This window comes from Pseudomonas sp. ICMP 10191, assembly GCF_001467335.1.
GTDB classification, from domain to species: Bacteria; Pseudomonadota; Gammaproteobacteria; order Pseudomonadales; family Pseudomonadaceae; genus Aquipseudomonas; species Aquipseudomonas cerasi.
The window spans coordinates 55,629-110,990 of the sequence record NZ_LKGW01000090.1 but is presented as its reverse complement, the minus strand read 5'-3'; the positions used below and the strand labels follow the sequence as shown (position 1 = coordinate 110,990).

61 protein-coding genes, 4 tRNA genes and 1 pseudogene (2 of these 66 running past the window's edge) are annotated in these 55,362 nt (G+C 56.0%); 54 read left to right on the top strand and 12 right to left on the bottom strand.

All coding sequences use genetic code 11. The features are described 5' to 3' along the window. The 48 genes from AO388_RS08400 to bfr form a co-directional block, all read left to right on the top strand. Positions 1-23 carry the final stretch of a pantothenate kinase gene (locus tag AO388_RS08400; RefSeq protein WP_058416289.1) on the top strand. Its footprint begins 727 nt before the window's first position, so the window shows 23 of its 750 coding nt (coding positions 728-750); its start codon lies off the left edge, out of view; its stop codon occupies positions 21-23. 7 nt (positions 24-30) lie between these two features. Continuing rightward, positions 31-459, top strand: a complete 429-nt coding sequence (locus AO388_RS08395) for a hypothetical protein (protein WP_058416288.1) — start codon at positions 31-33, stop codon at positions 457-459. Between the two features lie 142 nt (positions 460-601). Continuing rightward, positions 602-686: transfer RNA gene (locus AO388_RS08390), tRNA-Tyr, on the top strand. A gap of 24 nt (positions 687-710) precedes the next feature. Next, positions 711-784, top strand: a tRNA-Gly gene (locus AO388_RS08385). Between the two features lie 26 nt (positions 785-810). Then, positions 811-886: transfer RNA gene (locus AO388_RS08380), tRNA-Thr, on the top strand. A gap of 165 nt (positions 887-1,051) precedes the next feature. Next, a tRNA-Trp gene (locus AO388_RS08375) sits at positions 1,052-1,127 on the top strand. Positions 1,128-1,173: 46 nt separating this feature from the next. Then, positions 1,174-1,542 (top strand): preprotein translocase subunit SecE, encoded by a 369-nt coding sequence (secE, locus tag AO388_RS08370; protein WP_002555502.1) that lies wholly within the window; start codon positions 1,174-1,176, stop codon positions 1,540-1,542. 9 nt (positions 1,543-1,551) lie between these two features. Further along, the gene (gene nusG, locus AO388_RS08365; protein ID WP_002555501.1) at positions 1,552-2,085 is read left to right on the top strand and encodes a transcription termination/antitermination protein NusG; all 534 of its coding nucleotides are present in this window, start codon (positions 1,552-1,554) and stop codon (positions 2,083-2,085) included. A gap of 118 nt (positions 2,086-2,203) precedes the next feature. Then, positions 2,204-2,635: a 50S ribosomal protein L11 gene (gene rplK / locus AO388_RS08360; protein WP_002555500.1), complete on the top strand. Its 432-nt coding sequence runs from the start codon at positions 2,204-2,206 to the stop codon at positions 2,633-2,635. Then, the gene (rplA, locus tag AO388_RS08355) at positions 2,635-3,330 is read left to right on the top strand and encodes a 50S ribosomal protein L1 (protein WP_002555499.1); all 696 of its coding nucleotides are present in this window, start codon (positions 2,635-2,637) and stop codon (positions 3,328-3,330) included. Before rplK ends, rplA begins: the two co-directional genes overlap by 1 nt. Before the next feature lie 201 nt (positions 3,331-3,531). Next, positions 3,532-4,032, top strand: coding sequence for a 50S ribosomal protein L10 (rplJ, locus tag AO388_RS08350; RefSeq protein WP_003431816.1), 501 nt, complete (start codon positions 3,532-3,534; stop codon positions 4,030-4,032). Positions 4,033-4,111: 79 nt separating this feature from the next. Further along, positions 4,112-4,477: a 50S ribosomal protein L7/L12 gene (gene rplL / locus AO388_RS08345; RefSeq protein ID WP_003317111.1), complete on the top strand. Its 366-nt coding sequence runs from the start codon at positions 4,112-4,114 to the stop codon at positions 4,475-4,477. A 221-nt stretch (positions 4,478-4,698) separates the two neighbouring features. After that, positions 4,699-8,772: a DNA-directed RNA polymerase subunit beta gene (gene rpoB / locus AO388_RS08340; RefSeq protein ID WP_003431815.1), complete on the top strand. Its 4,074-nt coding sequence runs from the start codon at positions 4,699-4,701 to the stop codon at positions 8,770-8,772. 64 nt (positions 8,773-8,836) lie between these two features. Continuing rightward, complete coding sequence (gene rpoC / locus AO388_RS08335) at positions 8,837-13,036, top strand: DNA-directed RNA polymerase subunit beta' (protein WP_003431814.1); 4,200 nt, start codon at positions 8,837-8,839, stop codon at positions 13,034-13,036. Positions 13,037-13,235: 199 nt separating this feature from the next. Then, on the top strand, positions 13,236-13,607 hold the full coding sequence (rpsL, locus tag AO388_RS08330; protein ID WP_002555494.1) for a 30S ribosomal protein S12: 372 nt from the start codon (positions 13,236-13,238) through the stop codon (positions 13,605-13,607). Between the two features lie 122 nt (positions 13,608-13,729). Further along, positions 13,730-14,200 (top strand): 30S ribosomal protein S7, encoded by a 471-nt coding sequence (gene rpsG, locus AO388_RS08325; protein WP_002555493.1) that lies wholly within the window; start codon positions 13,730-13,732, stop codon positions 14,198-14,200. Between the two features lie 30 nt (positions 14,201-14,230). After that, positions 14,231-16,336, top strand: coding sequence for an elongation factor G (fusA, locus tag AO388_RS08320; RefSeq protein WP_003369029.1), 2,106 nt, complete (start codon positions 14,231-14,233; stop codon positions 16,334-16,336). A gap of 31 nt (positions 16,337-16,367) precedes the next feature. Continuing rightward, on the top strand, positions 16,368-17,591 hold the full coding sequence (gene tuf, locus AO388_RS08315; protein WP_058416287.1) for an elongation factor Tu: 1,224 nt from the start codon (positions 16,368-16,370) through the stop codon (positions 17,589-17,591). 87 nt (positions 17,592-17,678) lie between these two features. Beyond that, entirely contained in the window at positions 17,679-17,990 is a 312-nt protein-coding gene (gene rpsJ, locus AO388_RS08310; RefSeq protein ID WP_002555491.1) for a 30S ribosomal protein S10, read from the top strand. Positions 17,991-18,071: 81 nt separating this feature from the next. After that, complete coding sequence (gene rplC, locus AO388_RS08305; protein ID WP_002555490.1) at positions 18,072-18,707, top strand: 50S ribosomal protein L3; 636 nt, start codon at positions 18,072-18,074, stop codon at positions 18,705-18,707. A 12-nt stretch (positions 18,708-18,719) separates the two neighbouring features. Beyond that, positions 18,720-19,322 (top strand): 50S ribosomal protein L4, encoded by a 603-nt coding sequence (gene rplD / locus AO388_RS08300; RefSeq protein WP_002555489.1) that lies wholly within the window; start codon positions 18,720-18,722, stop codon positions 19,320-19,322. After that, the gene (gene rplW / locus AO388_RS08295; RefSeq protein WP_002555488.1) at positions 19,319-19,618 is read left to right on the top strand and encodes a 50S ribosomal protein L23; all 300 of its coding nucleotides are present in this window, start codon (positions 19,319-19,321) and stop codon (positions 19,616-19,618) included. The genes rplD and rplW overlap by 4 nt, the downstream gene beginning before the upstream one ends. A gap of 14 nt (positions 19,619-19,632) precedes the next feature. Continuing rightward, entirely contained in the window at positions 19,633-20,457 is an 825-nt protein-coding gene (rplB, locus tag AO388_RS08290) for a 50S ribosomal protein L2 (RefSeq protein ID WP_003317104.1), read from the top strand. A gap of 16 nt (positions 20,458-20,473) precedes the next feature. Beyond that, positions 20,474-20,749, top strand: a complete 276-nt coding sequence (rpsS, locus tag AO388_RS08285) for a 30S ribosomal protein S19 (protein WP_002555486.1) — start codon at positions 20,474-20,476, stop codon at positions 20,747-20,749. A 13-nt stretch (positions 20,750-20,762) separates the two neighbouring features. Further along, entirely contained in the window at positions 20,763-21,095 is a 333-nt protein-coding gene (gene rplV, locus AO388_RS08280; protein ID WP_002555485.1) for a 50S ribosomal protein L22, read from the top strand. Positions 21,096-21,108: 13 nt separating this feature from the next. Further along, positions 21,109-21,795, top strand: coding sequence for a 30S ribosomal protein S3 (gene rpsC / locus AO388_RS08275; protein ID WP_003176422.1), 687 nt, complete (start codon positions 21,109-21,111; stop codon positions 21,793-21,795). 12 nt (positions 21,796-21,807) lie between these two features. Beyond that, positions 21,808-22,221 (top strand): 50S ribosomal protein L16, encoded by a 414-nt coding sequence (rplP, locus tag AO388_RS08270; RefSeq protein WP_002555482.1) that lies wholly within the window; start codon positions 21,808-21,810, stop codon positions 22,219-22,221. Further along, the gene (gene rpmC, locus AO388_RS08265) at positions 22,221-22,412 is read left to right on the top strand and encodes a 50S ribosomal protein L29 (RefSeq protein WP_002555481.1); all 192 of its coding nucleotides are present in this window, start codon (positions 22,221-22,223) and stop codon (positions 22,410-22,412) included. Before rplP ends, rpmC begins: the two co-directional genes overlap by 1 nt. Before the next feature lie 2 nt (positions 22,413-22,414). Then, positions 22,415-22,681: a 30S ribosomal protein S17 gene (rpsQ, locus tag AO388_RS08260; RefSeq protein WP_002555480.1), complete on the top strand. Its 267-nt coding sequence runs from the start codon at positions 22,415-22,417 to the stop codon at positions 22,679-22,681. Positions 22,682-22,704: 23 nt separating this feature from the next. Continuing rightward, positions 22,705-23,073: a 50S ribosomal protein L14 gene (gene rplN / locus AO388_RS08255; RefSeq protein ID WP_002555479.1), complete on the top strand. Its 369-nt coding sequence runs from the start codon at positions 22,705-22,707 to the stop codon at positions 23,071-23,073. 11 nt (positions 23,074-23,084) lie between these two features. Beyond that, positions 23,085-23,399 carry a 50S ribosomal protein L24 gene (rplX, locus tag AO388_RS08250; protein ID WP_003317102.1) on the top strand — a complete coding sequence of 105 codons (315 nt, stop codon included), beginning with the start codon at positions 23,085-23,087 and terminating at the stop codon, positions 23,397-23,399. 20 nt (positions 23,400-23,419) lie between these two features. Next, positions 23,420-23,959: a 50S ribosomal protein L5 gene (rplE, locus tag AO388_RS08245; protein WP_002555477.1), complete on the top strand. Its 540-nt coding sequence runs from the start codon at positions 23,420-23,422 to the stop codon at positions 23,957-23,959. Positions 23,960-23,972: 13 nt separating this feature from the next. Continuing rightward, positions 23,973-24,278, top strand: coding sequence for a 30S ribosomal protein S14 (rpsN, locus tag AO388_RS08240; protein ID WP_002555476.1), 306 nt, complete (start codon positions 23,973-23,975; stop codon positions 24,276-24,278). A gap of 214 nt (positions 24,279-24,492) precedes the next feature. Beyond that, a complete protein-coding gene (gene rpsH, locus AO388_RS08235; protein WP_002555475.1) occupies positions 24,493-24,885 on the top strand; it encodes a 30S ribosomal protein S8 in 393 nt (130 codons plus the stop codon). A 12-nt stretch (positions 24,886-24,897) separates the two neighbouring features. After that, positions 24,898-25,431, top strand: coding sequence for a 50S ribosomal protein L6 (gene rplF, locus AO388_RS08230; RefSeq protein ID WP_003369019.1), 534 nt, complete (start codon positions 24,898-24,900; stop codon positions 25,429-25,431). Positions 25,432-25,441: 10 nt separating this feature from the next. After that, positions 25,442-25,792, top strand: a complete 351-nt coding sequence (rplR, locus tag AO388_RS08225; protein ID WP_002555473.1) for a 50S ribosomal protein L18 — start codon at positions 25,442-25,444, stop codon at positions 25,790-25,792. 3 nt (positions 25,793-25,795) lie between these two features. Then, positions 25,796-26,296 (top strand): 30S ribosomal protein S5, encoded by a 501-nt coding sequence (gene rpsE, locus AO388_RS08220; protein WP_003317099.1) that lies wholly within the window; start codon positions 25,796-25,798, stop codon positions 26,294-26,296. A gap of 2 nt (positions 26,297-26,298) precedes the next feature. Continuing rightward, positions 26,299-26,475 carry a 50S ribosomal protein L30 gene (gene rpmD, locus AO388_RS08215; RefSeq protein WP_002555471.1) on the top strand — a complete coding sequence of 59 codons (177 nt, stop codon included), beginning with the start codon at positions 26,299-26,301 and terminating at the stop codon, positions 26,473-26,475. A gap of 3 nt (positions 26,476-26,478) precedes the next feature. Then, on the top strand, positions 26,479-26,913 hold the full coding sequence (rplO, locus tag AO388_RS08210; RefSeq protein WP_002555470.1) for a 50S ribosomal protein L15: 435 nt from the start codon (positions 26,479-26,481) through the stop codon (positions 26,911-26,913). Beyond that, a complete protein-coding gene (secY, locus tag AO388_RS08205) occupies positions 26,914-28,248 on the top strand; it encodes a preprotein translocase subunit SecY (RefSeq protein WP_002555469.1) in 1,335 nt (444 codons plus the stop codon). It begins immediately after the preceding gene. Positions 28,249-28,276: 28 nt separating this feature from the next. Further along, positions 28,277-28,393: a 50S ribosomal protein L36 gene (gene rpmJ / locus AO388_RS27275; RefSeq protein WP_002555468.1), complete on the top strand. Its 117-nt coding sequence runs from the start codon at positions 28,277-28,279 to the stop codon at positions 28,391-28,393. A 130-nt stretch (positions 28,394-28,523) separates the two neighbouring features. Further along, complete coding sequence (gene rpsM / locus AO388_RS08200; RefSeq protein ID WP_002555467.1) at positions 28,524-28,880, top strand: 30S ribosomal protein S13; 357 nt, start codon at positions 28,524-28,526, stop codon at positions 28,878-28,880. 30 nt (positions 28,881-28,910) lie between these two features. Further along, a complete protein-coding gene (rpsK, locus tag AO388_RS08195; RefSeq protein ID WP_002555466.1) occupies positions 28,911-29,300 on the top strand; it encodes a 30S ribosomal protein S11 in 390 nt (129 codons plus the stop codon). Between the two features lie 18 nt (positions 29,301-29,318). Beyond that, positions 29,319-29,939 (top strand): 30S ribosomal protein S4, encoded by a 621-nt coding sequence (gene rpsD, locus AO388_RS08190; RefSeq protein WP_002555465.1) that lies wholly within the window; start codon positions 29,319-29,321, stop codon positions 29,937-29,939. A 22-nt stretch (positions 29,940-29,961) separates the two neighbouring features. After that, positions 29,962-30,963 carry a DNA-directed RNA polymerase subunit alpha gene (locus AO388_RS08185; protein WP_002555464.1) on the top strand — a complete coding sequence of 334 codons (1,002 nt, stop codon included), beginning with the start codon at positions 29,962-29,964 and terminating at the stop codon, positions 30,961-30,963. A gap of 41 nt (positions 30,964-31,004) precedes the next feature. Beyond that, the gene (gene rplQ / locus AO388_RS08180; RefSeq protein WP_002555463.1) at positions 31,005-31,391 is read left to right on the top strand and encodes a 50S ribosomal protein L17; all 387 of its coding nucleotides are present in this window, start codon (positions 31,005-31,007) and stop codon (positions 31,389-31,391) included. Between the two features lie 167 nt (positions 31,392-31,558). Further along, the gene (locus AO388_RS08175; protein ID WP_058416286.1) at positions 31,559-33,004 is read left to right on the top strand and encodes a catalase; all 1,446 of its coding nucleotides are present in this window, start codon (positions 31,559-31,561) and stop codon (positions 33,002-33,004) included. A 154-nt stretch (positions 33,005-33,158) separates the two neighbouring features. Beyond that, a complete protein-coding gene (gene bfr, locus AO388_RS08170; RefSeq protein ID WP_003317095.1) occupies positions 33,159-33,623 on the top strand; it encodes a bacterioferritin in 465 nt (154 codons plus the stop codon). 95 nt (positions 33,624-33,718) lie between these two features. Here bfr and uvrA read toward each other — a convergent pair whose 3' ends face one another. Then, positions 33,719-36,553, bottom strand: a complete 2,835-nt coding sequence (uvrA, locus tag AO388_RS08165) for an excinuclease ABC subunit UvrA (protein ID WP_003431812.1) — start codon at positions 36,551-36,553, stop codon at positions 33,719-33,721. Positions 36,554-36,682: 129 nt separating this feature from the next. Between uvrA and AO388_RS08160 the strand changes: the two genes are divergently transcribed. Together AO388_RS08160 and AO388_RS08155 are read left to right on the top strand one after the other, a co-directional pair. Beyond that, a complete protein-coding gene (locus tag AO388_RS08160; RefSeq protein ID WP_003431811.1) occupies positions 36,683-38,077 on the top strand; it encodes an MFS transporter in 1,395 nt (464 codons plus the stop codon). Between the two features lie 9 nt (positions 38,078-38,086). After that, positions 38,087-38,650, top strand: a complete 564-nt coding sequence (locus tag AO388_RS08155; protein WP_002555458.1) for a single-stranded DNA-binding protein — start codon at positions 38,087-38,089, stop codon at positions 38,648-38,650. Between the two features lie 129 nt (positions 38,651-38,779). On the opposite strand, the gene AO388_RS08150 is transcribed toward AO388_RS08155, so the two are convergent. The 7 genes from AO388_RS08150 to AO388_RS08120 are packed head-to-tail and all read right to left on the bottom strand — an operon-like array spanning position 38,780 to position 45,599. Further along, positions 38,780-39,892, bottom strand: coding sequence for an endo-1,4-beta-xylanase (locus tag AO388_RS08150; protein WP_058416285.1), 1,113 nt, complete (start codon positions 39,890-39,892; stop codon positions 38,780-38,782). Then, positions 39,892-40,635, bottom strand: coding sequence for an inositol monophosphatase family protein (locus tag AO388_RS08145; protein WP_058416284.1), 744 nt, complete (start codon positions 40,633-40,635; stop codon positions 39,892-39,894). The genes AO388_RS08150 and AO388_RS08145 overlap by 1 nt, the downstream gene beginning before the upstream one ends. Continuing rightward, entirely contained in the window at positions 40,632-41,393 is a 762-nt protein-coding gene (locus AO388_RS08140; RefSeq protein ID WP_003368990.1) for a glycerophosphoryl diester phosphodiesterase, read from the bottom strand. The genes AO388_RS08145 and AO388_RS08140 overlap by 4 nt, the downstream gene beginning before the upstream one ends. 6 nt (positions 41,394-41,399) lie before the next feature. After that, complete coding sequence (locus AO388_RS08135) at positions 41,400-42,506, bottom strand: ABC transporter ATP-binding protein (protein WP_058416283.1); 1,107 nt, start codon at positions 42,504-42,506, stop codon at positions 41,400-41,402. Then, on the bottom strand, positions 42,503-43,396 hold the full coding sequence (locus AO388_RS08130) for an ABC transporter permease subunit (RefSeq protein ID WP_058416282.1): 894 nt from the start codon (positions 43,394-43,396) through the stop codon (positions 42,503-42,505). The genes AO388_RS08135 and AO388_RS08130 overlap by 4 nt, the downstream gene beginning before the upstream one ends. Next, positions 43,393-44,286 carry a carbohydrate ABC transporter permease gene (locus AO388_RS08125; RefSeq protein ID WP_058416281.1) on the bottom strand — a complete coding sequence of 298 codons (894 nt, stop codon included), beginning with the start codon at positions 44,284-44,286 and terminating at the stop codon, positions 43,393-43,395. Before AO388_RS08125 ends, AO388_RS08130 begins: the two co-directional genes overlap by 4 nt. Next, positions 44,283-45,599: an extracellular solute-binding protein gene (locus AO388_RS08120; RefSeq protein ID WP_058416280.1), complete on the bottom strand. Its 1,317-nt coding sequence runs from the start codon at positions 45,597-45,599 to the stop codon at positions 44,283-44,285. Before AO388_RS08120 ends, AO388_RS08125 begins: the two co-directional genes overlap by 4 nt. A gap of 165 nt (positions 45,600-45,764) precedes the next feature. On the opposite strand from AO388_RS08120, the gene AO388_RS08115 reads away from it, so the two are divergent. Next, positions 45,765-46,895: an ROK family transcriptional regulator gene (locus AO388_RS08115; protein ID WP_058397052.1), complete on the top strand. Its 1,131-nt coding sequence runs from the start codon at positions 45,765-45,767 to the stop codon at positions 46,893-46,895. A 73-nt stretch (positions 46,896-46,968) separates the two neighbouring features. On the opposite strand, the pseudogene AO388_RS08110 reads toward AO388_RS08115, so the two are convergent. Further along, positions 46,969-47,749 (bottom strand): annotated as a pseudogene (locus AO388_RS08110) (serine hydrolase domain-containing protein). 314 nt (positions 47,750-48,063) lie between these two features. Between AO388_RS08110 and AO388_RS08105 the strand changes: the two are divergent. The 3 genes from AO388_RS08105 to AO388_RS08095 all read left to right on the top strand — a co-directional run bounded on the left by AO388_RS08105 (position 48,064) and on the right by AO388_RS08095 (position 52,913). Next, positions 48,064-48,885: a phosphate/phosphite/phosphonate ABC transporter substrate-binding protein gene (locus tag AO388_RS08105; protein ID WP_003431792.1), complete on the top strand. Its 822-nt coding sequence runs from the start codon at positions 48,064-48,066 to the stop codon at positions 48,883-48,885. Between the two features lie 31 nt (positions 48,886-48,916). Beyond that, positions 48,917-51,835 (top strand): putative bifunctional diguanylate cyclase/phosphodiesterase, encoded by a 2,919-nt coding sequence (locus AO388_RS08100; RefSeq protein ID WP_003431789.1) that lies wholly within the window; start codon positions 48,917-48,919, stop codon positions 51,833-51,835. A 442-nt stretch (positions 51,836-52,277) separates the two neighbouring features. Beyond that, positions 52,278-52,913 carry a hypothetical protein gene (locus AO388_RS08095; RefSeq protein ID WP_054081925.1) on the top strand — a complete coding sequence of 212 codons (636 nt, stop codon included), beginning with the start codon at positions 52,278-52,280 and terminating at the stop codon, positions 52,911-52,913. A 43-nt stretch (positions 52,914-52,956) separates the two neighbouring features. Here the strand turns inward: AO388_RS08095 and AO388_RS08090 are convergent, their stop codons facing one another. The 3 genes from AO388_RS08090 to AO388_RS08080 form a co-directional block, all read right to left on the bottom strand. Further along, on the bottom strand, positions 52,957-53,508 hold the full coding sequence (locus AO388_RS08090; protein WP_058416279.1) for a hypothetical protein: 552 nt from the start codon (positions 53,506-53,508) through the stop codon (positions 52,957-52,959). Positions 53,509-53,589: 81 nt separating this feature from the next. Further along, positions 53,590-53,829, bottom strand: a complete 240-nt coding sequence (locus tag AO388_RS08085) for a hypothetical protein (RefSeq protein WP_003317071.1) — start codon at positions 53,827-53,829, stop codon at positions 53,590-53,592. A gap of 264 nt (positions 53,830-54,093) precedes the next feature. Next, positions 54,094-55,362, bottom strand: partial view of a TonB-dependent receptor gene (locus AO388_RS08080; protein WP_054081926.1) — the 3' portion only. Its footprint extends 1,038 nt past the window's final position; the window shows 1,269 of its 2,307 coding nt (coding positions 1,039-2,307); its start codon lies beyond the right edge, outside the window; its stop codon occupies positions 54,094-54,096.

Below are 55,362 nucleotides of genomic sequence, written 5' to 3'. Positions count from 1 at the left end.
CTCTCGCCTGCCCTTTGCGTTGAGGTCTTTATGCGTTGGTTATTTCTTCTGCTGTTGATGCTTAATGCCTTTTATTACATCTGGCATCAGCAGGAGGCTCCGCTCAGGGCCAAGGAGGTCATGCCCTTGTCGTTGCACCGTGCTTCTCAGCAGGATATCCGTCTGCTCAGCGAATCGGATGCTGGCCGGGCGTCCCACGATCCTGACACTAAATGTCTGTACGTTGGTGGCTTTGCCAGGCAAGAGGACGCGCGCCTGGTAGAGCAGCGATTGAACAGCCTGGATATCCAGTCTCAATATCAGTCAGTGCAAACGAGCGGGGCGACCGCCTACTGGCTGAAAATTGCGCCGGAAAGTCGACGCCTTGTCGAAGCAGGCTTGATCAGCCAGCTGAGTCAGGATTTCCCGCAATTAAAAAATCAAATAATGTCGTGCGAGGGCATTGCAACTGCTGATTAGTTTACATAGAATGGCGCCCGCTTCGCAGTGAGGTGAAAGTCTCACGAACGAAGTGGTAGTAGTCAACGCATGTAACCTCAGGTTTTTACTGAGAAAAAGGTTGACAGAAGGGTAGCATGAGTTGAGAATGCTGCCTCGCTTAGGAGGGGTTCCCGAGCGGCCAAAGGGATCAGACTGTAAATCTGACGTCTACGACTTCGAAGGTTCGAATCCTTCCCCCTCCACCAGATTTAGCGCGAGCTGCAAGTTGTGCGGGTATAGTTTAGTGGTAGAACCTCAGCCTTCCAAGCTGATGATGCGGGTTCGATTCCCGCTACCCGCTCCAGGCTTGTGGTTCATGCATAGTGTTTTGCTCTTGTAGCTCAGTTGGTAGAGCACACCCTTGGTAAGGGTGAGGTCAGCGGTTCAAATCCGCTCAAGAGCTCCATTGATAAAGGCAGATATGAAAATATCTGCCTTTGTTTTAGGCGGTTCCGCGCTGCGTGCGCCGTCTAAAGCTTATTCGGAGGGCGTCGCCTGTTTGGTGCTCTCCGAATAAGGTGTTGAAAAACTCTTGTCAGGTCCGCATAATGGTCGGCCTGATTTTGCTTTTAGGTCAGTAGCTCAATTGGCAGAGCGACGGTCTCCAAAACCGTAGGTTGGGGGTTCGATTCCCTCCTGACCTGCCAGATTCCCTAGATGTAATCTGGCTTTCTTTTCACAGGATCTCCGTAGATGAATCCCAAGGCTGAAGCATCAGACTCTCGCTTTGATATGCTGAAGTGGCTCCTGGTAGTCGTTTTGGTTGTCGTGGGTGTTGTCGGTAATCAGTATTATTCTGCTGAGCCGATCCTGTATCGCGTTCTCGCTCTCCTTGTGATTGCCGCAGCCGCTGCATTTGTAGCGCTGCAGACAGGCAAAGGTAAGGCTTTCTTCGTTTTGGCGAAAGAGGCCCGTGCCGAGATCCGTAAAGTCGTATGGCCTACTCGCCAAGAAACCACTCAAACCACGTTGATCGTTGTGGCTGTTGTGCTGGTTATGGCGTTGCTGTTGTGGGGGCTCGATTCCCTGCTCGGCTGGCTTGTTTCCTTGATAGTTGGCTAAGGGTGTCCCGTGGCTAAGCGTTGGTACGTAGTGCATGCTTACTCGGGTTACGAGAAGCATGTCATGCGCTCGTTGATCGAGCGTGTGAAGCTGGCAGGCATGGAAGATGGCTTCGGCGAAATTCTGGTTCCCACTGAAGAAGTGGTTGAAATGCGTAATGGCCAGAAGCGCAAAAGCGAACGCAAGTTCTTCCCAGGTTATGTGCTTGTTCAGATGGACATGAATGAGGGTACTTGGCACTTGGTCAAGGACACCCCGCGTGTCATGGGCTTCATCGGCGGTACCGCTGACAAGCCTGCTCCCATCACTGATAAAGAGGCAGAAGCGATTCTGCGTCGTGTCGCTGATGGTAGCGACAAGCCGAAGCCGAAGACGCTGTTCGAGCCAGGTGAAGTCGTTCGTGTCACCGACGGTCCGTTCGCTGATTTCAATGGCACGGTCGAAGAAGTTAACTACGAAAAGAGCCGGATTCAAGTGGCGGTGCTCATTTTCGGACGCTCTACTCCGGTAGAGCTGGAGTTCAGTCAGGTCGAAAAGGCATAACTGAGCTGGAATCCCATACCCCGCAGCCCAAGGCTGTGGGGTTTTTTCGTCACTGGGATATACGCGTAAGTAACCGGGGAGCCTTTGTTGGCGCTTGAACCCGTAATTGGAGTGCCTCATGGCCAAGAAGATAACCGCATACATCAAGCTGCAAGTGAAAGCCGCTCAGGCTAACCCAAGCCCGCCAGTTGGTCCTGCTCTGGGTCAGCACGGTGTGAACATCATGGAATTCTGCAAAGCGTTCAACGCCCGTACTCAGGGTATTGAGCCAGGCTTGCCGACACCAGTGATCATCACTGTATACAGCGACCGTAGCTTCACTTTCGAAACAAAAAGTACCCCTGCATCGGTTCTGCTGAAGAAAGCTGCAGGCTTGACCAGCGGCTCGGCTCGCCCGAACACCGTTAAAGTTGGCACCGTGACTCGTGCTCAGCTGGAAGATATCGCTAAAGCAAAAAATGCGGATCTGACTGCAGCTGACATGGAAGCGGCCGTGCGTACCATCGCCGGTTCCGCTCGTAGCATGGGCCTTAACGTGGAGGGTGTGTAATGGCTAAGCTGACCAAGCGTCAAAAGGCAATCGCCAGCAAGATCGAAGCTGGTAAATCCTACAACTTCGTAGACGCTGCTGCTCTGCTGACCGAGCTGTCGACTGTCAAGTTCAGTGAGTCTGTAGACGTTGCTGTTAACCTGGGTGTTGATCCTCGTAAATCCGACCAGGTTGTACGTAGCGCTACTGTACTGCCACACGGTACCGGTAAGACTGTACGCGTTGCAGTTTTCACCCAGGGTCCTGCTGCTGAAGCTGCTCTGGCTGCCGGTGCTGACCGCGTTGGTATGGACGATCTGGCCGCTGAAATGAAAGCTGGCGACCTGAACTATGACGTCGTTATCGCTTCCCCTGACGCAATGCGCGTTGTGGGTCAGCTGGGTCAGGTTCTCGGTCCTCGCGGTCTGATGCCAAACCCGAAAGTCGGCACTGTTACTCCTGACGTTGCTAACGCCGTCAAGAACGCCAAGGCTGGTCAGGTTCGTTATCGTACCGACAAAAACGGCATCATCCACACTTCCGTTGGCAAGGTCGGTTTCGACGCTGTCAAGCTGAAGGAAAACGTTGAAGCCCTGATCGCTGATCTGAAGCGTATCAAGCCTGCTTCTTCGAAAGGTATTTACGTCAAGCGCATCACCCTGAGCACCACTATGGGCCCAGGCCTGGTCATCGACCAGGGTTCGTTGGAAGCGTAAGACAAAATGGTACGGTGATTGATGCCGTACCGTTTGAAAGATTGGGGTCCCTGCCTGGCGGGGGCTATCCAAGACCGTAGGCGACGCAAGTCTTAAACCACAAGCCTACGCAGATGGTGCTCCCGGTTCCTTACCGAATCAGACACCAAAACGACATCTGGCTTCGGTCGGATGAAACGGTAACAAGCAGGAGTTAAACCCGTGGCAATTAAACTCGAAGACAAGAAGGCCATCGTCGCTGAAGTCAACGAGGCTGCCAAAGCTGGTCTGTCCGCTGTCGTGGCTGATGCCCGTGGCGTGACGGTTGGCGCAATGACCGGACTCCGTAAAGAGGCTCGTGAAGCTGGCGTTTACGTACGTGTTGTACGTAACACCCTGCTCAAGCGCGCTGTTGCTGACACTGAATTCAGTGTCCTCAACGACGTGTTCACTGGCCCGACCTTGATCGCGTTCTCCAATGAACATCCTGGCGCTGCTGCCCGTTTGTTCAAGGAATTCGCTAAAGGTCAGGACAAGTTCGAGATCAAGGCAGCTGCGTTCGAGGGCAAGTTCCTCGCAGCTAATCAGATCGATGTACTGGCAAGCCTGCCGACCCGTGACGAAGCAATTTCTCAGCTGATGAGCGTGATTCAAGGCGCTACCAGCAAGTTGGCTCGTACTCTGGCGGCTGTTCGCGACCAAAAAGAAGCAGCTGCAGCCTAAGGCTGAGTCAGATCTTTTCGCGTATTTTTGTTTATTTTGATGGTCGCGTAGGCCGTCCCCCAATTCAGGAAATTGAGTCATGTCCATCTCTCAAGACGATATCCTTAACGCCGTAGCTGAAATGTCCGTTCTGCAGGTTGTAGAGCTGATCAAGGCTTTCGAAGAGAAGTTCGGCGTTACTGCTGCTGCTGGCTCTGCTGGTCCTGCTGCTGCAGCTGCTGTTGTTGAAGAACAAACTGAATTCAACGTCATGCTGCTGGAAGCTGGCGAGAAGAAAGTAAACGTGATCAAGGCAGTTCGTGAACTGACCGGTCTGGGCCTGAAAGAAGCCAAGGCTGTAGTTGACGGCGCTCCTGCCCAGGTTCTGGAAGCAGTGTCGAAAGACGCAGCTGACAAAGCAAAAGCTACCCTGGAAGAAGCAGGCGCTAAAGTCGAGCTGAAATAAGCATCGATTTTGAGTGTCCAGCCCACGCGTTTAGCGAAAGGCTGATGGCTGGTGGCTTTTGCCACCGGCCTTTTTCCGTTATAGACGATTGGCGCTGTCAACGTCTGTAACGTGTGGCATCCACCGATGGCGGTGGCGCAAACCAAGGGGTTTGCAAGATTTTCTGGCTGCTTCCGTCGGGAGGGAGCCAAACAAGCAGGTGACCAAGCTGGGGAACGCTGATGGCTTACTCATATACTGAGAAAAAACGTATCCGCAAGGACTTTAGCAAGTTGCCGGACGTAATGGATGTGCCGTATCTCTTGGCCATCCAGCTGGATTCGTATCGCGAATTCCTGCAGGCGGGAGCGACCAAAGATCAGTTCCGCGACGTCGGTCTGCATGCAGCCTTCAAATCCGTTTTCCCGATCATCAGCTACTCCGGCAATGCTGCGCTGGAGTATGTAGGTTATCGCTTGGGCGAACCGGCATTTGATGTCAAGGAATGCGTGCTGCGCGGTGTGACTTACGCAGTACCTCTGCGAGTCAAGGTCCGTCTGATCATTTTCGACAAAGAATCGTCGAACAAAGCGATCAAGGACATCAAAGAGCAAGAAGTCTACATGGGTGAAATCCCCCTGATGACTGAGAACGGTACCTTTGTAATCAATGGCACCGAGCGCGTTATCGTGTCTCAGCTTCACCGTTCGCCTGGCGTATTCTTCGACCACGACCGTGGCAAGACGCACAGCTCCGGCAAGCTGCTGTACTCCGCTCGTATCATTCCTTACCGCGGTTCGTGGCTGGACTTCGAGTTCGATCCGAAAGACTGCGTATTCGTCCGTATCGACCGTCGTCGCAAGCTGCCTGCGTCCGTACTTCTGCGCGCTCTGGGTTACACCACCGAGCAAGTGCTTGATGCTTTCTACACCACCAACGTATTCCATGTGCGCGGCGAAAACCTGAGCCTGGAACTGGTGCCTCAGCGCCTGCGTGGTGAAATTGCCGTTCTGGATATCCTGGACGACAAGGGCAAGGTCATTGTCGAGCAGGGTCGTCGTATCACTGCCCGTCACATCAACCAGCTGGAAAAGGCCGGGATCAAAGAGCTGGAAGTGCCTCTGGACTACGTCCTGGGTCGCACTACAGCCAAGGTCATCGTGCATCCGGCAACCGGTGAGATCATTGCCGAGTGCAACACCGAGCTGAACACTGAAATCCTGGCCAAGATCGCCAAGGCTCAGGTTGTTCGCATCGAAACGTTGTACACCAACGACATCGACTGCGGTCCGTTCGTCTCCGACACACTGAAGATCGACTCCACCAGCAACCAACTGGAAGCGCTGGTCGAGATCTATCGAATGATGCGTCCTGGCGAGCCGCCAACCAAGGATGCCGCTGAAACACTGTTCAACAACCTGTTCTTCAGTCCTGAGCGTTACGACCTGTCTGCTGTAGGCCGGATGAAGTTCAACCGTCGTATCGGTCGTACCGAAATCGAAGGCTCGGGCGTGCTGTGTAAGGAAGACATCGTAGCGGTCCTCAAGACCCTCGTTGATATCCGTAACGGCAAAGGCATCGTCGATGACATCGACCACCTCGGTAACCGTCGCGTTCGTTGCGTTGGCGAGATGGCCGAGAACCAGTTCCGTGTAGGTCTGGTCCGTGTCGAGCGCGCTGTCAAAGAACGTCTGTCCATGGCAGAAAGCGAAGGCTTGATGCCTCAGGACCTGATCAACGCCAAACCTGTTGCGGCGGCGGTCAAAGAGTTCTTCGGTTCCAGCCAGCTGTCCCAGTTCATGGACCAGAACAACCCGCTGTCCGAGATCACGCACAAGCGTCGTGTTTCCGCGCTCGGCCCTGGCGGTCTGACGCGTGAGCGTGCCGGCTTTGAAGTTCGAGACGTTCACCCGACTCACTACGGCCGTGTGTGCCCGATCGAGACGCCTGAAGGTCCGAACATCGGTCTGATCAACTCCCTGGCGGCCTATGCCCGCACCAACCAGTACGGCTTCCTCGAGAGTCCGTACCGTGTGGTCAAGGAAGGTCTGGTCACCGAAGAGATCGTCTTCCTTTCGGCGATCGAAGAAGCGGACCACGTCATTGCTCAGGCTTCGGCCGCAATGAACGACAAGCAAGAGCTGATCGACGAGCTGGTTGCTGTGCGTCACTTGAACGAATTCACCGTCAAGGCGCCAGCCGATGTCACCCTCATGGACGTTTCGCCCAAGCAGGTTGTCTCGGTAGCTGCATCGCTGATTCCGTTCCTCGAGCACGATGACGCCAACCGTGCGTTGATGGGTTCGAACATGCAGCGTCAGGCTGTTCCTACTCTGCGTGCCGACAAGCCGCTGGTAGGTACTGGCATGGAGCGCAACGTTGCTCGCGACTCCGGCGTTTGCGTCGTGGCTCGTCGTGGTGGTGTGATCGACTCGGTTGACGCCAGCCGTATCGTTGTTCGCGTTGCCGATGATGAAGTTGAAACAGGTGAGGCGGGTGTAGACATCTACAACCTGACCAAATACACCCGCTCCAACCAGAACACCTGCATCAACCAGCGTCCGCTGGTCAGCAAGGGTGACCGTGTTCAGCGTAGCGACATCATGGCCGACGGCCCGTCCACCGATATGGGTGAACTGGCGCTGGGTCAGAACATGCGCATCGCGTTCATGGCCTGGAATGGTTTCAACTTCGAAGACTCCATCTGTCTTTCTGAGCGTGTTGTTCAGGAAGACCGCTTCACCACGATCCACATTCAGGAACTGACCTGTGTGGCACGTGACACCAAGCTTGGGCCAGAGGAAATCACAGCTGACATCCCTAACGTGGGTGAAGCTGCTCTGAACAAGCTGGACGAAGCGGGTATCGTTTATGTAGGTGCCGAAGTCGGCGCCGGCGACATCCTGGTCGGTAAGGTCACTCCGAAAGGCGAGACCCAGCTGACTCCGGAAGAAAAACTGTTGCGCGCGATCTTCGGTGAGAAAGCCAGCGACGTTAAAGACACCTCCCTGCGTGTACCAACCGGTACCAAAGGTACTGTCATTGACGTTCAGGTCTTCACCCGTGATGGTGTCGAGCGTGATGCGCGTGCCCTGTCCATCGAGAAGTCGCAACTCGACGAGATCCGCAAGGATCTGAACGAAGAGTTCCGTATTGTCGAAGGCGCTACTTTCGAACGTCTGCGCTCTGCGCTGGTGGGTCGTGTAGCTGAAGGCGGCGCTGGCCTCAAAAAGGGCCAGGAGATCACCAACGAAGTGCTCGACGGTCTTGAGCATGGTCAGTGGTTCAAGCTGCGCATGGCTGAAGATGCTCTCAACGAGCAGCTCGAAAAGGCTCAGGCTTACATCGTTGATCGTCGTCGTCTTCTGGATGACAAGTTCGAAGACAAGAAACGCAAACTGCAGCAGGGCGATGACCTGGCTCCAGGCGTTCTGAAAATCGTCAAGGTCTACCTGGCAATCCGTCGCCGCATCCAGCCGGGCGACAAGATGGCCGGTCGTCACGGTAACAAGGGTGTGGTCTCTGTGATCATGCCGGTTGAAGACATGCCGCACGATGCCAATGGCACGCCGGTCGATATCGTCCTCAACCCGCTGGGCGTACCTTCGCGTATGAACGTTGGTCAGATTCTCGAAACCCACCTGGGCCTGGCGGCCAAAGGTCTGGGCGAGAAGATCAACCGCATGCTCGAAGAGCAGCGTAAAGTTGCTGAGCTGCGCAAGTTCCTCAACGAGATCTATAACGAAATCGGCGGTCGTCAGGAGTCTCTGGAAGACCTCTCCGACAACGAGATTCTGGACCTCGCGAAGAACCTGCGTAACGGCGTACCGATGGCTACCCCGGTTTTCGACGGTGCCAAGGAAAGCGAAATCAAGGCAATGCTCAAGCTGGCAGATATGCCGGAAAGCGGCCAGATGCAGCTGTTCGACGGTCGTACCGGCAACAAGTTTGAACGTGCTGTAACGGTTGGCTACATGTACATGCTGAAGCTGAACCACTTGGTGGACGACAAGATGCACGCGCGTTCCACTGGTTCGTACAGCCTGGTCACCCAGCAGCCGCTGGGTGGTAAGGCACAGTTCGGTGGTCAGCGTTTCGGGGAGATGGAAGTGTGGGCGCTGGAAGCATACGGCGCGGCGTACACTCTGCAGGAAATGCTCACAGTGAAGTCGGACGATGTGAACGGTCGTACCAAGATGTACAAAAACATCGTGGACGGCGATCACCGTATGGAGCCGGGCATGCCCGAGTCTTTCAACGTGTTGATCAAAGAAATCCGTTCGCTCGGTATCGATATCGATCTGGAAACCGAATAACACGTGACGCGAATCGGGGGCAGGGCGGTATTGCCTGCTCCCTGCTCCGCCAGGAGGAAAAGCCTTGAAAGACCTACTGAATTTGCTGAAAAACCAGGGTCAAGTCGAAGAGTTCGACGCAATCCGTATCGGACTTGCATCGCCTGAGATGATCCGCTCTTGGTCGTTCGGTGAAGTTAAAAAGCCGGAAACCATCAACTACCGTACGTTCAAGCCTGAGCGTGACGGTCTGTTCTGCGCCAAGATCTTTGGCCCGGTAAAAGATTACGAGTGCCTGTGCGGTAAGTACAAGCGCCTGAAGCACCGTGGTGTCATCTGCGAAAAATGCGGTGTTGAAGTAGCACTGGCCAAGGTTCGTCGCGAGCGCATGGCTCACATCGAGCTGGCTTCGCCGGTTGCTCACATCTGGTTCCTGAAATCGCTGCCGTCCCGTATCGGTTTGCTGATGGACATGACCCTGCGTGATATCGAACGTGTTCTCTACTTCGAGAGCTATGTCGTTATCGATCCAGGCATGACTACCCTTGAAAAAGGTCAGCTGCTGAACGACGAGCAGTACTTCGAAGCGCTTGAAGAGTTCGGTGACGACTTCGATGCCCGCATGGGTGCCGAGGCTGTCCGCGAGCTGCTGCACGCTATTGACCTGGAGCACGAAATTGGCCGCCTGCGCGAAGAAATTCCGCAAACCAATTCCGAAACCAAAATCAAGAAGCTGTCCAAGCGTCTGAAATTGATGGAAGCCTTCCAGGGTTCCGGCAACCTCCCTGAGTGGATGGTGCTGACCGTTCTGCCGGTTCTGCCGCCAGATCTGCGTCCTCTGGTTCCGCTTGACGGTGGCCGTTTCGCGACGTCCGACCTCAACGACCTGTATCGTCGAGTGATCAACCGTAACAACCGTCTGAAGCGCCTGCTGGATCTGTCCGCTCCCGATATCATCGTGCGCAACGAAAAGCGCATGCTGCAGGAAGCGGTCGATGCACTGCTCGACAACGGCCGTCGCGGTCGTGCGATCACAGGTTCCAACAAGCGTCCTCTGAAATCCCTGGCTGACATGATCAAGGGTAAACAGGGTCGTTTCCGTCAGAACTTGCTCGGTAAGCGTGTTGACTACTCGGGTCGTTCGGTAATTACCGTAGGTCCGACCCTGCGTCTGCACCAGTGCGGTCTGCCGAAGAAGATGGCTCTCGAGCTGTTCAAGCCGTTCATTTTCGGCAAGCTGGAAATGCGTGGCCTGGCCACGACCATCAAAGCTGCCAAGAAGATGGTCGAGCGCGAGCTGCCAGAGGTCTGGGACGTTCTCGCTGAAGTGATTCGCGAACACCCGGTGCTTCTGAACCGTGCGCCAACGCTTCACCGTCTGGGCATCCAGGCGTTTGAACCGGTATTGATCGAAGGTAAGGCTATTCAGCTGCACCCGCTGGTCTGTGCTGCGTACAACGCCGACTTCGACGGTGACCAGATGGCCGTTCACGTGCCTCTGACGCTGGAAGCTCAGCTCGAAGCCCGTGCACTGATGATGTCGACCAACAACATTCTGTCGCCAGCCAACGGTGAGCCAATCATCGTTCCTTCGCAGGACGTTGTACTGGGTCTGTACTACATGACCCGCGAAGCGATTAACGCCAAGGGCGAAGGTCGTGTATTTGCGGATCTGCAGGAAGTCGACCGCGTATTCCGCGCCGGCGAAGCGGCTCTGCACGCCAAGGTCAAGGTTCGTATCCACGAAACGGTCAACGACCGTGATGGTGGCAGCGTCAAGAACACCCGTATCGTCGACACCACTGTCGGCCGTGCGCTGCTGTTCCAGGTGGTTCCGGCCGGCCTGTCCTACGACGTTGTCAACCAGCCGATGAAGAAGAAGGCGATCTCCAAGCTGATCAACCAGTGCTATCGCGTGGTTGGCCTGAAAGAGACCGTTATCTTCGCTGACCAGTTGATGTACACCGGTTTTGCCTACTCGACCATTTCGGGTGTTTCCATCGGCGTTAACGACTTCGTTATCCCTGATGAAAAAGCTCGCATCATCGACGCGGCTACCGAAGAAGTTAAAGAGATCGAAAGTCAGTACGCCTCCGGCCTGGTAACCCAGGGCGAGAAGTACAACAAGGTAATCGACCTTTGGTCCAAGGCGAACGACGAAGTCTCGAAAGCGATGATGTCGAACCTGTCCAAAGAGCGTGTTATCGACCGTCACGGCGTCGAAGTTGATCAGGAATCCTTCAACTCGATGTACATGATGGCTGACTCCGGGGCGCGTGGTTCTGCTGCCCAGATCCGTCAGCTGGCCGGTATGCGTGGTCTGATGGCCAAGCCTGACGGCTCCATCATTGAAACGCCGATCACTGCGAACTTCCGTGAAGGTTTGAGCGTACTTCAGTACTTCATCTCTACTCACGGTGCTCGTAAGGGTCTTGCGGATACCGCACTGAAAACCGCTAACTCCGGTTATCTGACACGCCGTCTGGTAGACGTCGCTCAGGATCTGGTGGTTACCGAGGTTGACTGCGGTACCGAGCACGGTCTGCTGATGACACCGCACATTGAAGGCGGTGACGTTGTGGAGCCGCTGGGTGAGCGCGTACTGGGTCGAGTCATCGCCCGTGACGTATTCAAGCCGGGCACAGAAGATGTCATCGTGCCTGCTGGCACGCTGGTAGACGAGAAGTGGGTCGAGTTCATCGAGCTGAACAGCATCGACGAAGTCATCGTTCGTTCGCCAATCAGCTGCGAAACCCGCTACGGCATCTGCGCCAAGTGCTACGGTCGCGACCTGGCACGCGGTCATCAGGTCAACATCGGTGAAGCTGTCGGCGTAATCGCTGCACAGTCGATCGGTGAGCCGGGTACCCAGCTGACAATGCGTACGTTCCACATCGGTGGTGCGGCAAGCCGGACCTCGGCAGCCGACAGCGTTCAGGTGAAGAATGGCGGTACTGTCCGTCTGCACAACCTGAAGCACGTCGAGCGTGTTGACGGTCACCTGGTTGCGGTATCCCGCTCCGGTGAGCTGGCAATCGCAGATGACTTCGGTCGCGAGCGTGAGCGTTACAAGCTGCCATACGGTGCAGTGATTTCGGTGAAGGAAGGCGACAAGGTCGACGCTGGCTCTATCGTGGCCAAGTGGGATCCGCACACTCACCCAATCGTCACCGAGATGAAAGGTACTGTTACCTACGTAGGCATGGAAGAAGGCATCACGATCAAGCGTCAGACAGACGAATTGACCGGTATGACCAACATTGAAGTGCTCGACGCCAAAGACCGCCCGGCTGCCGGCAAGGACATACGTCCTGCTGTGAAGATGGTCGGTCTGGATGGCAAGGATCTGCTGCTGCCTGGTACTGACGTACCGGCCCAGTACTTCCTGCCGGCCAACGCCCTTGTTGGTGTTGCTGACGGTGCGCAGATCGCGATCGGTGATGTTATCGCTCGTATTCCGCAGGAAACTTCGAAGACTCGTGACATCACCGGTGGTCTGCCGCGTGTTGCCGACCTGTTCGAAGCGCGTCGTCCGAAAGAGGCGTCGATCCTTGCAGAAGTCAGCGGTACCATCGCATTCGGTAAAGAGACCAAGGGCAAGCGCCGTCTGGTCATTACCCCGAACGACGGTAGCGATCCGTACGAGGAACTGATTCCGAAGTGGCGTCACCTGAACGTCTTCGAAGGCGAGCAAGTGAACCGCGGCGAAGTTATCTCCGACGGCCCGAGCGATCCACACGACATCCTGCGTCTGCTGGGTGTGAGTGCGCTGGCCAAGTACATCGTCAACGAGATTCAGGACGTATACCGTCTGCAAGGCGTGAAGATCAACGACAAGCACATTGAGACGATTCTGCGTCAGATGCTGCGCAAGGTTGAGATTGCCGAGTCTGGCGATTCCAGTTTCATCAAGGGCGACCAGATGGAATTGACTCACGTACTGGTAGAAAACGAGCGTTTGAGCACGGAAGACAAGTTTGTTTCCAAGTTCACTCGCGTGTTGCTGGGTATCACCAAGGCATCGCTGTCCACCGAGTCGTTCATCTCCGCGGCCTCCTTCCAGGAGACAACCCGCGTACTGACCGAAGCGGCTGTGACCGGCAAGCGCGATTACCTGCGCGGCCTGAAGGAAAACGTGGTCGTGGGTCGTCTGATCCCGGCCGGTACTGGTCTGGCTTATCACAGCGAGCGCAAGCGTCGTCGTGAAATGGACAAACCGACCCGTGTCAGCGCGAGCGAAGTAGAAGCAGCTCTGACGGAAGCGTTGAACTCCAGCGGTAATTGAGACCAGAGCCTCGGCATTTTTCACCTGGCAGACAGCACCTTTCGTGCTGCCTCGCCCGGTGAGGACGTCGGGGCTTTGTCTTGACTGGGGGCGGGATCCTCTTTAGACTCTTGTACCCCTAAATTTGGCGGGGCCTGTGCCCTGTCATTTGCTTTTCTTGTAAGACAATAGCGTCGCAAGACAACAGTGGAGCTAGTAGATGGCAACTATCAACCAGCTGGTACGTCAGCCGCGTAAGCGTATCGTCGAGAAATCCGACGTACCTGCGCTGCAGAACTGCCCGCAACGTCGCGGTGTGTGCACTCGTGTGTATACCACCACGCCGAAAAAACCTAACTCGGCATTGCGTAAAGTCTGCCGTGTGCGCCTGACCAACGGTTTCGAGGTTTCCTCGTACATCGGTGGTGAAGGTCACAACCTGCAAGAGCACAGCGTGGTACTGATCCGTGGCGGTCGTGTAAAAGACTTGCCAGGTGTTCGTTATCACACCGTTCGTGGTTCTTTGGATACTTCCGGCGTTAAAGGTCGTAACCAGGGTCGCTCGAAATACGGTACCAAGAAGCCTAAGTAGTTTTTGGCTTCTGTTTGAAATTGCAGATTTCTATTTTTCTGAGTCGATAAGAGTAAGGTCGGGCGCATCCCTCGCAGGATGGTGGTCCCGAGCTAACCTGAAGACCGTTTGAGGGCTTATCCATGCCAAGAAGACGCGTAGCAGCCAAGCGCGAAGTGCTTGACGATCCAAAATACGGCAGCCAGATTCTGGCCAAGTTCATGAACCACGTAATGGAAAGCGGCAAGAAAGCCGTTGCCGAGCGTATCGTTTATGGCGCGCTGGAAAAGGTTAAAGAACGTAAGAACAGCGACCCCCTGGAAATCTTCGAGAAAGCTCTCGACGCCATCGCTCCGCTGGTCGAAGTAAAGTCGCGCCGTGTAGGCGGTGCTACTTACCAGGTTCCTGTCGAAGTTCGTCCGTCCCGTCGTAATGCTCTGGCAATGCGTTGGCTGGTAGACTTCGCGCGCAAGCGCGGTGAGAAGTCAATGGCGCTGCGTTTGGCTGGCGAACTGCTGGACGCCGCCGAAGGTAAAGGTGCTGCGGTCAAGAAGCGTGAAGACGTGCACCGTATGGCTGAGGCCAACAAGGCTTTCTCGCACTACCGCTTCTAATTTCAGCGTCACTAATTTTGCGAGGGCTTTATGGCTCGTACTACTCCGATTGGCCGCTACCGTAACATTGGTATCGTTGCTCACGTGGATGCTGGTAAAACCACCACCACCGAGCGCGTCCTTTTTTACACCGGCAAAAGCCACAAAATGGGCGAGGTGCATGACGGCGCCGCGACCACGGACTGGATGGTTCAGGAGCAGGAGCGTGGTATTACCATTACTTCTGCTGCTATTACTGCCTTCTGGCAGGGTTCCGAGAAGCAACACAAAGACCAATACCGTTTCAATGTTATTGACACCCCGGGCCACGTTGACTTCACCATTGAAGTTGAGCGTTCCCTGCGTGTACTCGACGGCGCGGTCGTTGTGTTCTGTGGTACTTCCGGCGTAGAGCCGCAGTCCGAAACCGTATGGCGTCAAGCCAACAAGTACGGTGTTCCACGTATCGTTTACGTGAACAAGATGGACCGTGCAGGTGCGAACTTTCTGCGCGTAATCGCTCAGATCAAGCAGCGCCTGGGTCACACCCCGGTGCCGATCCAGCTGGCCATTGGCGCCGAAGACAACTTCCAGGGTCAGATCGATCTGATGTCCATGGAAGCTGTTTACTGGAACGATGCCGACAAGGGTATGGTTCCACGTCGTGAGCCTATTCCTGCTGAACTGCAGGAACTGGCTGACGAATGGCGCAGCAACATGGTCGAGGCTGCGGCCGAAGCCAGCGAAGAGCTGATGAACAAGTACCTCGAAGGTGAAGAACTCTCCAACGAGGAAATCAAGGCCGCTCTGCGTCAGCGTACTATCGCTGGCGAGATCGTTCTTGCTGTTTGCGGTTCTTCCTTCAAGAACAAGGGCGTTCCCCTGGTTCTCGACGCCGTGATCGACTACCTGCCGGCTCCGACCGACATTCCAGCTATCAAGGGTTCCGATCCTGATAACGAAGAAGTCCTGATGGAGCGTCATGCAGACGACAACGAGCCGTTCTCGGCTCTGGCGTTCAAGATCGCTACCGACCCATTCGTGGGTACCTTGACTTTCGTCCGCGTTTACTCGGGCGTGTTGGCATCCGGCGACGGCGTGATCAACTCGGTCAAGGGCAAGAAAGAGCGTGTGGGTCGTATGGTGCAGATGCACGCAAACGCCCGCGAAGAGATCAAGGAAGTGCGCGCTGGTGACATCGCGGCCTTGATCGGCATGAAGGACGTCACCACTGGTGAGACCTTGTGCAACGCTGACAAGCCAATCATCCTGGTTCGCATGGACTTCCCGGAGCCGGTTATTTCGGTTGCCGTTGAGCCTAAAACCAAGGATGACCAGGAAAAAATGGGTATCGCACTGGGCAAGCTTGCTCAGGAAGACCCGTCTTTCCGCGTCAAGACTGATGAAGAGACTGGTCAAACGATCATCTCTGGCATGGGCGAGCTGCACCTGGACATCCTGGTTGACCGGATGCGCCGTGAGTTCAACGTCGAAGCCAACATCGGCAAGCCTCAGGTTTCCTATCGTGAGCGCATCACGAAGAATTGTGAAATCGAAGGCAAGTTCGTTCGTCAATCCGGCGGTCGTGGCCAGTTCGGTCACTGCTGGATCCGTTTTGCACCTGCTGACGAAGGTCAGGAAGGTCTGCAATTCGTAAACGAAGTGGTAGGTGGTGTTGTTCCCAAGGAATACATCCCGGCTATCCAGAAGGGTATCGAAGAGCAGATGAAGAACGGCGTTGTTGCCGGCTATCCGCTGATCGGCCTGAAGGCTACCGTGTTTGATGGTTCCTACCATGACGTCGACTCGAACGAGATGGCGTTTAAGGTGGCTGCCTCCATGGCGACCAAGCAACTGGCCCAGAAGGGCGGTGGTGAGTTGCTTGAGCCGATCATGGCGGTAGAGGTTGTTACGCCTGAAGACTATATGGGTGACGTGATGGGCGACCTTAACCGCCGTCGCGGCATGATTCTGGGTATGGAAGATACGGTTTCCGGCAAGGTAATTCGTGCCGAGGTTCCGTTGGGTGAGATGTTCGGTTATGCGACCGACGTTCGCTCCATGTCTCAGGGTCGCGCAAGCTACTCTATGGAATTCAAAAAATACAATACAGCTCCGTCGCACATCGTCGAAACTGTAACCAAAAAACAAGGCTGATTCAGCGCCTTTAGGCTAGGAGTTATTTGTCGTGGCTAAAGAAAAATTTGATCGTTCCCTCCCGCACGTCAACGTTGGCACCATTGGTCACGTTGACCACGGTAAAACCACGCTGACCGCTGCTCTGACTCGCGTCTGCTCCGAAGTTTTCGGTTCGGCTGCTGTTGAATTCGACAAGATCGACAGCGCACCGGAAGAGAAAGCTCGTGGTATTACCATTAATACCGCGCACGTTGAATACAAATCGTTGATCCGTCACTACGCTCACGTTGACTGCCCAGGTCACGCTGACTACGTGAAGAACATGATCACCGGTGCTGCCCAGATGGACGGCGCGATTCTGGTTTGTTCGGCCGCTGATGGTCCGATGCCACAAACCCGTGAGCACATCCTGCTGTCCCGTCAGGTTGGCGTTCCGTACATCGTGGTTTTCCTGAACAAGGCTGACCTGGTAGACGACGCTGAGCTGCTGGAACTGGTTGAGATGGAAGTGCGCGATCTGCTGAGCACTTACGACTTCCCAGGCGACGACACTCCGATCATCATCGGTTCTGCTCGTATGGCTCTGGAAGGTAAAGACGACAACGAAATGGGCACCACTGCCGTTCGTAAACTGGTTGAAACACTGGACTCCTACATTCCAGAACCAGTTCGTCTGACCGACAAGCCGTTCCTGATGCCAATCGAAGACGTGTTCTCGATCTCCGGTCGCGGTACTGTTGTGACTGGTCGTATTGAGCGCGGTATCGTCAAGGTTCAGGATCCACTGGAAATCGTTGGTCTGCGTGACACTACCGTCACCACCTGCACCGGTGTTGAAATGTTCCGTAAGCTGCTCGACGAAGGTCGTGCTGGCGAGAACTGCGGCGTTCTGCTGCGTGGTACCAAACGTGACGACGTTGAGCGTGGCCAGGTTCTGGTCAAGCCAGGCACCGTCAAGCCGCACACTCAGTTCGAAGCTGAAATCTACGTTCTGAGCAAAGAAGAAGGCGGTCGTCACACTCCGTTCTTCAAAGGCTACCGTCCACAGTTCTACTTCCGTACTACCGACGTAACTGGTAGCTGCGAACTGCCGGAAGGCGTAGAAATGGTTATGCCAGGTGATAACGTTAAAGTTTCCGTTACCCTGATCAAGCCAATCGCAATGGAAGATGGTCTGCGTTTCGCAATCCGTGAAGGCGGTCGTACCGTCGGCGCTGGCGTCGTGGCCAAAATCATCGCGTNCCGCAACGCGGGGGCTTTTTTATTGGGTTGACACCTAGTGAGGTCGTCTATAGAATTGCGCCTCCTTTTAACGGGCGTATTGCGCTCGGTGGGAACAGCAATCTGGAGTCTGAATCCAATGCAAAACCAGCAAATCCGTATCAGGTTGAAGGCTTTTGACCATCGCCTGATCGACCAATCAACCCAGGAAATCGTGGAAACCGCGAAACGTACTGGTGCACAGGTGCGTGGTCCGATTCCACTGCCGACTCGTAAAGAGCGGTTCACCGTTCTGGTTTCTCCGCACGTCAACAAAGACGCGCGCGACCAGTATGAGATCCGTACTCACAAGCGTGTTCTGGACATTGTTCAGCCAACGGAAAAAACCGTTGATGCGCTTATGAAGCTTGATCTTGCGGCCGGTGTGGAAGTTCAGATCAGCCTCGGCTAAGACTTGGGTCTTAGTCGTGTAACGCTCTGAAATGGGCGGCCATAGCGGGTGAAAGCCCCGTACACTCATGAGGTTTACAACATGACTATTGGTGTAGTCGGTCGTAAATGCGGTATGACCCGTATTTTCACCGAAGAAGGTGTCTCCATTCCGGTCACGGTCATTGAGATCGAGCCGAATCGCGTCACTCAGTTCAAAACCGAAGAAACCGATGGCTATCGTGCAGTGCAAGTCACTGTCGGCGAGCGTCGCGCTTCGCGTGTTACAGCCGCTCAGGCTGGCCACTTCGCTAAGGCGAACGTTGCCGCCGGTCGTACCGTCATGGAATTCCGTCTTGAAGAAGGCGACTACCAGGCTGGCGATCAGATCAACGCTGAAATCTTCGCCGCTGGTCAACTGGTTGATGTAACCGGTCAGTCCAAGGGTAAAGGCTTCCAGGGTACGATCAAGCGTTGGAATTTCCGTGGTCAAGACAATACCCACGGTAACTCCGTCTCCCACCGCGTCCCAGGCTCTATCGGCCAGTGCCAGACTCCTGGTCGTGTATTCAAGGGCAAAAAAATGTCCGGTCATATGGGCGCTGAGCGCGTGACCGTGCAGTCCCTGGAAGTAGTGCGCGTGGACGCTGAACGCAATCTGTTGTTGGTCAAGGGTGCTGTTCCTGGCGCTACTGGCGGCAACCTGGTTGTACGTCCGGCAGCCAAGGCTCGCGGTTAAGGGGAAGCTGACATGCAATTAAATGTAAATGACGCTCAGGCAATCGAAGTTTCCGAACTGACATTTGGCGGCGAATTCAACGAGACGCTGGTTCACCAGGCAGTCGTGGCCTACATGGCTGGCGGTCGTCAGGGTAGCAAGCAGCAGAAGACCCGTTCCGACGTTCGTGGTGGCGGTAAGCGCCCTTGGCGTCAGAAAGGTACTGGCCGTGCTCGTGCCGGTACTATCCGTAGCCCAATCTGGCGTGGCGGCGGTACCACTTTCGCGGCTCGTCCTCAGGATCACACTCAGAAGCTCAACAAGAAGATGTATCGCGCTGCTCTGCGCTCCATCCTTGCTGAACTGGTTCGTACTGATCGTTTGGTCGTGGTTCAGGACTTCGCTGTTGAAGCACCGAAAACCAAAGATTTGCTGAACAAGCTGACTGGCATGGGCCTGACTGACGTCCTGATCGTGTCTGACGCTGTTGACCAGAATCTGTACCTGGCTGCTCGTAACCTGCCGCACGTTGATGTACGTGACGTTCAAGGTTCCGATCCAGTTAGTCTGATCGCATACGACAAAGTGTTGATCACTGTGTCGGCCGTGAAGAAATTCGAGGAGCTGCTGGGATGAACCAGGAACGCGTATTTAAAGTTCTGCTTGGCCCGCACGTTTCCGAGAAGGCTACGGTTCTTGCAGACAAAAAAGGTCAGTTCGTTTTCAAGGTTGCTACTGACGCAACCAAGCTGGAAATCAAGAAGGCCGTCGAAAGCCTGTTCAGCGTGAAAGTAGAGCGTGTTACTACCCTGAATGTTCTGGGTAAGAGCAAGCGCACTGCTCGCGGTCTGGGCAAGCGTAATGACTGGAAGAAGGCAGTTATCTCCCTTCAGCCAGGCCAAGATCTCGATTTCAGCAGCAGTGCTGAGTAAGGAAGGGGTGCATCATGGCAATCGTTAAATGCAAACCGACTTCCCCTGGCCGCCGTTTTGTGGTCAAGGTGGTCAACCAGGAGCTGCATAAAGGCGCTCCTCACGCACCGCTGCTCGAGAAAAAATCGAAGTCTGGTGGTCGTAACAACAATGGTCGTATTACTACCCGTCATATCGGTGGTGGCCATAAGCAGCATTATCGTCTGGTCGACTTCCGTCGCAACGACAAGGATGGCATCGCTGCCACCGTCGAGCGTATCGAATACGATCCAAACCGTACTGCTCACATTGCTCTGCTGCTTTACGCAGACGGCGAGCGCCGCTACATCATCGCCCCTAAAGGCGTGAGTGCTGGCGACCAGCTGATTGCAGGTGCTCTGGCACCAATCAAGCCGGGCAACGCTCTTCAACTGCGCAACATTCCAGTTGGTAGCACCGTACACGGCATCGAACTGAAGCCAGGTAAAGGCGCACAGATCGCTCGTTCCGCTGGTGCCTCGGCACAGCTGATCGCTCGTGAAGGTGTGTACGTTACCCTGCGTCTTCGCTCCGGTGAAATGCGTAAAGTACTGTCTGAGTGCCGTGCAACGCTGGGCGAAGTCTCGAACTCCGAGCACAGCCTTCGTTCGCTGGGTAAAGCGGGTGCCAAACGCTGGCGTGGCGTTCGCCCAACCGTTCGTGGTGTTGCCATGAACCCGGTTGACCACCCACATGGTGGTGGTGAAGGTCGTACCTCTGGTGGTCGTCATCCGGTATCGCCGTGGGGCTTCCCGACTAAGGGCGCGAAGACTCGTGGTAATAAGCGTACCGACAAAATGATCGTCCGTCGTCGCAAGTAAATAGAGGGATACGACAGTGCCACGTTCTCTGAAAAAAGGTCCTTTTATTGATCTTCACCTACTGAAGAAGATCGAAGTGGCGGCGGAAAAGAACGATCGCAAACCAGTTAAGACCTGGTCGCGTCGTTCGATGATCCTGCCACAAATGGTCGGTTTGACCATTGCAGTGCATAACGGTCGCCAGCATGTTCCAGTTCTCGTGAACGAAGACATGGTCGGCCATAAACTAGGCGAGTTTGCCGGTACCCGCACATATCGTGGGCACGTGGCAGACAAGAAAGCCAAGCGTTAAGGGGTAAGGAACGATGGAAGTAGCCGCTAAGTTGTCGGGCGCTCGAATCTCCGCCCAGAAAGCCCGCTTGGTCGCCGACCAGATCCGCGGGAAGAAGGTGGGCGAAGCGCTCAACCTGTTGGCTTTCAGCAGTAAGAAAGCCGCCGAGATCCTGAAGAAAGTGCTGGAGTCGGCTGTAGCCAACGCCGAGCATAACGAAGGCGCAGACGTTGATGACCTCAAGGTCTCCACCGTTTTCGTCAACGAAGGGCGTTCGCTGAAGCGCATCATGCCACGTGCTAAAGGCCGTGCTGATCGCATCGTCAAGCGGTCTTGCCATATCACTGTCAAGGTTGCTGACAAGTAACGGAGTCGAAGAGATGGGTCAGAAAGTACATCCCATTGGCATTCGCCTGGGAATCGTCAAGGAGCACACCTCCGTCTGGTACGCAGACGGTCGGACTTATGCGGACTATTTGTTCGCTGATCTGAAAGTGCGTGAGTACCTCCAAGACAAATTAAAAAGCGCGTCCGTCAGCCGTATCGATATCCATCGTCCGGCTCAGACAGCACGTATCACCATCCACACCGCTCGTCCAGGTATCGTTATCGGGAAGAAAGGTGAAGATGTTGAGAAACTGCGTCAGGACCTGACCAAGCAAATGGGTGTGCCTGTGCACATCAATATCGAAGAGATCCGTAAGCCGGAGCTCGACGGTATGCTGGTTGCGCAGAGCGTAGCTCAGCAGCTGGAGCGTCGCGTAATGTTCCGTCGCGCTATGAAGCGCGCTGTTCAGAACGCCATGCGCATTGGTGCCAAAGGCATCAAAATCCAAGTGAGCGGTCGTCTCGGCGGTGCTGAAATCGCACGTACTGAATGGTATCGCGAAGGTCGTGTGCCACTGCACACCCTGCGTGCCGACATCGACTATGCCAACTACGAAGCTCACACCACTTACGGTGTGATCGGTGTAAAGGTTTGGATCTTCAAAGGCGAAGTAATTGGTGGTCGCCAAGAAGAACTGAAACCACAAGCACCAGCGCCTCGTAAAAAAGCTGCTAAGTAAGGGGTACGCCAAATGTTGCAACCAAAGCGTACGAAGTTCCGCAAGCAGATGACCGGCCACAACCGTGGTCTGGCACTGCGCGGTAGCAAAGTCAGCTTCGGCGAGTTCGCGCTGAAGTCTGTTGCTCGTGGTCGTCTCACCGCTCGTCAGATCGAGTCAGCGCGTCGTGCTCTGACCCGTCACGTTAAACGTGGCGGCAAGATCTGGATCCGTGTGTTCCCGGACAAGCCTGTAACCAAAAAGCCACTCGAAGTTCGGATGGGTAAAGGTAAGGGTAACGTGGAGTACTGGGTTGCCCAGATTCAGCCAGGCAAAGTCCTGTATGAAATCGAGGGTGTTACTGAAGAGCTGGCGCGTGAGGCTTTCGCCCTGGCTGCTGCAAAGCTGCCGCTCGCCACCTCCTTTGTTAAGCGGACGGTGATGTGATGAAAGCGAATGAACTTCGTGAAAAATCAGCACAGCAGCTGAACGAGCAACTGCTCGGCCTGCTGCGCGACCAGTTCAATCTGCGTATGCAGAAAGCAACTGGCCAGTTGGGGCAGTCTCATCTGCTCTCGCAAGTTAAGCGTGACATCGCTCGCGTGAAAACTGTGCTCAACCAGCAGGCAGGTAAGTAATCATGGCTGAAGCCGAAAAAACTGTCCGTACGCTGACTGGCCGTGTTGTCAGCGACAAGATGGACAAGACCATCACCGTTCTGATCGAGCGTCGCGTAAAGCACCCGATCTACGGTAAATACGTTAAGCGTTCGACTAAGCTGCACGCGCACGACGAAACCAATCAATGCCATATCGGCGACAAGGTCACTATTCGTGAAACTCGTCCGGTAGCCAAGACCAAGTCTTGGGCATTGGTTGATATCCTCGAACGCGCTGTGGAAGTCTAAGGGCTAGGGGTCGGAGAAATTATATGATTCAGACTCAATCCATGCTCGATGTGGCCGATAACAGCGGCGCACGCCGCGTTATGTGCATCAAGGTTCTGGGTGGCTCCCATCGTCGTTACGCTGGTATCGGTGACATCATCAAAGTAACCGTCAAGGAAGCAATTCCTCGCGGCAAGGTGAAAAAAGGCCAAGTGATGACTGCAGTTGTAGTCCGCACTCGCCACGGTGTTCGTCGTGCAGACGGCTCCATCATCCGCTTCGATGGCAACGCTGCTGTTCTGTTGAACAACAAGCAAGAGCCGATCGGTACCCGTATCTTTGGGCCAGTGACCCGTGAACTTCGTACTGAGAAGTTCATGAAGATCGTCTCGCTCGCCCCAGAAGTGCTCTAAGGAGATCCGACATGCAAAAGATTCGTCGTGACGACGAGATCATCGTGATCGCCGGCAAAGACAAAGGTAAGCGCGGTAAGGTGCTCAAGGTTCTCGCTGACGACCGTTTGGTCGTTGGTGGGATCAACCTGGTGAAGCGTCATACCAAGCCAAACCCGATGTCGGGCGTACAGGGCGGTATCGTCGAGAAAGAAGCGCCAATGCACGCTTCCAACGTCGCCATTTTCAACGGCGCAACCAACAAGGCTGACCGCGTTGGTTTCAAAGTTGAAGACGGCAAGAAAATTCGTGTCTTCAAGTCGACCCAAAAAGCGGTTGATGCTTGAACACTGCTAGGTAGAAGACCATGGCACGACTAAAAGAGATTTACCGGAAGGAAATCGCTCCGAAACTTAAGGAAGAACTTAAGCTTTCGAACGTGATGGAAGTTCCGCGCGTTACCAAAATCACCCTGAACATGGGTCTGGGCGAAGCGATCGGCGACAAAAAAGTCATCGAGCACGCTGTTGCTGACCTGGAAAAGATCACCGGTCAAAAAGTCGTTGTGACTTACGCTCGGAAATCCATCGCTGGCTTTAAAGTCCGTGAAGGTTGGCCGATCGGTGTCAAAGTGACTCTGCGCCGCGATCGTATGTACGAATTCCTGGATCGTCTGCTGTCGATCTCCCTGCCTCGGGTTCGCGACTTCCGCGGCCTGAATGCCAAGTCCTTCGATGGTCGTGGTAACTACAGCATGGGCGTAAAAGAGCAGATCATCTTCCCGGAAATCGACTACGACAAGATCGATGCTCTCCGCGGTCTGGACATTACCCTGACCACCACTGCCAAGAACGATGATGAAGGTCGCGCATTGCTGCGTGCTTTCAAATTCCCGTTCCGCAACTGATTGGAGTAGGAAAATGGCCAAGAAGAGCATGAAAAACCGTGAGCTGAAGCGTCAGCTCACCGTTGCCAAGTACGCCAAGAAGCGTGCAGAGCTGAAAGCAATCATCGTTGATCTGAACGCAAGTCCAGAAGCGCGTTGGGAAGCTACCGTAGCCCTGCAGAAGCAACCACGTGACGCAAGCGCTGCGCGCATGCGTAACCGTTGCCGCATCACTGGTCGTCCACACGGCGTTTACCGCAAGTTCGGCCTCGGCCGTAACAAACTGCGTGAAGCAGCCATGCGTGGCGACGTACCAGGTCTGGTCAAAGCCAGCTGGTAAGGCGCACCTCTCGCTTCGTGCCAGCCGGTTGCGCAAGTCACCGGTCGGCATGAAGCCTGAATTTGAATCAAGCCCCTAATGGGGCTTGATTCATTTCCGGCGTAGGACTAGAATTGCCGGCTCGCCTGAGCCCGTGTTTTTACTTGCCCGGAAGTTCTCGGCGATCAAGCTGTAGCCGCAAGGCTAATTATTTTGTTTTAGGAGCGTCTAGCCCATGAGTATGCAGGACCCGTTAGCGGACATGCTAACTCGTATCCGTAATGCCCAGATGGCTGAAAAGCCCGTCGTAAGCATGCCATCTTCCACGTTGAAGGTTGCTGTAGCAAAAGTCCTGAAGGACGAAGGCTACATTGCGGGTTATCAGATCAGCAGCGAAGTTAAATCCTCGCTGTCCATCGAGCTTAAGTACTTCGAAGGCCGTCCGGTCATTGAAGAGGTTAAGCGCGTCAGCCGCCCAGGCTTGCGTCAGTACAAGTCCTCCGATGATCTGCCGAAAGTTCGTGGCGGTCTTGGTGTGTCTATCGTCTCCACCAGTAAAGGTGTGATGACGGATCGTGCTGCGCGCGCTGCCGGTGTCGGTGGCGAAGTGCTTTGCACTGTGTTCTAAGGGGGGATAAGCATGTCACGCGTAGCTAAGAACCCCGTTAAGTTGCCATCCGGCGTCGAAGTCAAACTCGTCGGCCAGCAGCTTTCGGTGAAGGGTGCCAAGGGCACTCTGGAACTGAACATCCATTCGTCCGTTGAGATTGTTGAAGAAGCTGGTGAGCTGCGTTTCGCTGCTCGCAATGGCGATCAACAAACCCGCGCAATGGCAGGCACCACTCGTGCACTGGTTAACAACATGGTCCAGGGCGTAAGCCAAGGCTTCGAGCGTAAGCTCCAGCTGGTCGGTGTTGGTTACAAGGCGCAAGCAAAAGGCACGGTCCTGAACCTTGCACTTGGCTTCTCGCACCCGGTGGACTATGAATTGCCGAATGGCATCACCGCTGAGACCCCCAGCCAGACCGATATCCTGATTCGTGGTATCGATAAGCAGTTGGTTGGTCAAGTGGCCGCTGAGATCCGCGACTTCCGCCGTCCTGAGCCTTACAAAGGCAAAGGTGTGCGTTACGCGGACGAAGTCGTCCGCCGTAAAGAAGCCAAGAAGAAGTAGGGCATAGCAAATGACCGTCAAAAAAGTTACCCGACTGCGTCGCGCTCGCAAAGCACGCCTGAAAATGCACGAGCTGGAAGTCGTGCGTCTCTGCGTGCACCGCTCTTCGCAGCACATTTATGCCCAGGTCATCTCGGCCGACGGCAGCAAAGTCCTGGCAAGCGCCTCGACTTTGGACAAAGAACTGCGTGATGGCGCCACTGGCAACATCGACGCGGCCACTAAGGTTGGCAAGCTGGTCGCCGAGCGCGCGAAAGCCGCGGGTGTATCGCAAGTCGCTTTCGACCGTTCTGGCTTCAAGTACCACGGCCGTGTCAAAGCGCTGGCTGATGCTGCTCGTGAAGGCGGGCTGGAGTTCTAAGTTATGTCAAATCACGACCAAAAACGCGACGAAGGCTACATCGAGAAGCTGGTTCAAGTTAACCGCGTGGCCAAAACCGTAAAAGGCGGCCGTATCTTCACTTTCACTGCGTTGACCGTAGTGGGTGATGGTAAAGGGCGCGTTGGCTTCGGCCGTGGCAAGTCACGTGAAGTGCCTGCTGCAATCCAGAAAGCGATGGAAGCTGCTCGTCGCAACATGATTCAGGTTGATCTGAACGGCACTACCCTGCAGTACGCGATGAAGTCTGCTCATGGCGCCTCCAAGGTGTACATGCAGCCTGCTTCTGAAGGTACCGGTATCATCGCTGGCGGCGCAATGCGCGCAGTGCTGGAAGTTGCTGGTGTCCAGAACGTATTGGCCAAGTGCTACGGTTCGACTAACCCGGTAAACGTGGTTCACGCTACGTTCAAGGGTTTGAAGGGCATGCAGTCTCCTGAGTCGATCGCTGCCAAGCGTGGCAAGCGTGTTGAGGAGATCATCTGATCATGGCTACCGTTAAAGTAACGCTGATCAAAAGCATGACCGGCCGCATCCCTAATCACAGATTGTGCATTAAGGGTTTGGGTCTGCGTCGCATCGGTCACACTGTAGAAGTCCTGGATACTCCCGAAAATCGCGGGATGATCAACAAGGCTTACTACATGCTGCGAGTCGAGGGTTAATCGATGAAACTCAATGATCTGAGTCCAGCGCCGGGTTCCCGTCGCGAAAAGCATCGTCCGGGCCGTGGTATCGGTAGTGGTTTGGGCAAGACCGGTGGCCGTGGCCACAAAGGTCAAAGCTCCCGCTCCGGTGGCACTATTGCTCCGGGCTTTGAGGGCGGCCAACAGCCGCTGCATCGTCGCCTGCCAAAATTCGGTTTCGTTTCCCTGAAGGCCATGGACCGCGCAGAAGTGCGTCTGTCCGAGCTGGCTAAAGTGGAAGGCGACATCGTAACTGTGCAGTCCCTGAAAGATGCCAACGTGATTAACCAGAACGTTCAGCGTGTGAAAATCATGCTGTCGGGCGAAGTTACTCGCGCTGTCACTATCAAGGGTATCGCCGCCACCAAAGGTGCGCGTGCGGCTATCGAAGCAGCTGGCGGCAAGTTCGAGGAATAAATGGCTAAGCAAGGTGCTCTCTCAGCGCTCGGCAAAGGCGGTATGTCTGAACTCTGGGCTCGTCTGCGTTTTCTGTTCCTGGCGATTATCGTCTACCGAATAGGCGCACACATCCCGGTTCCAGGTATCAACCCGGACCGACTCGCAGAACTGTTTCGACAGAATGAGGGGACCATTCTTAGCTTGTTCAACATGTTTTCCGGCGGCGCGCTGGAACGGATGAGCATCTTTGCACTGGGGATCATGCCGTACATTTCGGCATCGATCATCATGCAGTTGATGACCGCCGTCAGCCCGCAGCTGGAGCAGTTGAAGAAGGAAGGTGAAGCTGGCCGTCGCAAGATAAGCCAGTACACCCGCTATGGCACCGTTGTCCTGGCTCTGGTCCAAGCTATCGGCATGTCCGTTGGTCTGGCGAGTCAGGGCGTCGCGTTTTCTGGGGACCTGGGTTTCCACTTTGTGGCCGTAACTACCTTCGTGGCAGGTGCGATGTTCATGATGTGGCTGGGCGAGCAGATCACCGAGCGCGGTGTCGGCAACGGTATCTCGATGTTGATTTTCGCAGGTATCGTCGCCGGTCTTCCGAGAGCAATAGGGCAGTCTTTCGAGTCTGCACGTCAGGGTGATATCAATATCTTCGCTCTGGTTGCAATCGGTTTGCTGGCGGTAGCGATCATCGGTTTTGTGGTGTTCATTGAGCGTGGTCAGCGTCGTATCGCTGTTCACTACGCCAAGCGTCAGCAGGGCCGCAAGGTCTTCGCTGCGCAGACCAGCCACTTGCCGCTGAAAGTGAACATGGCTGGTGTAATACCGGCCATTTTCGCGAGCAGCATTTTGCTGTTCCCGGCTTCGTTGGGGTCCTGGTTCGGTCAGTCTGAAGGTCTGGGCTGGTTGCAGGACATCTCGCAGTCGATCGCTCCTGGTCAGCCGTTGAATATTCTGCTGTTTAGTGCAGGGATTATTTTCTTCTGCTTCTTCTATACGGCGTTGATGTTCAATCCGAAAGACGTAGCGGAAAACCTGAAGAAGTCCGGTGCCTTTATTCCGGGTATTCGTCCAGGTGAGCAGTCGGCACGCTATATTGATGGCGTTTTGACTCGCTTGACCATGTTCGGTGCTCTATATATGACGGCCGTGTGTCTGCTTCCCCAGTTCCTGGTGGTCGCGGCAAACGTACCGTTCTACCTTGGCGGGACCTCGTTGCTGATCGTGGTCGTGGTTGTGATGGACTTTATGTCGCAAGTGCAATCTCACCTCGTTTCGCACCAGTATGAATCCCTGATGAAGAAAGCCAACCTGAAGGGCTACGGTGGCAGCGGCGGTATGCTGCGCTGAAGCACCCCTAAGGTTCGAGGAGTTGGTGATGAAAGTTCGTGCATCGGTGAAAAAGCTGTGCCGTAACTGCAAGATTATCCGCCGCGAAGGTGTGGTTCGAGTAATTTGCAGCGCGGAACCACGTCATAAGCAGCGCCAAGGCTGATTGTGATTTGTGCTTAAGCCCAGCAGCTAGTGCGCTGCTGGGTTGATTATTTGTTACTACAGCGATATTATCTCGCGCCCTATTTCTTGGCTTCCGGGGCGTAGGTAGCTGTCAATTGGAGTCCCACTGAATGGCCCGTATTGCAGGCGTTAACATTCCAGATAACAAGCATACTGTTATCTCGTTGACCTACATCTATGGTGTTGGTCGCACCACCGCACAGAAAATTTGTGCAACCACCGGCGTAAATCCGGCGGTGAAAATCAAAGATCTGAGCGACGAGCAGATTGAACAGCTGCGTGGCGAGGTGGCGAAGTTCACCACTGAAGGTGACCTGCGTCGCGAAATCAACATGAAAATCAAGCGCTTGATGGACCTGGGCTGCTACCGCGGTCTGCGTCATCGTCGTGGTCTTCCAGTGCGCGGTCAGCGTACCAAGACCAACGCGCGTACTCGCAAAGGTCCGCGTAAGCCGATCCGCAAGTAATCGCACCAGCGCAACGACAGGAATTTAGTCATGGCAAAACCTGCTGCTCGTCCTCGTAAAAAAGTTAAAAAGACAGTGGTTGATGGCATCGCCCACATCCACGCGTCGTTTAACAACACAATCGTCACCATTACCGATCGTCAAGGTAACGCTCTTTCGTGGGCTACCTCCGGCGGTTCGGGTTTCCGTGGTTCGCGCAAGTCCACCCCGTTCGCTGCTCAAGTAGCTGCTGAACGTGCTGGTCAAGCTGCGCTGGAGTACGGTCTGAAGAACCTCGACGTCAATGTCAAGGGTCCAGGCCCAGGTCGTGAATCCGCTGTCCGTGCATTGAACGGCTGTGGCTATAAGATCGCCAGCATCACCGACGTGACGCCAATCCCGCACAACGGGTGCCGTCCGCCGAAGAAGCGCCGCGTGTAATCCAGGAGACTGTAAGAAATGGCTCGTTACATTGGTCCAAAATGCAAACTTGCTCGTCGTGAAGGCACCGATCTCTTTCTGAAGAGCGGCGTTCGCGCTATCGAATCCAAGTGCAACATCGAAGCAGCTCCAGGTATCCACGGCCAACGTCGTGGTCGCCAGTCCGATTACGGTACTCAGCTGCGTGAAAAGCAAAAAGTCCGTCGTATCTACGGCGTTCTCGAGCGTCAGTTCAGCGGCTACTACAAAGAAGCCGCCGGCAAGAAAGGTGCAACAGGCGAGAACCTGCTGCAACTGCTCGAATGCCGTCTGGACAACGTTGTATACCGCATGGGCTTCGGCTCGACGCGTGCCGAATCCCGTCAATTGGTTTCGCACAAGTCGGTCAGCGTAAACGGCAAAACCGTTAACGTTCCTTCTTATCAGGTTCGTGCTGGCGACGTTGTTGCTATCCGCGAAAAAGCTAAGAATCAGCTGCGTATTGTCCAGGCTCTCGATCTGTGTGCCCAACGTGGCCGCGTAGAATGGGTAGAAGTAGACACTGAGAAGAAATCGGGCGTTTTCAAGAACGTTCCAGCTCGCAGTGATCTATCCGCCGACATCAACGAAAGCCTGATTGTCGAGCTCTACTCCAAGTAAGGGCTAGAAAATAGGTGCATCCATGCAGATTTCGGTAAATGAGTTCCTGACACCCCGCCACATTGATGTGCAGGTTGTCAGTCCAACCCGCGCCAAAATCACTCTCGAGCCTCTCGAGCGTGGTTTCGGCCATACCCTGGGCAACGCGCTTCGCCGCATTTTGTTGTCCTCCATGCCCGGCTGTGCAGTAGTCGAGGCCGAGATTGACGGTGTACTCCATGAGTACAGCGCCATCGAAGGTGTACAGGAAGACGTCATTGAAATCCTGTTGAACCTTAAAGGTCTGGCTATCAAGCTGCACGGTCGAGACGAAGTTACGCTGACCTTGTCGAAGAAGGGTTCGGGGGTGGTTACCGCTGCCGATATTCAGCTGGATCATGATGTCGAGATCGTTAACCCCGATCACGTAATCGCTAACCTGGCGTCTAACGGCGTCTTGAACATGAAGCTCACCGTAGCTCGTGGTCGTGGTTATGAGCCGGCAGACTCGCGTCAAAGCGATGAAGACGAAAGCCGCAGCATTGGTCGCTTGCAGCTTGACTCTTCGTTCAGCCCGGTTCGCCGTATCGCATACGTGGTGGAAAACGCCCGTGTCGAGCAGCGTACTAACCTGGACAAGCTGGTTATTGATCTGGAAACCAACGGTACTCTGGACCCTGAAGAGGCTATCCGTCGCGCTGCAACCATCCTGCAACAGCAGTTGGCTGCGTTCGTGGACCTCAAAGGCGACAGCGAACCAGTGGTAATCGAACAGGAAGACGAGATCGATCCGATCCTGCTTCGTCCGGTTGACGATTTGGAACTGACCGTGCGTTCGGCCAACTGCCTTAAGGCGGAGAACATCTACTACATCGGTGATCTGATTCAGCGCACCGAAGTAGAGCTGTTGAAGACTCCGAACCTGGGCAAGAAATCCTTGACCGAGATCAAGGACGTTCTGGCTTCTCGTGGTCTCTCCCTCGGCATGCGCCTCGACAACTGGCCGCCGGCAAGTCTTAAGAAGGACGACAAGGCTACGGCCTGATCGTCGTAATCACCGAACGCGAGTTTGGTAAGGAATGAACCATGCGTCATCGTAAAAGTGGACGTCACCTGAGCCGTACCAGCTCTCACCGCAAAGCCATGTTCCAAAACATGGCGGTGTCGCTGTTCGAGCACGAGCTGATCAAAACTACCCTGCCGAAAGCCAAGGAACTGCGCCGCGTTGCCGAGCCGCTGATCACCCTGGCCAAGGAAGACAGCGTTGCCAACCGTCGTCTGGCTTTCGACCGTACTCGTTCGAAAGAAATCGTCGGCAAACTGTTCAACGATCTGGGCAAGCGCTATGCAACCCGTCAGGGCGGCTACCTGCGCATCCTCAAGTGCGGTTTCCGCGCTGGCGACAACGCGCCAATGGCGTACGTCGAGCTGGTTGATCGTCCTGTCGGTGGCTCTGTAGAAGCTGCTGAATAAGACATCAGTTTGAACATGAAACCGGGCCTAGTGCCCGGTTTTTTGTTTTCCGGAATTAAGAATTGCTATCGATAGTCATGATTTAATGAATTCGACGCTTCAATAGCTTTCGGCAATACTTCCTCCCAAGCCGATCAGCCGGCTATACACACCAGAGGAAGATGTAGATGAGCCAGAAGACCCTTACGACCGCCAGCGGTGCCCCAGTCGCAGACAATCAGAACTCCCGTTCGGCAGGCCCACGTGGTCCTCTACTGCTTGATGATTTCCATCTGATCGAAAAGCTTGCCCACTTCAACCGTGAGAACATTCCGGAGCGTCGCGTGCATGCCAAGGGATCGGGTGCTCATGGCACGTTCACCGTGACCCGCGACATCAGCCAGTACACCAGCGCCAGGCTGTTCGACACGGTGGGCAAGCAGACACCGATTTTCCTGCGCTTCTCCACCGTAGGCGGAGAGCGTGGTTCGGCTGACACCGAGCGTGACCCGCGCGGCTTTGCGATCAAGTTTTACACCGAGGAAGGTAACTGGGACATCGTGGGCAACAACACGCCGGTGTTCTTTATCCGTGACCCTCTGAAATTCCCTGACTTCATTCACACTCAGAAGCGCCTGCCGCAGACCAATCTGAAAAGTCCTCAGATGATGTGGGATTTCTGGTCGCACTCGCCTGAGGCGCTGCACCAGGTCACCATTCTGTTCTCTGATCGTGGCATTCCGGACGGCTACCGTCACATGCACGGCTTCGGCAGCCACACCTATAGCCTCATCAGTGCTGCAGGCGAGCGCCATTGGGTGAAGTGGCATTACAAGACCCGCCAAGGGATCAAGAACCTCGCGCCCGCAGACGCTGCGCGGATTGCCGGTACTGATCCCGATTACGCTCAGCGCGATCTGTTCACTGCCATCGAGAAGGGCGACTTCCCCAAGTGGCAGGTGTGCATTCAGTTGATGACCGAGGCTCAGGCTGCGAATCATCATGAGAACCCGTTCGACGTGACCAAGACCTGGTCGCAGAAAGAGTACCCGCTGATCGAGGTCGGCGAACTGGAGTTGAACCGTAACCCTCTCAACTACTTTGCCGAAGTCGAGCAGGCCGCGTTCGGCCCGAGCAACATGGTGCCAGGCGTTGGCCTTTCGCCAGACCGTATGCTGCAAGGGCGCGTATTTGCCTACGCCGATGCGCATCGCTACCGCGTGGGTACCAATCACCAGCAGTTGCCGATCAATGCCCCCAAGAGTCCCGTACACAGCTATCAACGTGACGGGGCGATGGCGTTCGGCACCAATGGTGGTGCGGCGCCAAACTATGAACCGAACAGCTATTCGGATGCGCCGAAAGAAGATCCGCGCTACGCAGAGCCTGCGCTGTCTCTGAGCGGTGCCGCAGATCGTCATGAGCACCGGGTAGACGGTGATTACTACAGTCAGGCAGGCAAGTTGTTCAACCTGATGAGCGCTGATCAGAAAGCGCTGTTGATCGGCAACATTGCCGGGGCAATGGCAGGCGTTTCCAGTGACGTGGTTCAGCGTCAGTTGCAGCATTTCCACAAAGCCGACCCTGCTTACGGAGAAGGCATCGCAAACGCATTGGGCATAAAACTGGGCTGAGTCGAAGTGAGAAACAGAACCGCCCTCATTTGGGCGGTTTTTCGCTTCTTAACGGCGTAATTTCGCCACTTTTCGTCGGTTTATTGCGTTTTTCTAAGTGACCTCGCGCGACGCTTGGTTCAAACTAACGCCTTTGAAGCAGGAGTCTGGTGCGATGCAAGGCCACCCGGAAGTAATCGATTATCTCAACACGTTGCTCACGGGCGAACTGGCAGCTCGTGACCAATATTTCGTTCACTCACGCATGTACGAAGACTGGGGCTTTTCGAAGCTCTACGAGCGTATCAATCATGAGATGGAAGAAGAGGCGCAACACGCTGATGCGCTGATGCGTCGTATCCTCATGCTCGAAGGCACGCCGCGCATGCGCCCTGACGACCTCGACGTCGGCACCACAGTGCCTGAGATGCTCGCCAGCGATCTGCGTCTCGAATACAAGGTACGTGCTGCCCTGTGCAAGGGTATCGAGCTCTGTGAGCTGCACAGCGACTACGTGACCCGCGAAATCCTGCGCGTACAGTTGGCTGATACGGAAGAAGACCATACCTACTGGCTCGAACAGCAGATGGGGCTGATCAAGTCCATCGGCCTGCAGAACTACCTGCAATCGCAGTTCTGATTCAGCCGCTCATGAAAAAGCTCCTGCACTTGCGTGACAGGAGCTTTTTTGTATCCGGGTTCGACTGACGCCGACCCCGTTTTTCATCACTAGCGTCAGGCCTTGTCTCTGATCAACAGAGGTTTCAGGTAGTGACCAGTGTAGGACTGTTCCATCTCGGCGACCTGTTCAGGTGTGCCCGTTGCAATGATCTGCCCACCTCTCGAACCGCCTTCCGGACCCAGATCCACCAGCCAGTCGGCCGTCTTGATCACGTCCAGGTTGTGTTCGATCACCACCACGGTATTGCCGTGGTCGCGCAAGCGATGCAATACATCCAGCAACTGCTGAATATCCGCGAAGTGCAGGCCTGTGGTCGGCTCGTCGAGGATGTACAGCGTCTTGCCGGTGTCGCGCTTGGACAGCTCACGTGACAGCTTGACCCGTTGCGCCTCACCGCCTGACAAGGTCGTCGCCGATTGCCCCAGCTTGATATAGGAAAGTCCGACATCCATCAGGGTTTGCAGCTTGCGCGCCAGTGCAGGAACGGCATCGAAGAACTCACGCGCTTCCTCGATGGTCATCTCCAGCACTTCATGGACGTTCTTGCCCTTGTACTTGATCTCAAGCGTTTCACGGTTGTAACGCTTGCTCTTGCACACATCGCAGGGCACGTAGATGTCCGGCAAAAAGTGCATCTCGACCTTGATCAGTCCGTCGCCCTGGCACGCCTCGCAGCGGCCGCCCTTGACGTTGAACGAGAACCGCCCCGGACCGTAGCCCCGCGAGCGTGATTCCGGAACCCCGGCGAACAGTTCGCGAATCGGCGTGAACAGCCCGGTGTAGGTCGCCGGGTTGGAACGCGGCGTACGACCGATAGGGCTCTGGTCGATGTCCACCACTTTGTCCAGATGCTGCAGACCATTGATGCTGTCGTGCGTAGCCGCTTCCAGCGTGGTGGCGCCGTTCAGTGCTGTAGCACTAAGCGGGAATAGCGTGTTGTTGATCAGCGTCGACTTGCCCGATCCGGAAACCCCCGTCACGCAGGTCAACAGACCGATAGGGATTTCGAGATTGACGTTTTGCAGGTTGTTGCCACGCGCGCCCTTGAGGGTTAGCGAGAGCTTTTTGTTACGCGGGGTGCGCTTGGCAGGAACGGCAATCTTCACGCGGCCCGAGAGGTATTTGCCGGTCAGCGAGTCGGGATGCGACATCACTTCGTCCGGCGTACCTTCGGCAACGATATGACCACCATGCACGCCGGCCCCCGGGCCGATGTCGACCACGTAGTCGGCCAGGCGAATCGCATCTTCATCGTGCTCGACCACAATCACCGTATTACCGATGTCGCGCAGATGCTTGAGCGTGCCCAGCAAACGATCGTTGTCGCGCTGGTGCAGACCGATGGACGGCTCATCGAGGATGTACATCACCCCGACCAGGCCCGCGCCGATCTGGCTGGCCAAACGAATACGCTGTGCTTCGCCGCCGGACAGGGTGTCCGCGCTACGATCCAGGGTCAGATAGTCCAGGCCCACGTTGACCAGAAACTGCAGACGCTCACGAATTTCCTTGAGAATCTTGTCGGCGATCTCGCCACGCCGTCCGGTCAGCTTGAGGGTTTCGAAGTAATGCGTCGCGTCGCCAATCGGCAGATTGGTGACTGCAGGCAGAGTCTTTTCACCCACCCACACGTGGCGCGCTTCACGACGCAGACGAGTGCCTCGGCAGTCAGGGCAGGGCTGCGTGCCCAAGAACTTGGCGAGCTCTTCGCGGACTGTGGCCGATTCGGTTTCCCGATAGCGACGTTCCAGATTCGGCACGATGCCTTCGAACGGGTGCGCACGCTTGACGATATCGCCACGGTCATTCAGGTAGCGGAAATCGACACTCTGCGAGCCGCTGCCGTTGAGCAGAATCTTCTGCATGTCGGCCGGGATCTGCTTGAAGGGCATTTCCAGGCTGAAGCCATAGTGTTTGGAGAGCGAGCCGAGCATCTGGAAGTAATAGACGTTACGCCTGTCCCAGCCTCGTATCGCGCCTTCGGCAAGTGTCAGTTCGGCATTCACCAGCCGCTTGATATCGAAGAACTGCTTCACGCCCAGGCCGTCACAGGTCGGGCAGGCGCCAGCCGGGTTGTTGAAAGAGAACAGCTTCGGTTCCAGTTCGCTGATCGCATGGCCACAGATAGGGCAGGCGAAGCGGGCGGAGAAGATCACTTCCTCGCCCGGCTCGTCGTCCATTGGCGCAACCAGGGCGATACCGTCGGCCAGCTTCAGGGCTGTTTCAAAGGACTCGGCCAGACGCTGCTGCAGGTCGGCGCGGACCTTGAAACGGTCAACGACCACGTCGATCGAGTGCTTCTTTTGCTTGTCCAGCTTCGGCAGCTCATCCAGCTCGCACAGCTTGCCGTTGACTCGCGCCCGGACAAAGCCCTGCGCGCGCAGCTCTTCAAAAACCGAAAGATGCTCACCCTTGCGTTCGCGGATAACCGGCGCAAGCAGCATCAATTTGCTGCCTTCCGGCTGGGTCAGCACCAGGTCGACCATCTGGCTGACCGTCTGGGCTTCGAGCGGGATATCGTGGTCGGGGCAGCGAGGCTGGCCGACGCGCGCATACAAAAGACGCAGGTAGTCGTAGATTTCGGTGATCGTACCCACGGTCGAGCGCGGGTTGTGCGATGTAGACTTCTGCTCGATGGAAATCGCCGGCGACAGACCTTCGATCGTGTCGACGTCCGGTTTTTCCATCATCGACAGAAACTGGCGGGCATAGGCCGACAGCGATTCGACATAGCGGCGTTGCCCTTCGGCGTACAGCGTATCGAAAGCCAGCGAAGACTTGCCTGAGCCGGAGAGCCCGGTGATAACGATCAGTTTGTCGCGGGGAAGTGTCAGGTCAATATTTTTCAGGTTGTGGGTTCGTGCCCCACGTATCAGGATCTTGTCCACTGCGGCCTCGCTTGGCGGGCATAAACGACGGAGTATAAGGCTCCGAGCCATTACGCGGCAAAGCGTCGCGTATGTGCTGTACAACGATGGGACTGGTAGAATCGCCGCCGGTTCACACGAGGTTATTCCATGCACGATACCCACAGCGAGCGTATGAGTAGCGGCGAGACCCGCGCAGCAGGCGGTCTGGCCCTGGTGTTCGCGTTCCGCATGCTTGGCATGTTCATGGTTTTGCCGGTTCTGGCAACCTACGGCATGGACCTGGCAGGCGCGAGCCCTGCACTGATCGGTCTGGCGATTGGCGCCTACGGCCTGACCCAGGCGGTGTTGCAGATACCGTTCGGGATCATTTCCGACCGTATCGGCCGGCGACCGGTCATTTATTTCGGCCTGATCATCTTTGCGATCGGCAGCGTGGTGGCGGCGAACGCGGATTCGATCTGGGGAATCATTGCCGGACGTATCCTGCAGGGGGCGGGCGCTATTTCCGCGGCGGTCATGGCGCTGCTCTCCGACCTGACCCGCGAACAGCACCGCACCAAGGCCATGGCCATGATCGGCATGACCATCGGCCTGTCGTTCGCCATCGCCATGGTCGTCGGCCCGGTCATCACCGGCATGTTCGGTCTTTCCGGGTTGTTCCTGGCCACTGGCGGCATGGCCTTGATAGGTGTTCTCATCGTCGCCTACGTGGTGCCCAAGGCCAGCGGGCCATTAATGCACCGCGAGTCCGGCGTCGCCAAACAGGCGCTGGGGGCGACGTTGCGTCATCCGGACCTGCTGCGCCTGGATTTGGGTATCTTCGTGTTGCATGCGATGCTCATGTCCAGCTTCGTGGCCTTGCCGCTGGCGCTGGTCGAAAAAGCCGGTTTGCCCAAGGAACAACACTGGTGGGTCTACCTGACCGCTTTGTTGGTTTCCTTCTTCGCGATGATCCCGTTCATCATCTATGGCGAGAAGAAACGTCAAATGAAGCGCGTTCTGCTGGGCGCCGTCACAGTTTTGATGCTGGCTGAGCTATTCTTCTGGGCCTACGGGGACACGTTGCGGGCACTGGTCATCGGGACAGTGGTATTCTTCACTGCGTTCAACCTGCTGGAAGCGTCATTGCCGTCGTTGATCAGCAAGGTTTCACCGGCCGGCGGAAAAGGCACGGCAATGGGAGTTTATTCCACCAGCCAGTTTCTTGGATCGGCCGCAGGTGGGATACTGGGCGGCTGGTTGTTCCAGCACGGTGGTCTCGATGCGGTGTTCCTGGGTGGTGCAGCCATGGCCGCCGTCTGGCTCGCCTTCGCAGTGACCATGCGAGAACCGCCTTACGTGACCAGCCTACGTCTGCCGTTGTCGCCGCAGGCGCAGCGTGAAGCAGGCCTGGCAGAGCGCTTGATGTCCGTAGCAGGCGTGACAGATGCAGTGGTGGTTGCGGAAGAGGCAGCCATCTACATAAAACTCGACACAAAATTATTGGATCGTACCTCTCTCGAAAAGCTGGTCAATCCAGCGTCAGAAGCGTGCGAAGCCTAGGAGAACGTTATGGCCCGTGGGGTTAACAAAGTCATATTGGTCGGTACATGCGGCCAGGATCCCGAAGTTCGCTACTTGCCTAACGGTAACGCCGTGACCAACCTGAGTCTGGCAACCAGCGAACAGTGGACTGACAAGCAGTCCGGTCAGAAAGTCGAAAAGACCGAATGGCACCGTGTATCGATGTTCGGCAAAGTCGCCGAAATCGCTGGCGAATACCTGCGCAAGGGTTCGCAGGTGTACATCGAAGGCAAGCTGCAGACCCGCGAGTGGGAAAAAGACGGCATCAAGCGCTACACCACTGAAATCGTCGTCGACATGCAGGGCACCATGCAACTGCTGGGCGGCCGTCCTCAGGGCGACTCCCAACAAGGTCAGGGCGGCGGCAACTACAACCAGTCCGCACCTCGTCCACAGCAGTCGCGCCCACAACAATCGGCGCCGCAGCAGTCCGCACCTCAGCAGAACTACAACCAGCAGCCGCCACAACGCGACTCGCGCCCAGCGCCACAACAACAAGCGCCGCAGCCAGCTGCTGACTTCGACAGCTTCGATGATGATATTCCGTTTTAGGATGTAGCCGGAACCTGCTGTTCAGGTCCAGAGCCGGAGCCCCCTTTTATCGGGGGCTTCGTCGTTTTCAGGCGTCAGAAAGCGCTGAACCGCTCTGGCGCTACTGCTGCCATGAAGGCTGCTATGCGCCTAAAACCGCGCACCCTTCTGTGTTTGTGCGTTTTCGAAACCATGCGCGATCACCCAGCTCGCTGGCTTCACCTCACCTCCTGGGCCAAACGCCAATGCCCGTTGTGCCAACGGCCCGTTGCTGGCCGTGGCGCCTGCAACATGCGGGCTGTCCCAAACACCCCACGTAATAACGGTAGATACCGAGCGCGTGGCAAGCACCACGTCGAGATAACGCTTATAAGTCGCTGCAACTGATCCATCACGATCTGCGATGGACCCCGTCAAGTGGCTGTCGTCGACGTCGAGTTCCGTGATGTGGATCGACAACCCCATATCACGCACTGCCAGAATAAAGCGAGACAGGCCCGGACCAAATGTGTCGCCTGTACGCAGGTGGGACTGAATGCCAAGGCCGTGTATGGGAATGCCCCGCTGCTTGAGCCCGCGCAGCAGGGCGAGCACGGCAGTGCGTTTGCTTTCGCCGTAATGGGTATCCTTTTCCAGGCCGTAATCGTTGTAGCAGAGCAGGGCGTCCGGGTCGGCCTTGTGCGCAGCCTTGAAGGCTATGTCCAGATAGCGAGGCCCGAGCATCTGATACCAGAATGAATTGCGCAGCCCCTCAGGCTGGCCGTCCTCCAGCTGGATGGCTTCGTTGACGACGTCCCATGCGCTGATGAGGCCGCGATAATGGCTGGCGACGGTACTGATGTGCGCCGTCAGCACTGCTTCGGCGTTCATCGGGGTGACGGTGTGGTGAACCCAGTCGGGTAAAGAGCGATGCCAGCAGAAGGTGTGCCCGCGCATACGCTGGTCATGCGCTTTCGCAAACGCCGCGATTGCGTCGGTGGGCGCGAAGTTGTAACGCTCTGGTTCGGGGTGGACGGTCTGCCACTTCAAAGCATTTTCTGGCACAACGATGCTGGCCTGACGGGCGACCAGCTGCCGATAGGCCGCATCGTCATTCAGCTTTGCCGGATCAATCGCAAAGCCGAACCGGATACCTTTCTCGGCGGCAGGCTGGCGCAATGCGGGAAAGGGTTCTGCCGCCAGCAGCCTGCTGTTGACGAAGGGCAGGCATGCCAGCAGGCGGACAAACGCAGTCAGAAAACTGCGTCGACTAGCCCGGCGCATTACGCACCAAAAATTCCCATCAACTCCTCACGGCCTACCATCACCGTCATTGAGCCTTGTTTCTGCTCGCCTTCAATCGTGCACAACAATCCGGCCTCCCGGCAGATAACGGCGCCCGCTGCGATGTCCCACAGGCTGGTGAATTTCTCCATGTAGCCGTCTGTCTGCCCCAAGGCAGCGAACGCCAGGCCGATGGTAGCGCAGCGATAACCAGCAAGGCCCCAGCCCTGTCGGCGCAGGCTCAGGTGCAGTTTGCCCATCTCTTCGGCGTCCCAGCGGGTGTTTTCGCCGACGCCGGCGATGCGCAGGTGCTCGGGTGGTTGAGGGCGGACAAAAGGGACGCCGTTGCGCAGCAAGCCATCACCCGTGCGGGCTGCCAGGGTGTAGCCCAGTGCCGGGTAGGCGACGACGCCGATTTCGGGCTTGCCTGCCGACATGTACGCCACCGCGATCCCCCACAATGGGGTGCCGCGCAGGTAGTTGCCGGTGCCGTCAATGGGGTCGATGACCCAGCCGTCGGTGATGAATTCGCCGCCCATTTCTTCGCCCAGGATTGTATCGTCGGGGAAGTGTTTGCTCAGTTCTGCTCGCAGCAGTTGTTCCACTTCAAAGTCGGCGCGGGAGACGAGGTCTTGCGCGCTTTTGGTGGTGATGTCGAGGGTGTGGCGGTCGTTAAAATACGCCATGGCCAGGCCAGTGGCCTTTTCTACAGCTTGCATGGCGACGCTGAGTCGGTTGTTCATTGCAGACAGCCTCCGTTCGGCAGGTTCAACAGGTCCGGGTAATCACTGAGAATCGACTGTGCGCCATGTTCCAGCAGGTAGTGCGCACGTTTCGGGCTGTTGATGGTAGCCACGGCGAATTCGACGCCGCTGCTTTTCAGGCGAACAAGGTGATGGTCATCGAGCATATCGTCAAGTACGTGAAGTATTCGGCAGTCATATTCGGCCAACAGCGCGACCGGGTCGGCAGGCGCCACCACGGAGGCGATAGCCAGCGGTACATCGTTCCACAAGCGTCGCGCGGCCGTTAGTGAGCGCACCGAAAAGCTGGAGACGAACAACCGATCGTTGTCGGCGGGCCACAGATTTTTGAGGATCGGCATCACCACTTCCGCCGTCTCGACATCGTCGCCAATGGTCGGCTTGAGTTCGACCTGCAAGCCCAGGTTGAGGCGCAGCGCACAGGCCACGATCTCTTCGAAGGTCGGCACCTGCAGGCCGGCGAATTCAGGCGCGAACCAACTGCCCGCGTCCAGCATGCGGATAGCTTGCAGCTCATGCAGCACGACGGCGCCACGGCCGTTGGTGGTGCGGTCCAGCAAGTCGTCATGAATCACGACCGGCTGGCCATCACGGGTCAGCTTCACGTCGATCTCGACCCACTCGGCGCCGCATTCGGCAGCTTTTTCCAGGGCCAGCAGAGTGTTTTCCGGCACGTAAGCCTTGGCACCGCGATGGGCAATCAGGGACGAGCGGACGAGGGGAGCAGGTTTGAGCATGGCGGGTCACTTGTCGGTGTGGGAGAAGGTCACGAGCTGGCGCTGGCCGGTCTCGATATCGAACAGCAAGGGTGTGGAATTGATCGCGAGTCGAACCTGGGTGCCGGGTATCTGATGTTGCCGTCCGGCGAGGCTGACAACGCAGCGCGTTCCAGCCAGTTGGCAATACAGCAGCGTGTGGCTACCCAGATTCTCCGAGGACTCGACTGTGGCAGTGACGCCTTCCTGGTCGAGCATGAAGGTCTCGGGGCGCAGGCCCATCAGCCATTTGCCGGTCCGGTTGCTGGCAATACCGAGCTTGATGGGCAAACGCTGCCCATCGGCGAGGAGCAAAATCCTGTCGTCGAGGCAATGCACCGGCAGCAGGTTCATGGGCGGCGTGCCGATGAAGCTGGCAACGAATGTGCTGGCGGGTTGATCGTAGATCTCGGCGGGCGTGCCGATCTGCTCGACACGGCCCTTGTCGAGAATCACCACGCGCTCGGCGAGGGTCATGGCTTCGGTCTGATCGTGGGTGACATACAGGATCGTCGCGCCGGTCTGCCGGTGCAGGCTGCGAATCAACAGACGCATTTCATGACGCAGCGCGCTGTCCAGATTGCACAGCGGCTCATCGAACAGCAGCACCGGCGGTTTGCGGATCAACGCCCGACCGATGGCGACGCGCTGGCGCTGGCCGCCGGAAAGTTCTCCAGGCTTGCGTTGCAGCAGTTCCTCCAGGCCCAGTGAGGCGGCGCACTCGCGGATGCGCTGCTCGCGTTCCTTGCGTGTAACCCGCGCCAGCTTGAGCGCGTAGCCGATGTTGTCGGCCACGCTCATGTGCGGGTAGAGCGCGTAGTTCTGAAACACCATGGCGCAGCCGCGTTCCTTGGGCGGCAGGCGCGTAACATCGCGGCCGCCCATGAGAATCTGCCCTTGGCTGACCTCTTCCAGCCCTGCCACCATGCGCAGCAGCGTGGACTTGCCACACCCGGACGGGCCAAGGATCACGTTGAGCTCGCCCGCCTTGAAAACCAGGTCGAGCCCGTGAAGGATGTGGTCTGTGCCATAGGTTTTGTGCAGGCCTTTGAGGACAATATCCGGCGCGCAGGTAATAGGGGTGAGCGCGTTCATTTACCGACTCCAATCAGGCCTTTGACAAACCATCGCTGCATGAGCGCAATGACGAGGATGGGCGGCAGCATGCTGACCACAGCAGCGGCCATCAGCAGGTTCCACTCGGGGACCTGAGTTGCATCGGTCGGCAGGAAACTGGCGACGCCCAGCACCAGCGTGCGCATGTCCTCACGATTGGTTGCGACCAGCGGCCACAGGTAATCCTTCCAGGCGCCGATGAACACCAGCGTGCCGAGCGCTGCAAAGTTGGTCTTCGACAATGGCAGCAGGATGTCGATGAAGAAGCGCCAGGGCCCGGCACCGTCCATCCGTGCGGCTTCGACCAGCTCAGCAGGCAGCGTCTGGTAGAACTGTCGGAACAGGAAGGTGCCGGTCGCCGAGGCAATCAGCGGCAGGGCGAGGCCGGGGTAGCTGTCGAGCAAATTGATGGTCGGCAGCGGCAGCCACTGAATGCCCAGCCAGTGCAACAGGCTGCGCACGGGGCCGAACAGATCGCTGGCCACTGCATACGTGGGGATGATCCGTACTTCCAGCGGCAGCAATAGCGCCCCCAGCACGGCGAAGAAAATCACCGAACTGTAGCGGCTGCGGAAGTACACCACGGCAAAGGCTGTCAGCGCCGAGAGCGTCAGCTTGCCGATCACCACCAGTGTGGCGACCAGCAGGCTGTTGCCCAGCAGGCGCAGCAGATCGAGACGCCGGGTGACCTGCTGCAGATTCTCCAGCAGTTGGTCGCCGGGAATCACCGCCAGACCGTGGGCGAACAGTTGTGGGTTGCTGACGGTCGCCGAGCAGACCGCGATGTACAGCGGGCCCAGCGCGAACACCAGCCCCAGAGTCAGCAGCAGGTAAGCACCTGCGTTGAACAGCCGGTTATGCTCGATCATGCTTTCACCCCGCGGCGCTGGAAGCGCGACAGGAGTTTGAATTGAGCGACGCTCAGCGCCACCACCGCGAGCAGCATGAGCACTGACAGGGTCGATGAGCCTGCCAGGTCCAACCCCATGAACCCGTCGGTGTAAATCTTGTAGGCCAGCACATTGGTGGTGTCGCCAGGTCCGCCTTGGGTGAGGGTGTCGACCAGGCCGAAACTGTTCGACAGGCTTTCCAGCAGGTCGATGACAAACACGAACAACAGATAGGGCGCGATCAGGGGCAGTTGTATGTCGAGCATGCGCCGCAACGGACCTGCGCCATCCAGTGCTGCAGCGGCGAGGTAGTCGTCGGGCACCGATTTCAGACTGGCGACCAGCATCACGAAGTTGAACGGCACCAGGCACCAGGCATACGCCACGATCAGCAACAGCATGCTCTGTATCGGGCTGGAGTAGGGCGCCCAGGTGCCGGGTGCAATCGCGTTGAGCCAGGCGAAAATACCCATCACCGGATTGGCCAGCACATGAAAGACGATACCGATGGTTGCGCCCGATACCGCGTAGGGCCAGATCAGCAGGTTGCGAAACACGGCGTTGCCGCGCAGTTTCAGTTCCAGGCACAGGGCAAGCACCAGCGCGATGAGGATCGAAAGCACGACGCTCGATAAGCTGAACACCAGCGTCGAGCCCAGCGACGCCAGCACGCCGGGGTCTTTCAGCACACGCCAGTAATTGCTCAGACCAACAAAGATTTCATTGCCGCCGAAGGGTGGCACCAGATGAAACGACCACCAGATGGCCTGGATCGCAGGCCAATAGAAGAACAGGCCGAGCGCCAGCAGTTGCGGCAGGGCGAACAGTAACGCCAGACGTGGCTGTGGGAAATGCGCACGCGGTTTCATGGCGTTGCCTCGTTTGAGTCGTTGCTGGCCTGGGCCTGATGCATCTGTTGAAACAGCCCCAGCAGCTGGTTGGCCCGCAGCGTCGTCTGGCGCAGGGCCAGATCGATGCTCTGGCGACCCGCGAGCGCGTTCTCCATTTCCTGCGACCAGATCAGGCGCATCAGCGTGATAAAACCGCAGCGCAAAGGCGCGGAGGGCTGACCGTCGATATCGGTCAGCGCTGCCAGTCCGACCGTCATTGCCGATGGCTCGCTGGCTGCGGATTGCAAGCGTGCGGCGGCAGCCTGAGTGACAGGCAGGTAGCCCGTCCGTGCGCTGAACATCAACTGATTGTCCGGTTGCAGCACGAATGCCAGAAATTCCGAGACCAGTCGGTAATCCCTCACGGAATGCCCGCGCATCACCCACAGCGAGGAGCCTCCGGGGACATTGGCGCGTCGCTGGGTACCCGCGTAAATCGGCAGTGCCGTGACCTGAATATCGGATTCGGGCGTGCTGTGCACAACATTCCACGCCCCGGTGGAGTCGATCAGCATGGCGCAGTCGTCGGTGGCAAACGCCAGTGCCTGCTGTCCGCTGCGGGTTGCATCCTCATGGACCACCAGACCTTCACGGGCCCATTGCGCGAGGTCTTTCATGAGACGCAGATGGGAGCCTTCGTCGAATTGATAACGGTCACTGCCTGCGGAGCGAACAGCAACGGCGGTGCCTTGCGCTGCGCTGGTCTGCTCCAGCCAGATCCAGGGCGCAAACGCGCTGACGACCGGGCATTTCTGGCCGCTTTTCTTAAGGGCTCGCAAGGCATCCGCAAAAGCTTCCCACGTGGCGGGCGGCGCACTGATCCCGGCAGCGGCCAGCGCATTTCTGTGCGTGTAGAGCACGGCTGTGGACGCCGCAAAAGGCTGCGCCGCGAGCGTGCCGTGATCGTCGGCGTAGTAGCGCCGCAAGGCTGGCAGAAAGGTGTCGTCGGGATAGGCCCTGTGATGATCGGCCATGATCGCCTCGACAGGTCGGGTGGCACCGCCCAAGAGCATGTCAGGCGTGGCGACGTCGTAAATCTCCACCAGTGCCGGGCCTATTCCCGCCCGGTAAGCGGCGACGGTTTTCTGCAGCGTCTGCTCATAGCTGCCCTGGTGAATGCAGTGCAGACGATCCTCTTCCTCGCGTTGCGCATTGAAGCTTCTGCACAAGTCCGCGATGGCACTCCCGGCCGCGCCACTGTGGCTGTACCAGAACTCGGCCGGTGCGGCGAAGGTGTGTGCAGCGAGCGACAGCAGGGCCAGCGTGGAAAATAGCTTACGGATGGAAGGCATGAGAACACTCACAAGAACTCAATGCCATTTAATACAGGTTATGTGTAGTATTTGTGACCTGCGCGACTTTTATTAAATTTTCATGATTGAAGTGTGCAATGGATGGTGGGCGATACACTGCTTCACGCGCCGACTGTTTTAATCCTCCTATGATTTGAAGATTCCATGCCTCTCGACCTCGACACGCCACTTGATTCGCATCAACCGTTGAGCCTCAATGAACGCAAGCTGCTGGACATCCTTCGTCGTCGAGGCGCGATCACCCGTGCCACGGTTTCGACCGAGATGGACCTGGCTCAACAGTCGGTGCACCGGCTTATCGAAGAACTGATCAGCCGTGGTCTGCTGCGCAGCGGCGAGCGCGTCAAAAACGGTCGCGGCCAACCCAGCCCGCGTATCGAACTGATCAACGAAGCGGTGTATGCCATCGGCGTATCGATCAACACCGACTCGGCAGTGGTCTGCGTCGCCGATTTGGGCTGCAATGTGCTGGAACAGGTCACCCTGCGCACGCCGCCGTTAAGCCGCAACAGCACCCTGGATTCGCTGGAAAAGACCATCGAACGCATGCTTCAGCGCAACGGCATCGAAGTGCAACGGGTCGTCGGCATGGGCTTCGCGATTGCCGGCTTTTTTCTCGAGAACCGCCAGATCAATGCGCCTGAACCGCTGCGCGACTGGTCATTGATGGACCTGCAACCGGTGCTGGAAGAACGATTCGGCATGCCGGTCTGGCTGGAAAACAACGCCACCACCGCAGCCATCGGCGAAAGCCTGGTCGGCGTGGGCGCCTGGGCCAGCAACTTCGTCTACCTGTCGTTCAACTTCGGTTTCGGCGCGGGCGTCGTGATTAACGGCAAGCCGTACTTCGGCAGCCACGGCAACGCAGGCGAGATCACCCTTTACAACGACGAAGAGTCGATAAACCGTCCGGCTTTGCGTTACTTGCTCGAAGACCTGCATCAGAGCGGCGTGCAGGTCGACTCGATCGAAGACCTGCGCTTGCGCTTCGACCTCGACTGGCCCGGTGTGGATACCTGGCTGACACGCGTCAAGCCCACCCTGGATCGTCTGGTCAACGCACTGGCCGGGTTGTTCGATCCGCAGGCCGTGGTGTTTGGCGGGCAATTACCGCCCGAATTGGGAAAACGCCTGATCGCCGCGACGACTTTCTGGGGCACCCATCGCTACAACTCCCCACCGCCTCGGCCGCAGTTATTGCTGAGCGAGACGAATGGCGATGCGGCGGCTCTGGGGGCGGCGTTGGTGCCGTTGAAAGAGCGGTTTTTTGTTTGATCTGTCGTCAGTATCGAGTCGAAGCGGGCATTCAACGCATGATGACATCTACGCCAAAAGCATTTTGACGCTCTCAGCCCTTCTGTCTTAGAGCTTGCATCAGTTGCTCAACGACGATGGCTTCAACGGCACCTTCAGTGGCGTCCGCCTCAAAAGCAGCGCAGCAAGCCGATGCCATAGAACGGCGTGATCCATGGGCTTTCTGGAATCGGGCCGCCTAATGTTCGTGCGGTCTGCATTTCCTCAAGCAAGCCCGCGCACAGGATGTCTGCGCAGAGAAATCGATCCAGAAATAACGCTGCTTGCGAAATCGGACCGATCAACAAGCCGTGGTAAACCCAGGCGGGGTCATCATTCGAGGTACTTCCCAGAGGGATCGTTTGTAGGTCGGCTCGCGCTTTAGCAAAGCGAACGTTCGAGATACCCAGAGGGGCAAGAGCACGTTGAATCACTGCATCATCAAGCGTCAGATCGGTCAGCCGTTCAATGAGCCTGCCGATGAATAAGTAGCCGACATTCGAGTAACGCCAGCCGTTTCCAGGGCTGTATCGAAGTCGAGTACCGTCAAGACGTCGCATCATTTCATCTGCCGGCCAAGCGGGCTCACCGTTAGCAATGGCGGTGTGATACTCCGCAAGTTCTCCGTAATCAGCCAGGCCTGCTTCATGCCGCAGTAGCTGGCGCAAAGTGAAAGGTTGATCAGGGATAGGGTCGTCCAACCCGGTCAGTCCATCCTGTACCAACGAGAGGGCTGTCGTAGCCAGGACCGTTTTCGTAAAGCTCCACCATGGGGCTATCAGTTCCAATCGGTCTGGCGTTTGTGGCCGACCATTGGACAAGAGTGAAATGAGCATTGGCTTCCCTGGAGTGGTGAGCGGATCGACAGCCCGACAAGATATCCCAATTACTCTTCTTTGCCGGGTGGGGGGACGTCAGCCGTTTGTGCTGTGATGCACGACTGCTTTTGGCCATTAGCCGCATTTGGCGGGGCAGGCAGGTGCGTTGGCTGGCCATTAACATTTATTCATGCAATCGGTGCTTAAGATTCAAGAAACTCGGCCGATTATACGATATTGCTGAAATTAAGTTGGCTCTAATCATCGTTGAATAAGCCGTATTGTACAGTCGGAGTTGACAAGTGAAGTTACGCCTGAGCTGCAAAGCTATAATGATCGCCCTGTCGTTTGCCTTGTCGAATGTGGCGATTTCTGAAGAGCTTAAAGTGTACAACTTTTCGCCCGTCAATCAGTACAATCTTAATCTTTCAGCCAGCTTTTGGAATCCAATCATAAAGTATGTGTCCGAAAAAAGCGGCGTGAATCTTACGCTGAAGTTAGGGCGAACGTCCTCTGATACAACGAGTTATGTGCTCGCCCAAGAAGTTGATTTCGCTTTTACCAATCATCTGTTTAGCCCGGAACGCGACAAGATGGGCTGGAAGGTGTTTGGTCGCCGTGACGCGCCTGCGCTTGAGGGGCAAATCGTGGTGCCTGCCGACTCGCCAATTCATAGCCTTTCGGAGCTGGAGGGCAAGGAAGTCGTGTACCCGGGACCGGAAGCGTTCATTGCTTATAAAGTCACAAGCTCGGAATTGGTCAAGAAAGGGATCAACACGTCTACTGTGTTTGCAGGGAACATGGACGGTGCTTTCAGCCAACTCCTCAGTGGTAAGGCTCAAGCGATGGGAGCCAATTCACAGCTGGTAAGCGGCTACACGGAGAGAGAAGGGAAGTCGTTCCGCGTACTGTGGAGTTCAGCCTCGTTCAATGATTTGGCCCTCATGGCATCCCCTCGGGTTTCTAAAAAAGAACGTGATGCGGTCGCCAACGCATTTTTTAATATGCAAAACGATCCCGACGGTAGCAGGGTTCTTCGTGAGGCGACCGAGCTGGTCCATGCACCGGCACCGATTACCTTCATTCCTGCGACGGAAGCGGATTATGCGTCCTATCGTGATTTTTATAACAGTTTGCCAGCAAACCTTAAGTAAATAATTTCAACGTTAGCTGGAGAGGCTGTTAATGAATTTCTTTAAAAGCCTGCTGCCCAAATCACTGACGTCGCGAATACTGGCGATGTTATCCATTCTGATACTGACTTTTTTGACGACAGGGCTGGGACTGTTTTATAAAAACCAGCTGCTTCAGCATATTGAAGAGATACAAGACACCGCTAACATGCTCATTGAGGTTGCGGCGCAAGCGGTTGAGGAAAGTGTCGTCATCGGCGATTACGACACCATCAAAAGAACCCTCGAAAAAACCCTGGCTCGCTCGCCGTTCAAGTCGGCCATGTTTATTGACCTGTCGGGTGGCGTGATTCGCCTTGAGGCAGCCAGTGCGCCGGTTGGAAGAGCGCCTGCGTGGATAGAGTCTGAAGTCGCTGCAAGATTATTCGATGTCAATCGCCCGATCACTATTGGCGGAAAAGATTATGGCGTGATGCGTTTGTCTTTTAATGCCGAGAGAATTGCTGCCGAACTCTATAGTCTTGTGATCCAGGCTACATTGTTTGCGGTATTTTTTCTGCTGATAAGTTTGATGTTGATGGGGTTCATGATCAAGCGTTCGCTTGCTCACCTGGGCAAACTTCACTCTTATGAGGCGGAAATTGCTTCAGGTGCAGTGGCAGCAGAAGCGATGTTGGTCGCTGATGCTCCCATGGAAATACAGGAGGCTATAAAAGCGGTAAACCGCACTGCCGCAAGTATGCGCAATCACTTTGGTCTGCGTATCGAATCGTTGATGAATACCTTGGTGCAGCATAAAAATGCCCTGGATGAGGTGTCCATCGTTTGCGAAGTGTCGGCCTCCGGACGTATCACCTACGTTAACGAACGATTCGTAACAAGCTCACAGCACTCGCGAGCCGAGCTTTTAGAGTTGACGATCGATGAGGTCTGGACCGGCATGTCTTCAACCACTGAACCGTGGCAATGGGCACCGGAAAATGAGGTGTGGAACGGTGAGGTCAGGCTCTCAGGTCGCAGCGGCAAGGTTGCATGGCATCGACGCACTATCATACCTATTCTCGATGACCTGGGCGGCGTTGAAAAATATATCTGCATCGATATCGATATCACCGATCGAAAAGAGTTTGAGGTGGCGATTCTGGATAACTCCAGAAGGCAAAACCTTATCGCCTTGTTTGGCCAGCAGGCGTTGACCGAGGAAAACGTCAGTGTTCTGGGTGAACGGGCAACACTGACTGCGGCGCAAGGATTGAACTTGAGCAAGGCCGCTTTACGGGTCATTGATCGAGTGAATCATGAGGTCATCCTCAGCGCGGAGGTTGGCTTCACCGACGTTGAGATCCGCAGTGGTTATCACAATGATTTTTCGAGCGGGACTGCTGCTTCTGTCGGGTTTTTCATTAATGCTGATGCGCCAGATAGCAGGTACGCGCTGCTTCCTGGTGAAACAGTGGACGTTTGCAATATTAGAAGTGGCCTGGAGGTTGATATCTCTTGCAGGGAGGTCTTCAAGGGCGTTCTTGGTGTGTATGCCAGCAGGGATTACACCTTTACGCGTGAAGATGTCAGCTACCTTCAAACACTTGCCAACCTTTTGGCAGCCGCGCTTGAAAGGTATGACGCAAAGAGAAAGCTCACCTACCTGGCCGAAAATGATTCGCTTACCCATCTGCCTAATCGCTGGTTTCTCAGCAATTATCTGCGCGAGATAATTAGTCGGACAACGTCAGCGCCAGATGCAGTAAGCGTCATATTCATAGATTTGGACAGGTTCAAGGCCGTCAATGACACCATGGGGCATTCAGTAGGCGATCAATTGCTTATCCAGGCGGGTCGACGCTTGAAAGGCTGCATGGATGAGAACAGTGTGGTTGCGCGGCTGGGAGGCGATGAATTTTCGATTGTCGTCACACACAACGTCTATTCCGAGAGCCTCATAAAATCGCTGGCGACCCACGTTGTTGATGCGCTGGGCAAACCGTTCAACCTTGGCGGTCAGGATATATTCGTTTCAGCGAGTGTAGGCATCGCTAATTATCCGTTTGACGGGCGTGACACTGGCGTTATCTTGAAGAATGCGGACACCGCCATGTACCATGCGAAAAAAAGTGGCCGTAACAATTTCAAGTTTTACAACGCCAGAATGAACGAAAGTTTAACCAGACGCTTGCAAACGGAAACGCTATTGCGGGGTGCGCTTGATCGCGATGAGTTTATTCTGCATTTTCAGCCAAAGGTCAGCCTCGCCGATGGCAGGATAAGTGGTCTGGAGGCTTTATTGCGCTGGAATCACCCGGAGCAAGGTATGATTTCTCCGGCCGATTTTATCCCTATTCTTGAGGACACTGGCCTGATCATTCCTGTCGGCGTTTGGGTTATACGGAAAGTCTGTGAAACCCTAAAAAGCTGGGAAGAGAACAACATAAGGCTGGTACCGATCGCCATCAATCTGTCCGTCAGGCAGCTTCAAGTCAAAGGCCTGGCTGAGACCGTCAAGCACGTCGTTGAAGCATACGGTATCAACCCCGCTCTTTTAGAGTTCGAACTGACCGAGTCGATGCTGATGATCGATCCCGAGTCGGCGGTTGAGATACTTCGAGATATAAAATCGTATGGTATAAGCCTCTCCGTCGATGATTTCGGAACGGGCTATTCCAGTTTGGCCTACCTGAAGCGGTTTCCTCTTGATGCCCTCAAAATCGACAGGGCGTTCATAAAGGATATCACCAGCAATCATGAGGACGCCGCGATCACCAGGGCAGTAATCGTACTGGCGCACGAATTGGGTCTTAAGGTCATTGCAGAAGGCGTTGAAACAGTCGACCAGCTAGAGCTGCTCGTGGCGTATGGCTGCGATCAAATGCAGGGTTATCTTTTCAGTAAGCCTGTCATCAGTGATGAGTGTGCAGCGATGATCAAATCGTCACGCAGTCTGGATATAGGGTTTTCTGAAAGCGGTGTGGCGTAGCGTAGTAGTGATAGCCTCTGCGAGAGCGGTCATGGCGCGCCGCTGTACGCAGCGCCCACTTTTAGCTGTTAGCCGACAGCTTCAGGGGGGATCTGCACGATGTGGGTCGCGTGAGAATCCTCTATTCGAATGAAGCCTCCGTCGTAAAGCGTGTCCAACAGCATGCTGAGTGTTGGGTCAACCCGCTTCCAATTTCAATCATTGGCGAACGGTGGTAACGAAGTATCGTGAGACGACCCAGAGCATGAAATCCTTTGCGGCTGTGGCCAAGGGTTTCTCAGATCATTCGCCTGGAGGTCTGCGCCAGCCTTAAGATTATTGACGAAGTTTTAGTTGATGGCACAATAGTGGCCTCTATCGCTGTCGTATGAGGCAGTGGTAAGGCCGCAATTCTTGAATGGATTCGGACAGACGTTCTGTTATTGACTAAGGAAAATCGTAAATGAAACGCTTGAAGACACTGGGCCTTGCGGCAATGCTGGTATTGAGCGGCTGCGCCAGTTTTACCAAGGACGAAGTAGCGCCAGTCACCATGCCTTCCATGGCCAGCTACACGAATAAACCCAACGTGTTCGTTGCGTTCGATTTCTACCAGGGCACACCCGGAACCACCGGCGCAGTAGAAGTACCGCAAGCTCGGGATGCACTCAAGCCCCAACTGCAAAAAGCGCTGACTGACTCTGGGTTGTTTGGCCGAGTGACCCTTGATGAGTTCAAGAAACAGCCAGGCGACTACAGCCTGCACCTCAAGGTGTATAACCATCCGCCAAGCGGTGGCCAATTGGTGATGGCGTTTATCAGTGGTCTGACTCTGACTATTATTCCGTCGATGGCCACCGATCAGTACAGCATGAGCCTGGAGGCGCAGGATTCCCAGGGTAAGGTGCTTAGAACAGTCGGTAACCATGATGCAATCAACACCTGGATAGGTATCTGGTTTGTGCCGATGATGGCCAATACACCGCAGAAGGCTGTTAACGATACGTTTACGCGCCAGGTCAATTCACTGCTCAAGCAGTTGGTGGAGAGCCAGAGTCTGAAGTACTCAATGCTGAAGGTTACTGTTCCGCAGGCGTAATGAACTGACCGTCCGAAAAAAAGAGCCCATTTGGGCTCTTTTTTTATTTGTGATTCAGCGCTTGGGTAAACAGTGGGTCGCTGTATAAAGCCTTGAGCAAATCACGCACCAACGGGTTGTAGGCGTTTGCCGCATTGGGGATAGCGACGGCCCCCAAAAAACTGCTGTTCCATTGGCTGCTGACCTGCTTGGTAGCGTCATATTCAACTTTCGCGCCGTTGATCAGGGTGAAGTGCGCGGCGATTGTGCCGGTGCCTGTACCCATTCCAGCGGTCAGTTCATTCTGCGTAACCAGCACATTTAGCTGGCGTGGCGATTGCGGGTCGATGAGATCTGCGCGGTCCAGTTCACCCGTCAGGGCATCCTGGATGTGTTGCGTGATGCTGCCGCTAGGGGATGTGACAGGATTGCCGCGCACTTGCAGTGAATCCTGACCTGCCGCAGCGCTGACCTGAGTCTGACGGATCGGTAAAAGGGGAGGCGTTTGCTTGAGCTTCTGGACGTTATCGAAGCTGGGCTCGTAACGCGTCATGGTCACGCCACAGCCTTGTATCAACAGTGCAAGCACCGCAACCAACAGTAGATTTCCTTTCACTGCATTTCCTTGTCTGAGTTATTTGGGGGCGTGATTATCAGGAACCTCAGATTCAAGGGCAATGCTTGATAGCCTGCTGGCCTACATCCTCAGCGCTATAGCCTCTGCCACAAGGCACTCCAGCGCAAACTGCTCGGTATAGGTCATCTGAATCGGCGTGGTCTCGCCCTTGACGGTCCGTTCCCCATCGAGGATGTAGCGAATGCGTTTGTCGGTCACCCCGATGCGCTTGGCAATCCACGAAGGGGTTTGACCGATGCGCGAGATCAGTTTGTCGGCATATTCGGTGGAGGGGTTATAGAGTTCTGCGTTGGGTGTCATGGTGTGTCCAGATGGAAGTCAGGCGCTATAGATGCGGGGGAGTATGCAGCACCGTGCGCTGTTCGTCGCCGTGGGGCTGGCAACCGACACGTATTATGCAGCGACTGGCAGATTGCCTTCGCTAGCAAGCTCGCTCCCACAGATGCCTGTCTTCAGGAGCAGGCCCGTTCCCGCAGGATCCTGTCTCCAGGAGCACACCGCGCAGCGTCACTCAATGCAAGTGGCGGATGGGGCGATCCTTCGCCCGTCCTCAGTCAGCAACGATCAGAGCTTCACGCCCAGTGTTACAAACGCGCTGCGCGGTGTGCCCACTTGAAGGATCTGCAGGTTGCCCGCCGGGTCGGTGGCTGCGCTGGCGTCGGTGTTGAGGGTGGAGATGTAGCGTTTGTCGAACAGGTTGACCATGTTCAGCGACAGCGTGGTGTCCTTGAGGGCGCCGAGTTTGCCGAAGTCATAGCCGAGGTTGGCGTTTGCCAGCCAGTAGCCGCTGACACTGGAGTCATTGGTGTAGGTGTAATAGCGCTTGCTGATGTAACTGCCTTGCAAGCCGGCGTTCCAGTGTTCCCAAGTCCAGTCCAGGTTGCTCGAGTACATCAGTTTCGGTGTATCGACGACGGTCTTGCCTTTGACATGAACGGTGTTGCCGCCGCTGGCGTAGTCATCGTCGTAAGTGCTGTGGTTGTAGGACATGGAGTTGGACCAGCGCCAGTTTTCATTGGGCGTCAGGCCGAACGACAGTTCCAGTCCTCGACTGGTGACCGAACCGACGTTGGCGACGCCGTTCTGGCAGATGACGATGCCGGTGCAGTTGGTGATGGCGACCAGGCGGTTATCGAATTTGGTGTTGTAGATCGCCGCCGAGGCCGAATACAGTTTGGTGCTGCGGCGCACGCCCAATTCGACGGTTTTCGAGGTTTCCGGCTTCAGGTCCTTGAAGCCGTTCTGCGCATCGACGGCGCTCTGCGTCGTGAAGAACGGGCTGTACCCGCCACTCGGGAACGCAGCCATGTTTTCCGAGTAAGAAGTGAAGACTTCGTCGTCCTCGTCGAGTTTGTAGGTTGCGCCTATTTGCGGCAGAAACCTGTCCCGCGCTTGCAGCGAGCCACTGGCGTAACCGCCGCCTTTGCCTTCGGCTGTTGAGGTCGTCACAGTATTTTTCGCGCCGAACTCAAGTTTGAGGCGGTCATCGAGCAGGGTGTAGGTGTCGCGCAGGTAGAACTGCCGGGTCAGGTCGTTGTAACTCTGATCCAGAACGGTGGCCGCCAGGGGCAGGCCATCGGTTTTGACGATGTGGTTCTGCGGCGTCGCATTGGTGGTATCGAACAGGTAACGCGAAATGTCGTTCTTGTTGGACTGAATCCAGAACCCGCCCTGAATTTCATGCTGGCCGAGATAGTAGGTCAGCGAGCTCTGGAAGCCGGTTCGATCGATGCCGTATTTTGTGCTGCGAATCGAATTGCTCGGCACTGTCGTCGAGCCGCTGGTGTAGACGAACGGGTAATACGAGTTGCCCCGCCCCGAGTCATGGTGGTG

What these genes read in the sequence shown, in the direction of transcription:
- AO388_RS08145 (WP_058416284.1), bottom strand. Translation starts at nt 40,635, where the DNA reads ATGAACAACCGACTCAGCGTCGCCATGCAAGCTGTAGAAAAGGCCACT.
- AO388_RS08125 (WP_058416281.1), bottom strand. Translation starts at nt 44,286, where the DNA reads ATGAAACCGCGTGCGCATTTCCCACAGCCACGTCTGGCGTTACTGTTC.
- rpsG (WP_002555493.1), top strand. Translation starts at nt 13,730, where the DNA reads ATGCCAAGAAGACGCGTAGCAGCCAAGCGCGAAGTGCTTGACGATCCA.
- rplD (WP_002555489.1), top strand. Translation starts at nt 18,720, where the DNA reads ATGCAATTAAATGTAAATGACGCTCAGGCAATCGAAGTTTCCGAACTG.
- AO388_RS08115 (WP_058397052.1), top strand. Translation starts at nt 45,765, where the DNA reads ATGCCTCTCGACCTCGACACGCCACTTGATTCGCATCAACCGTTGAGC.
- rpsM (WP_002555467.1), top strand. Translation starts at nt 28,524, where the DNA reads ATGGCCCGTATTGCAGGCGTTAACATTCCAGATAACAAGCATACTGTT.
- AO388_RS08160 (WP_003431811.1), top strand. Translation starts at nt 36,683, where the DNA reads ATGCACGATACCCACAGCGAGCGTATGAGTAGCGGCGAGACCCGCGCA.
- rpmJ (WP_002555468.1), top strand. Translation starts at nt 28,277, where the DNA reads ATGAAAGTTCGTGCATCGGTGAAAAAGCTGTGCCGTAACTGCAAGATT.
- rpsE (WP_003317099.1), top strand. Translation starts at nt 25,796, where the DNA reads ATGTCAAATCACGACCAAAAACGCGACGAAGGCTACATCGAGAAGCTG.
- fusA (WP_003369029.1), top strand. Translation starts at nt 14,231, where the DNA reads ATGGCTCGTACTACTCCGATTGGCCGCTACCGTAACATTGGTATCGTT.
- rplW (WP_002555488.1), top strand. Translation starts at nt 19,319, where the DNA reads ATGAACCAGGAACGCGTATTTAAAGTTCTGCTTGGCCCGCACGTTTCC.
- rplX (WP_003317102.1), top strand. Translation starts at nt 23,085, where the DNA reads ATGCAAAAGATTCGTCGTGACGACGAGATCATCGTGATCGCCGGCAAA.
- AO388_RS08140 (WP_003368990.1), bottom strand. Translation starts at nt 41,393, where the DNA reads ATGCTCAAACCTGCTCCCCTCGTCCGCTCGTCCCTGATTGCCCATCGC.
- rplK (WP_002555500.1), top strand. Translation starts at nt 2,204, where the DNA reads ATGGCCAAGAAGATAACCGCATACATCAAGCTGCAAGTGAAAGCCGCT.
- rpsH (WP_002555475.1), top strand. Translation starts at nt 24,493, where the DNA reads ATGAGTATGCAGGACCCGTTAGCGGACATGCTAACTCGTATCCGTAAT.
- rplO (WP_002555470.1), top strand. Translation starts at nt 26,479, where the DNA reads ATGAAACTCAATGATCTGAGTCCAGCGCCGGGTTCCCGTCGCGAAAAG.
- AO388_RS08135 (WP_058416283.1), bottom strand. Translation starts at nt 42,506, where the DNA reads ATGAACGCGCTCACCCCTATTACCTGCGCGCCGGATATTGTCCTCAAA.
- AO388_RS08150 (WP_058416285.1), bottom strand. Translation starts at nt 39,892, where the DNA reads ATGCGCCGGGCTAGTCGACGCAGTTTTCTGACTGCGTTTGTCCGCCTG.
- secY (WP_002555469.1), top strand. Translation starts at nt 26,914, where the DNA reads ATGGCTAAGCAAGGTGCTCTCTCAGCGCTCGGCAAAGGCGGTATGTCT.
- AO388_RS08105 (WP_003431792.1), top strand. Translation starts at nt 48,064, where the DNA reads ATGATCGCCCTGTCGTTTGCCTTGTCGAATGTGGCGATTTCTGAAGAG.
- rplL (WP_003317111.1), top strand. Translation starts at nt 4,112, where the DNA reads ATGTCCATCTCTCAAGACGATATCCTTAACGCCGTAGCTGAAATGTCC.
- rpsK (WP_002555466.1), top strand. Translation starts at nt 28,911, where the DNA reads ATGGCAAAACCTGCTGCTCGTCCTCGTAAAAAAGTTAAAAAGACAGTG.
- rpsN (WP_002555476.1), top strand. Translation starts at nt 23,973, where the DNA reads ATGGCCAAGAAGAGCATGAAAAACCGTGAGCTGAAGCGTCAGCTCACC.
- rplN (WP_002555479.1), top strand. Translation starts at nt 22,705, where the DNA reads ATGATTCAGACTCAATCCATGCTCGATGTGGCCGATAACAGCGGCGCA.
- rplV (WP_002555485.1), top strand. Translation starts at nt 20,763, where the DNA reads ATGGAAGTAGCCGCTAAGTTGTCGGGCGCTCGAATCTCCGCCCAGAAA.
- rpoB (WP_003431815.1), top strand. Translation starts at nt 4,699, where the DNA reads ATGGCTTACTCATATACTGAGAAAAAACGTATCCGCAAGGACTTTAGC.
- rpsD (WP_002555465.1), top strand. Translation starts at nt 29,319, where the DNA reads ATGGCTCGTTACATTGGTCCAAAATGCAAACTTGCTCGTCGTGAAGGC.
- AO388_RS08100 (WP_003431789.1), top strand. Translation starts at nt 48,917, where the DNA reads ATGAATTTCTTTAAAAGCCTGCTGCCCAAATCACTGACGTCGCGAATA.
- rplP (WP_002555482.1), top strand. Translation starts at nt 21,808, where the DNA reads ATGTTGCAACCAAAGCGTACGAAGTTCCGCAAGCAGATGACCGGCCAC.
- AO388_RS08395 (WP_058416288.1), top strand. Translation starts at nt 31, where the DNA reads ATGCGTTGGTTATTTCTTCTGCTGTTGATGCTTAATGCCTTTTATTAC.
- AO388_RS08175 (WP_058416286.1), top strand. Translation starts at nt 31,559, where the DNA reads ATGAGCCAGAAGACCCTTACGACCGCCAGCGGTGCCCCAGTCGCAGAC.
- rpsL (WP_002555494.1), top strand. Translation starts at nt 13,236, where the DNA reads ATGGCAACTATCAACCAGCTGGTACGTCAGCCGCGTAAGCGTATCGTC.
- AO388_RS08130 (WP_058416282.1), bottom strand. Translation starts at nt 43,396, where the DNA reads ATGATCGAGCATAACCGGCTGTTCAACGCAGGTGCTTACCTGCTGCTG.
- rplA (WP_002555499.1), top strand. Translation starts at nt 2,635, where the DNA reads ATGGCTAAGCTGACCAAGCGTCAAAAGGCAATCGCCAGCAAGATCGAA.
- rplB (WP_003317104.1), top strand. Translation starts at nt 19,633, where the DNA reads ATGGCAATCGTTAAATGCAAACCGACTTCCCCTGGCCGCCGTTTTGTG.
- rplQ (WP_002555463.1), top strand. Translation starts at nt 31,005, where the DNA reads ATGCGTCATCGTAAAAGTGGACGTCACCTGAGCCGTACCAGCTCTCAC.
- AO388_RS08185 (WP_002555464.1), top strand. Translation starts at nt 29,962, where the DNA reads ATGCAGATTTCGGTAAATGAGTTCCTGACACCCCGCCACATTGATGTG.
- AO388_RS08120 (WP_058416280.1), bottom strand. Translation starts at nt 45,599, where the DNA reads ATGCCTTCCATCCGTAAGCTATTTTCCACGCTGGCCCTGCTGTCGCTC.
- rplC (WP_002555490.1), top strand. Translation starts at nt 18,072, where the DNA reads ATGACTATTGGTGTAGTCGGTCGTAAATGCGGTATGACCCGTATTTTC.
- rplE (WP_002555477.1), top strand. Translation starts at nt 23,420, where the DNA reads ATGGCACGACTAAAAGAGATTTACCGGAAGGAAATCGCTCCGAAACTT.
- AO388_RS08095 (WP_054081925.1), top strand. Translation starts at nt 52,278, where the DNA reads ATGAAACGCTTGAAGACACTGGGCCTTGCGGCAATGCTGGTATTGAGC.
- secE (WP_002555502.1), top strand. Translation starts at nt 1,174, where the DNA reads ATGAATCCCAAGGCTGAAGCATCAGACTCTCGCTTTGATATGCTGAAG.
- rpmC (WP_002555481.1), top strand. Translation starts at nt 22,221, where the DNA reads ATGAAAGCGAATGAACTTCGTGAAAAATCAGCACAGCAGCTGAACGAG.
- rpmD (WP_002555471.1), top strand. Translation starts at nt 26,299, where the DNA reads ATGGCTACCGTTAAAGTAACGCTGATCAAAAGCATGACCGGCCGCATC.
- bfr (WP_003317095.1), top strand. Translation starts at nt 33,159, where the DNA reads ATGCAAGGCCACCCGGAAGTAATCGATTATCTCAACACGTTGCTCACG.
- AO388_RS08085 (WP_003317071.1), bottom strand. Translation starts at nt 53,829, where the DNA reads ATGACACCCAACGCAGAACTCTATAACCCCTCCACCGAATATGCCGAC.
- rpsJ (WP_002555491.1), top strand. Translation starts at nt 17,679, where the DNA reads ATGCAAAACCAGCAAATCCGTATCAGGTTGAAGGCTTTTGACCATCGC.
- rpsQ (WP_002555480.1), top strand. Translation starts at nt 22,415, where the DNA reads ATGGCTGAAGCCGAAAAAACTGTCCGTACGCTGACTGGCCGTGTTGTC.
- rpsC (WP_003176422.1), top strand. Translation starts at nt 21,109, where the DNA reads ATGGGTCAGAAAGTACATCCCATTGGCATTCGCCTGGGAATCGTCAAG.
- rplF (WP_003369019.1), top strand. Translation starts at nt 24,898, where the DNA reads ATGTCACGCGTAGCTAAGAACCCCGTTAAGTTGCCATCCGGCGTCGAA.
- rplR (WP_002555473.1), top strand. Translation starts at nt 25,442, where the DNA reads ATGACCGTCAAAAAAGTTACCCGACTGCGTCGCGCTCGCAAAGCACGC.
- AO388_RS08155 (WP_002555458.1), top strand. Translation starts at nt 38,087, where the DNA reads ATGGCCCGTGGGGTTAACAAAGTCATATTGGTCGGTACATGCGGCCAG.